We start from the raw sequence: 56,039 nt of genomic DNA, 5'->3' as shown, positions 1-56,039 counted from the left end.
GCTGCACTTCTACAATCACCATCGACCCCACAGTGCAACCGGCGGCAAACCGCCGGTCACCCGACTGACCAACCTGCCTGGACATCACACCTAGATGCGGCCGCAGATCTCCTTGGCCTCGGTCAGGTGCCGCTGCCCGGAGATGTCGTTGAAGTGCAGGCTGAGCACCATCCGGCTGACACCGTCGATGTGGTCGGCCAGCGGCTGGTAGTTGGCGTTCACCTGGGCGGCGGCTGCGGACAAGGCACGGGCCGCCGTCATGCGCTGCAGCCGTTCCGCGCTGAGGCCCGGTGTCAGCGACGGCTGCGCGTCCCGGCTCGTGTCGGGCAACTCGCCCACCCGGTCGAGCGCCTGGCACGCCGCGACGGCGTCGTCGAGCGCGCCGGCGTGCACCCCGGACAGCCCCCAGAGCAGCCCGAGCACGCTGCCGCCGAGCACGAACCCGGCGACCGCGCTGAGCACCAGCAGCCGGCGTGACGGCTGCGGTGCGGCGGGCTCGCCGGACCCGGCCGAGGACTCCTCGAAGTCGGGCGCGGCGTCGGTGCCGGTCCCGGTGTCCACGGTGCGCATGGTCGCCTCCTCACCACCACCTGGGTGAGGAGCTATTTCAGCTCAAAATCACGGATCCCGGTGCATCAGCGCCCTGGCTGAGTCCGATTCGTCACCGAGCGGGAAGCGCCGCAGCGCCCCGAAGGCGAACGCGGCGATCACCAGCATCGCCACCCCGGATCCGGCGAACGTCCGCGCGGCCGACCCGAGCGCCCCGGTCAGCAGCCCGCCGAGCAGGGCGCCGAGCGGGATCGCGCCCCATACGACCGTGCGCCAGACGCCGAGCACCCGGCCGAGCAGCTCGCCCGGCACGAGCGTGTGGCGCGCGGTCGCGAGCACGACGTTCACCGCGACGACGGCGGCCGCGAACAGGCCGAACAGCGCGGCCCCGGCGACCGGCGAGCGCACCAGGCCCATGCCGCCGAAGCCGGCCCCGCAGCAGACGATCCCGCCGACGACGACCGCGCGGCGGCCGGCCGCGCGCACCAGCCGGGGCGTCACGCCCGCGCCGGCCAGCCCGCCGATCCCGCCGACGAACGCGAAGAACCCGAAGGCCGCGTCCGACAGGCGCAGGTCGTCGAGCGCGTACAGCACCAGCTGCGCCTGCGCGAGCTCGCTGACCAGGCTGAGCAGGCCGGCGACGACGACCAGCCGGCGCAGCAGCCGGTGCCCGCGCAGCCAGCGCAAGCCGTCCGCCAGCTCGGTGCGCAACCGCGTCGGCCGCTCCTCGCCGCGTCCGCGGTAGGTGCCGGTGAGCCCGAGCAGCACCGCGGCCGCGATCGCGAACCCGGCGGAGTTGAGGACGAACGGGAACGCGGCGAAGAGCGCGAAGGCCAGGCTCCCGATCGGGCCGCCGAGGAACGTCTGGCCGACGATTTCGCACGCCTGCAGCTTGCTGTTGGCCGCGTCGAGCGAGCCGTCGCCGACGACCGCCGGGACCAGCGCGTTCGCCGCGCTGTCGGCGATCGTCTCGGCCGTCCCGATGACCAGGGCGGTCAGGTAGACCAGCCAGATCGTCATCCCGCCGGTGGCGACCAGCACCGCCAGCACGCCGACCGCGGCCGCGCGGGCGGTGTTGGCGGCGACCATCGCGCGCCGCCGGTCGATCCGGTCGACCAGCGCCCCGGCGACGGCGGCGAACAGCAGCCACGGCAGGAACTGGGTGGCCGACAGCCCGGCGATCAGCACCGGGTCGTGGGTGAGGGTCGTGGCCAGCAGGGGCAGCGCCACCTTGCCGATGCCGTCGCCGAGGTGCGAAGCCGCGCTCGACGTCAGCAGCCACGGGAGTCTTCGCGCGTTGTCCATCGGGGCCCCCGGCACTCATCGCAATCACCCAATGACTTCGGGTAACAGGATAAGCGCGTAGTCACCCGATGGGGGTCACGGTGCGGGCTCAGCCCCAGCCGAGTTCGTGCAGGCGCGCGTCGTCGATGCCGAAGTGGTGGCCCAGCTCGTGCACCACCGTGATCAGCACTTCTTCGACGACTTCGTCCTCGTCTTCGCACATCGAGAGGATCGGCTGCCGGTAGATCGAGATCCGGTCGGGCAGCACCCCGCCGTAGGACGACGTCCGCTCGGTCAGCGCGATCCCGTGGTAGAGCCCGAGGATGTCCGGCGCCTCGTCGTTGAACTCCTCGACGAGCACGACGACGTTGTCCATCGCCTTCGCGAACTCGGGCGGCACCTCGTCCAGGGCTTCCGAGACCAGTTCCTCGAACCGCTCCCGGCTCATCTCGACCGGCATCAGCCGTTCTTCTTCGACGTCGAGGCCGGCGGGGCCGAGCTCGACGTCGCCGGGCCGCCACCCCCGTCCGACGGCGGGCCGCCGTCCTGCGGCTGGCCGCCGTCGGGACCCGCGGGGGCGGCCTTGACGCTGCCGGTGACCGCCTGCAGGCCGCTCTTGTCGGGCAGCAGCGCCGCCACCTTGCAGTTGACCTTGGCGGAGCCGGCGTCCCAGCTCTCCTGCTCGCGCAGGTCCCAGGTCAGGATCAGCTTCTTCGCGTCGAGGTCGGCGCCGCCGGTGTAGTCCGAAGCCGCCTTGTTGCACTCGGTGTCGAGCCAGGCCTTCTGGTCGTCCTGCTTCGGGTAGCCGTCCTTGAACTTCGACTTGAGGTCGAGGGTCGCGACGATCTCGTAGGAGTGCGGGTTGGCGCAGTCGATCGGGTCGCCGGGCGCCTTGCCCTGCAGCGCCAGGCAGGTACCGGGCTCGAAGACCAGCGACTGGTCCTGCTCCTTGGCCGGCCCGGTCGTCGGCAGCAGCTTGCCGCCGGGGCCCGCCCACTGCAGGCCGCACCGCAGCTGGCGGTCGCCGTCGTCCCACTGCGACGGCGTCGGGCGCAGCAGGTTCGTCGTGAGCTTCCCGTACGGATCGAGGTTGTGGCCGAGGTACGGCTTCACGTCCGAGGTGCACTTCTGCTGCGCGATCTGCTGCCACTGGTCCAGCGAGGGGGCGGGCGCGCCCTCGGGGAACTGGGCGCCGATGTCCACCAGCGCGGTCACCTCGAACAGGTGCGGTTCGGTGCAGGCCACCTTCCGCGCGTCGCTGGCGTCCGGGTTGTCCCAGGTCAGGCAGCTGCCGGGCGGCGAGTGGAACGCCTCCTGCGCGGCCGCGGACAGCTTGCCGGCGCCGCCGCCGGAGCCGCCGGTGACGCCGTCGCTCCAGGAGAAGACGACGCTGAGGGCGAGCGCGATGAGCGCGCCCGCGAAGATCCCGCCCATCACGACGCGGGTGCGCAGCGTCTGCGTGGCGGTGGGGAACCGATCGGCGCTGGGAGACATCGCAGTCCATGATGCCCGCGCCGCGCGCGACGTGCGCGATCCGGGTGGTTAGGGTGGGTCACGGTTTCGTGGTGGCCGGGATTACGGAGCGCACATGACGCAGGACAGCAACACTGGGGACCAGCCGCCCCCCGAGCCGCCGAAGCGCGGTTCGATGAGGTTCCAGGACTCGAACACCCGTCCCAGGCAGCCGTCGGTCGCCGAGCAGCGGGCGCGGCAGCAGGCGCTCGCGCAGGAGGAGCGCGACCAGGAGCTGGCCCGCCAGGCCGACGCCAAGGCCGCGACCCGGCGCAAGATCCTGATCGGCAGCGGGGTCACGGTCGGGCTCGTCGGCCTGGTCGCGACGTTCTACACGGTCGCCAGGCCGACCGGCAACGTCACGGCGGTCTGCACCGACGGAAGCGGCGTCATCCAGAACGACGACTACTGCGACGAGTCGTACGTCACCAGCCATCACGGCTACTCGAGCGGCGGGTTCTGGTTCATCCCGATCAACGGCGGCGGCTACCAGAGCTACCGCTACAACTACGGCGGCACCGGCACGATCGGGCAGCACGTCTCCGGCGGCTCGTACGACCCGCCGTCGTCGCGCACCAACGTCACGACGAAGTCCGGCAAGTCCGTCCAGCGCGGTGGCTTCGGCATCAGCGGCAAGAGCGGCAGCACCGGCGGCAGCGGCAAGAGCGGGGGATCGTAGGTGTACCGGGACCGGCGCGAGCCGCGGCGTGACTGGCAGCGGATCGTCGAAGAGCAGGGGCTCGTCTACGGCACGCCGGCCCGCGACGCCAGCGGCCGCATGCGGCCGTACTGGGACGAGTCCGTGCACTACGTCTTCGACATGGACGAGGTCCTCGCGCTCGAGGCGGACGTCGAACTGCTGCACTCGATGTGCCTGGAGGCCGTCGACAACGTCGTGACGACCGAGGGCTACCAGCGGTTCGGCATCCCCGAGTGGGTCTGGCCGCACATCGCGGAGTCGTGGAAGCGGCAGGACCCGCACGTCTACGGCCGGTTCGACCTGCGCTACGACGGCAAGTCGCCGGCGAAGCTGCTGGAGTACAACGCGGACACGCCGACCACGCTGCTGGAGGCGTCGCTGCTGCAGTGGCACTGGAAGACCGACGTCTTCCCGGACGACGACCAGTGGAACTCGATCCACGAGAAGCTCGTCGAGCGCTGGGGGCAGCTGCAGGACAAGCTGCCGTCGAACGAGCTGCACTTCACCTGGTCGGCCGCGGACCCGAGCGGCGAGGACAACGTCACCACGGCGTACCTGCAGGAGACCGCGGCCGAGGCCGGGCTCGACACGGTGGGGCTGGCGATCGAGGAGATCGGCTGGGACCCGGTGCTCAAGCGGTTCGTCGACCTCGAAGAGTCGCAGATGGCGACCGTGCTGAAGCTGTACCCGTGGGAGTGGGTGGTCGACGAGGAGTTCGGCCGCCACGCCGTCGAGTCGCTGCCGCGGACGCTGTGGATCGAGCCGCTCTGGAAGATGATCCTCTCCAACAAGACGCTGCTGGCGATCCTGTGGGAGAACTACCCGGGCCACCCGAACCTGCTGCCCGCGTTCGCCGACGACCCGGGCCTGCTCACCGAGTACGTCCGCAAGCCGAAGCTGGGCCGCGAGGGCGCGAACGTCCAGATCGTCGCGACCGGCTACGAGACCCAGACCGACGGCGTCTACGGCGCCGAAGGCTTCGTCTACCAGGCGTTCGACCCGCTGCCGGAGTTCGACGGCTACCGGCCGGCCCTCGGCGCGTGGATCGTCGGGGACAGCTCCGCGGGCCTCGGCATCCGGGAGACCGGCGGCCTGGTCACCGACGACGGTGCGGCATTTGTCCCACATCGCATCGTCGAGTCGTGATAGAACACCGTCGCTGATCAGCTCTTTTCTCCTGGGAGACAACTCGTGAACACGACCCTTGCGCTGTCCGACACGTTCGGCTCCGACCTCGTGCGGGGGATCGGCGCGATCCTGCTGTACGGCGTCGTCGGCCTGCTGCTGATGTTCGCCGGCTTCTACGCGATCGACTGGACCACGCCCGGCAAGCTGTCGAAGCTGGTCACGCAGGGCCTGCCCAACGCCGTGATCGTGACGGCGTCCGGGATGCTCTCGATGGCGTTCATCGTCGTCGTGGCGATCTTCAACTCGGCGAGCGACCTGACCGAGGGCCTGATCACGTCGCTGGTCTACGGTCTGCTCGGCATCGTCGTCCAGGTCATCGCGGTCCGGCTCCTGGAGTGGGCGACCCGCATCGACGTGGCGTCGACCATCGAGAGCGAGAAGTTCGCCCCGGTGAGCATCGTGGTCGCGGCCGCGCACCTCGGCCTGGGCCTCGTGGTGGCGGTCGGCATCTCCTGACGTTCTTCCGTGAAGGCCCCCTCGAGAGCTCTCGAGGGGGCCTTCACGGCGTTCGGGGTCAGCCCCGGACGAAGCGGGCCACGTGCTCGGCCAGCTCCTCGCCCGCGTCCTCCTGCAGGAAGTGCCCGGCCCCGGCGATCACCGGGTGGTCCAGGCCCTGCGCACCCTTCATCGAGCGCTTCAGGATCGGCGCCATCCCGCCGGTGATCGGGTCGCCGTCGGAGAAGGCCACCAGGAACGGCAGCTCGAGTTCCGTCAGCGTCCGCCAAGCCGACCGGTTCGCCGCGGACGCCGGGTCGTCCGGGCGGTACGGCACCAGCGAGGGCATCGCCCGCGGGCCCGCCTTGTACATCTCGTTCGGGAACGGCGCGTCGTACGCCACCCGCTCGGCCTCGGACAGCGACGAGGCGCACCCGGACTGGACGAACCGGGCGACGTCCAGCACCGGGGCCTTCTCCACGGCCTCCCGGAACGCGTGCCACTGCGGCGGCATGTCGACGTCGCCGGTCGGCAGGCCGGTGTTGGCCGCCACCACACGCGCGAACCGCTTGGGGTGCTCGGCCACCAGGCGCAGGCCGATCAGGCCGCCCCAGTCCTGGCCGACCAGCGTCACGTCGGTCAGGTCCAGCGCGTCGAACGCGAAGCCGCGCACCCACTCGACGTGCCGGGCGTAGGTGTGGTCGGCCAGGTCGCCCGGCTTGTCCGAGCGCCCGAAGCCGACCAGGTCCGGCGCGATCGCGCGGAGGCCCGCCGCGGCGAGCACCGGGAGCATCTTGCGGTAGAGGTACGACCAGCTCGGCTCGCCGTGGAGGAGGAGCACGACCGGGCCGTCGGCCGGCCCCGCCTCCACGTAACCGACTCTGATCACGCCGCCGTGCGGGTCGTCGAGCTCGGTGTACTTCGGCTCGAAGGGGAAGTCGGGCAGGTCCGTGAACCGGTCTTCCGGTGTCCTCAGCAGGCGCACGCGACCCACGCTAGTGCGAACGGGCGAACGCGGCCACGCTCCCGCGGCATCCCCACCGGATGGCCCACGACGAGCGGCTCAGCCCAGCGCCGCGTGCGTGGCCGCCAAGGAGTCGAGCAGGATGTCGAGGCCTTCCTGGGCTTCCTCGGCGGTCAACGTCATCGGCGGACCCAGGCGCAGCACGTTGCCGTGCAGGCCGCCCTTGCCGATCAGCAGGCCGCGTCTCTTGGTCTCCTCCAGCATCCGCGCCGCCGCCGGCACGTTCGGCTCGGTCGTGCCCGGCTTGATCAGCTCGACGCCGATCATCAGGCCCTTGCCCCGCACCTCGGCCACGATCGGGCTGTCCGAGGCACGCAGCCCGGAGATCAGCTGCGACCCGCGGGCCGCGCAGTTCGCCTGCAGGTCGTGGTCCTTGATGTAGTCCAGCACTGCCGTCGCCCCGGCCATCGACACGGGGTTGCCGCCGAACGTCGAGAACGACTGGGCCTGGAAGCAGTCCAAGACGTCGCCGCGGGCCACCACGCCGCCGACCGCGAGCCCGTTGCCCAGCCCCTTCGCGAACGTCATCATGTCCGGCGTCACGCCGTGCGCGTCGATGCCCCAGAAGTGCTCGCCGGTGCGGCCCCAGCCGGTCTGGACCTCGTCGGAGACGAACAGCACCCCGTAGGAGTCCAGGACCTCCTTCATCGCCCGGAACAGCCCGTCCGGCGGGAGGCTGAAGCCGCCGACGCCCTGGATGGGCTCGGCGATCAGGCAGGCGACGTCGCCCGCGGTCGCCGTGTCGAGCACGTCCACCAGGTCCGCGACGCAGGCGTCGATGTAGGCGGCGTCCGGCAGGTCACGGAACGGGCTGCGGTAGCGGTACCCGCCGTGGACGTAGTTGACCTTGACCGGGCTCAGCGCCGACGCCGACCAGCCGCGGTTGCCGGTGATCGCGACCGTCCCGAAGGACCGGCCGTGGTAGGAGTTCCGCATCGCCAGCACCTGGTTGCTGCGCCGGAACTGCGTCGCGAGCATCAGCGCCGTGTCGTTGGCCTCGCTGCCGGAGTTGGTGAAGAACACCTTCGCGTCCGGGATGTTCGACAGCTTCGCGATCCGCTCGGCCAGCTCCACCTGCGAGCGGATCAGGTACAGCGTCGAGGTGTGCAGGATGCCGGTGTCGAGCTGCTTGCGGACCGCGTCGCCGATCTCGGCGACGTCGTAGCCCATCGAGTTGGTCAGCACCCCGGCGAAGAAGTCGAGGTAGGTGCGGCCCTGCGAGTCGGTCATGCGCCGGTCGTGCGCGTGCACGATCTCGATCGGCTCTTCGTAGAGCAGGGACATCCAGGACGGCATGACTGCGCGGTGCCGGGCGAGCAGCTCGTCGGTCATCGGGGCGCCTCCTCCGGGGTTTCCCTGGAGTATGGGGACGCCGTGAACAGGGCTTCAACGATCAGACTGTCGGGATAACCCAGTAGGGCCGCACAGTCTGTACGGACTACCCTCTGTCTTCGTGATTGACCCCAGGACTCTGCGCGAAGACCCGGAAGCCGTGCGCGCGTCGCAGCGCGCTCGTGGTGAAGACGAGGGAGTGGTCGACAAGCTGCTCTCCCTCGACACCCGGCGCCGGTCTTCCATCGCGGCCGCGGACAAGCTTCGCAACGAGCAGAAGCTCCTGGGCAAGCAGATCCCGAAGGCGCCGCCGGCGGAGAAGCAGCAGCTGCTGGCCACGGCCAAGGAGCTCGCCGCGCAGGTCAAGGCCGCCGAAGCGGAGCAGAACACGTCGTCGGAGGAGTTCGACCAGCTCTTCCGGACCGTGCCGAACCTGGTGCACCCGGACGCGCCGGTCGGCGGCGAGGACGACTTCGCCGTGCTCAAGCACGTCGGCGAGCCGACGAAGTTCGACTTCGCCCCGAAGGACCACCTCGAGCTGCTCGAAGCCCTCGGCGGCGTCGACATGGAGCGCGGCGCGAAGGTGTCGGGCTCGCGGTTCTACTTCCTCACCGGCGTCGGCGCGCAGCTGCAGCTCGGCCTGCTCAACATGGCCATCGCGCAGGCGCTCGAAAACGGCTTCACGCCGATGATCACGCCGTCGCTGGTCCGCCCGGAGATCATGGCCGGCACCGGTTTCCTCGGGCAGCACTCGAGCGAGATCTACCACCTCGAGGACGACGACCTGTACCTCGTCGGCACGTCGGAGGTGCCGCTCGCGGGCTTCCACGCCGACGAGATCCTCGACCTGAACGACGGCCCGAACCGCTACGCCGGCTGGTCGTCCTGCTACCGCCGCGAGGCCGGCTCGTACGGCAAGGACACCCGCGGCATCATCCGCGTGCACCAGTTCGACAAGGTCGAGATGTTCGTCTACGCCAAGCCGGCCGACGCCGAGGCGGAGCACGAGCGGCTGCTCGGCTGGGAAGAGCAGATGCTCGCCAAGATCGAGGTGCCCTACCGGGTGATCGACACCGCGACCGGCGACCTCGGCACGTCCGCGCACCGCAAGTTCGACTGCGAGGCGTGGATCCCGACCCAGGACACCTACCGCGAGCTGACCTCGACGTCGAACTGCACGACGTTCCAGGCCCGCCGGCTGTCGGTCCGCTACCGCGACGAGAACGGCAAGCCGCAGATCGCCGCGACGCTCAACGGCACGCTGGCCACCACCCGGTGGATCGTCGCGATCGTCGAGAACCACCAGCAGGCGGACGGCTCGGTCCGCGTACCGGAGGCGCTGCGCCCGTTCGTCGGCGGCAAGGAAGTCCTCACGCCTCGCTGATTTGGGTGGATCCCCGGTGCTGCTCCGTTCGTCCCAGTAAGGTCCGGGCCGAACGGGAGGATCAATGCGCATGAAGTGGCAGGTGGCGGTGGCGCTGGCCGCGGTGACCGTGGTGACCGCCGGGTGCACGGTGGCCGTCGGCGGCTCGGCGTCGCCGGTGCCCGGCCAGGGCCCGGTCGTCAAGGCTGTCGACGCCTGCAAGCTGCTCGACGAATCCCAGGTCGACGCCCTCGGCTACCAGCAGCCGGGCAAATCGGTGGCGGAGGACAAGGACCGCCTCCAACCGCCGACGTGCTTCTGGAGCCTGAAGGACGAAGACGACCTGTCGGCCGTGCTCAGCGTCGGTCTCGCGTCGGACATGGACTTCAACGAGTACATCGCCGGCGCCGTCCCGAAGTCCTCGCCGCAGGAGATCGGCGGGTTCAGCTGGACGCAGTACGGCTCGATCCTCCCCGACGACTGCACGCTCTACACCTCGCTCGGTGACAAGTCGTTCGCCTTCGTCGGCGTCTCGACGAGCGACCTCGAGAAGTCGTGCGAGCTGGTGAAACAGGTGATCCCGCAGGTCGCGGCGCACCTGCCCGGCGGCCAGGACGCGCCGCCGATCACGCCGCGGACGTCGGCGAAGCCGGAGCCGGGCGGCCCGCTGCTGTCGGCCGACCCGTGCGCCACGCTCAAGCCCGACCAGGTGGCGCAGCTGAAGAACATCTCGCCCCAGGGTGAGAAGACCAACTCGACCGTGATCCCGAACTCGACGTACTGCCTCTGGGACGACACCGACGGCGACGAGGGCCAGAAGGCGTTCGAGGTCTGGTTCGGCCCCAGCACACCGGTGGCGGACTGGCCCGGCGCGAAGGGCGTCAACCCGACCGAGACCATCGACGTCGGCGGCAAGAAGTGGGGCCTGTACCCGAACATGGGCGGCCTGCGGGCGACCTGCGGCGCGACGCTGGCGGTCACCGAGACGTCGTCGATCCAGGTGGTCAGCGGGTTCATCGGGGACGACACCAAGACCTGCGACATCGTGAAGCAGGCCCTGCCGCTGGTGACGCCGAACCTGCCGGGCTAGGCCTCCGACACCTGGTCCGCGATGTGGCGCGCGATCTCCAGCGCGCTCGTCGCGGCCGGTGACGGCGCGTTCAGGACGTGCACCTGGTCGCGCGCGGTCTCGATGAGGAAGTCGTCGACGAGCGAGCCGTCGCGGCGCATGGCCTGGGCGCGGACGCCGGAGCCGTGGCGGACGATGTCGGCCTCGGTGACGGCCGGGACGAGCCGGGCGAGGCTGGCGGCGAAGCGCTTCTTCGAGAACGAGCGGCGGACCTCGTCGAGCCCGGTCGGGAACGCGTACTTCTTCGCGAGCCGCCAGACACCGGGGAAGGCCGCGACCTCGGCGACGTCCTTCGCGGAGAAGTCACCCCAGCGGTAGCCCTCGCGGCGCAGCGCGAGCACGGCGTTCGGGCCGGCGTGCACGCTGCCGTCGAGCATCCGCGTGAGGTGCACGCCGAGGAACGGCAGCGTGGGGTCCGGAACCGGGTAGATCAGGCCCTTGACCAGGTGCCGCCGGTCCGGCTTGAGCTCGTAGTACTCACCGCGGAACGGCACGATCTTCGCCGACGGCGTGATCCCGGCCATCCGCGCGACGCGGTCGGAGTGCAGGCCGGCGCAGTTGACGAGGGCGTCCGCGACGACGACGTCGCTGCCGGTGGCGACCTCGACCCCGCCGTTCGCGCCCGCCCGGATGGCCAGCGCGGGACTGTCCAGCCGCAGGTCGACCCCGGCTTCGTCGAGCAGCCGCACGAGCGCGTGGCAGACGGCGGGGAAGTCGATGATCCCGGTGGACTCGACCCGCAACGCGGCGACGCAGGCGACTTCGGGCTCGTACTCACGGGCTTCCGCGGGCGAGATCCGCTTGGCCGGCACGCCGTTGGCCTCGGCCCGCTCGGCGAGCGTGTTCAGCGCGGGGATCTCGCGTTCGTCGGTGGCGACGACGAGCTTCCCGCACACCTCGACCGGCACGCCGTACTGGCGCGCGAAGTCCACGATGGACCGGTTGCCGGCGACGGACATCCGCGCCTTGAACGAGCCGGGCTTGTAGTAGAGCCCGGCGTGCACGACGTTCGAGTTGTGCCCGGTCTGGTGGGCCGCCCACCGGGACTCCTTCTCCAGCACGGTGACGTCCAGCCCCCGCTTGGTCAGCTCCCAAGCCACAGCCAGCCCGACGATCCCGCCCCCGACGACCACCACGTTGCGCACGATCGACCAGGCTACGCGAATCCCGCGCCGGATCGTCGCCGCGGCCTTGACGTGCCCCAGCGGCGCCGCCGACCCGACTCAGCCCACCAGTCCGGCCGCCGTCAGCGCCTTCTGCGCGCTCATCCCCGCCCCCGTCGCGTACGCCCGCTCGAAACCCTCCCCACCCAGCGAATCCAGCACCCGCGCCCGCACCGCGGCGGCGTCCGGATCACCCGGGATCGCCGTCCCGCGGACCCCCGCGGCCGCGCCGAGCAGGAGGGCCGCCGGTTCCGGCTGGGCGGCGCCGGCCAGGCCCTCCAGCGCGAACGCCACCACGTCGCCCGCGTGCCACCGGTGTCCCATCAGCAGCGCCTCCCGGTGCAACTGGGCCGCCTCGGCCGGGCGGCCTTCCGCCACCGCCAGCCAGCCCAGCGAGATCAGCGCGCCCGCGCGGACCGATTCCGCCGCGAAGGACCCGCCGGGGCACTCCGCCAGCGCGCGCTCGTTCAGCGACCGGGCCGCGGCCAGGTCGCCTTCGTACCGGGCCAGGTTCGCCAGTCCGACGTACGCCGCCGCGCGGGACTCCGGCATGCCCGCGCGCCGGGCCGTCGCCGCGGCGAGGTCGTAGTCGGCCTGCGCGCCCGCGCGGTCGCCCGAGAGCAGCCGGGTCCACGCGCGGCGGCAGATCAGGTCGGCCACGTCGTCCGTCGCGCCGATCTCGTGCATCAGGCTCAGCGCTTCGTCCATCAGCGGCAGCGCCGCTTCGTGCTCGCCCCGCCAGGTCAGCAGCTGCGACAGGTGGTCCAGCGCCATCGACAGGCCCCACCGCTCGCCCAGCGCGCGGAACTGCGCCGCGCCCTCGCGCAGCCCTTCCTCGGCCTCGGCCAGCTCGCCCAGCATCATCGCCCGCAGGCCGACGCCCGTCGGCAGCAACGCCCAGCCCCACGGGTCACCGCGGGTGAGCAGCCCCTTGCCGCGCCCGAGCATCTGCTCGTCGTCGCCGGGCGGCCCGACGACGACGCCCATCAGCATCACCAGCATCGGGTTCCGGGGCGTCCAGTCGCCGTTCACCGAGTACTCGCGCACCAGCGGCAGGTACTGCTCCAGCGTCTCGTGGGGGTTCCCGGACAACGCGCCGAGCACGCACACCAGGAACTCTTCGGGGTACTGCTCCTGCAGCTCCGGCGAGCAGCGCGAGACGACCTCCAGCGACAGCCCGGCGCCCTCGAACCGCCGTCCGCGCATCCACCAGTACATCGCCAGCAGCGGCACCAGCCGCAGCGCCAGCCCGACGTCGTGCGCGGTGGCCCAGCGCAGGGCGGCCAGGACGTTGTCGTACTCGGCGTCGAACCGGTCGAGCCACTCGAGCTGCGCCGCGGTCCGCAGCATCGGGTCGGCTTCCTCGGCGAACCGCAGGAAGTACTCCGCGTGCGCGCGGTGGATCCGCTCGGTCTCGCCCGCCTCGGCGAGCTTCTCCGCGCCGAACGCGCGGATCGTCTCCAGCATCCGGAACCGGCCCCCGACCGCCTCGACGAGGGACTTGCCCGCCAGCTCCGGCAGCAGGTCGACGTCGGCGCCGCACACCTCGGCGGCGGCCGCGGCGGTCGCGCCGCCGGCGAACACGGTGAGCCGCCGCGCAAGTTCGCGCTCCTCGTCGTCGAGCAGGTCCCAGCTCCACTCGACGACGCCGCGCAGCGAGCGGTGCCGCGCCTCGGCCGTCCGGCTGCCGCGGGCCAGCAGCCGGAACCGGTCGTCGAGCCGGGCCGCGATCTCGCCCGCGGGTAGCGCCCGGACCCGGGCCGCGGCCAGCTCCAGCGCCAGCGGCAGCCCGTCGAGGGCCGCGCAGATGTGCTGGACGTCGCCGATCGTGGTCTCGTCGAGCGCGAACGCGGGATCGCTCGCGGCGGCGCGGTCGGCGAAGAGCCGGATCGCCGCGAACCCGCGCGCCTGCCCGGCGGGCGTCCCGGGCGGCGGGACGGCCAGCCGCGGCACGGGGGCCAGCTGCTCGCCGGTGATGCCGAGCGGTTCCCGGCTGGTCGCCAGCACCCGCAGCCCCGGGCACGCGGCGAGCAGCCGCGCGGTCAGCCGGGCCGCGACGTCGACGACGTGCTCGCAGTTGTCGAGCACGAGCAACGTCGTCCGGTCGCGCAGCGCGCCGATCAGCCGCTCGACCGGGTCCTGCGGGCCGCCGCGGGAGCCCTCCCGCAGGCCGAGCGCGGTCAGCACCGCGGGGACGACACCGCCGCCTTCGTGCGGGGCGAGCTCGGCGAACGCGACCGGTCCGGCTTCGGCGGCGGTGACTTCGATGGCCAGCCGGGTCTTGCCGGTGCCGCCCGGCCCGGTCAGCGTCACGAGCCGGTTGCGCCCCAGCAGCTCCGCGACCTGCCGCAGCTCGGCGTCCCGGCCGACGAAGCTGGTCAGCTGGGCGGGCAGCGCCGGGATCACCGGCTGCTCGGTCTCCCCGCGCAGCACCGCGAGGTGGGCTTCGGCGAGTTCCGCGCCGGGGTCGGCGCCCAGCTCGTCGGCCAGCGTGCGGCGGGCGTCCTCGAACGCGGCCAGCGCGTCCGCGGGTCGTCCCGCGGCGGCCAGCGCCCGCACGAGCTGGGCCCGCGGCCGTTCCCGCAGCGGCCGCGCGGCGACGGTCTCCCGCAGTCCGGTCAGGACGTCTTCGGCCTGCCCCAGCGCCAGCCGGGCCTCGACGTGGTCGTCCACGGCGTCGGCCCGCAGCTCGTCGAGCCGCGCGACCTGGGCGGCGGCGAACGGCGCGTCCGCCAGATCGCTGAACGCCGGCCCGCGCCACAGCGCCAGCGCGCCGCCCAGCAGCTCCGCGGCCCGCGCGGCTTCGCCGTTCTTCAGCAGCGCACGCCCTTCGCGCGCCAGGCGTTCGAAGGCGTGAACGTCCACTTCGTCCGGTCCGACGGCCAGCCGGTACCCGGCCGCGGTGAACTCGACCGGGGCCAGTTCCTTCACCGCCGTCCGCAGCCGCGACACCTGGGACTGGAGCGCGTTCGCGGCGCCGTCCGGCGGGTACTCGCCGTACATGCCGTCGATCAGCCGGTCGGCCGGGACGAACCGGCCGGCCTCCAGCGCCAGCAACGCCAGCAGCGTCCGCGAGCGCGGTCCGCCCACCGCCACCTGCGTGCCGTCCGGCGCCCACGCGGCGACGGCCCCCAGCACCCCGAATCGCATGCGCCCAGCGTAGGACGTCGATCGGGCCGCGACGGGTGTCACTCGAAAGTGGAGTACGGCGTGGGCCTGTGAATCAGCTGAGCGTGCGTATATACACTTCGCCGGGTCCCCACGCAATGGGAGAGGTATGCCGTCCGACAGCATTGCCCTAGGTCAGCCGACCGTCGGCGAAGAGGAGCTCGCCGCCGTCGCCGAGGTCTTCCGATCCGGCTGGCTGGCCGGCGCCGGCCCCGCGTGCCGCCGCTTCGAAGAGCGGTTCGCGCAGGTCGCCGGCACCGCGCACGCCTTGACGACCGCGAACTGCGGTTCGGCGCTCTTCCTGGGGCTCAAGGTCCTCGGCGTCCAGCCGGGCGACGAGGTGATCGTCGGCGACTACACGTTCCCGGCGACCGGCCACGCCGTCGTCCAGGCGGGCGCGAAGCCGGTCTTCGCCGACATCCGCCCGGACGTCTTCAGCGCGGACCCGGCCCACGTCGAGTCGCTGATCACGAGCAAGACCGTCGGCATCCTCGCCGTCGACGTCGCCGGCCAGCCCGGTGACTTCGACGAGTACCGCGCGATCGCCGACGAGCACGGCCTCTGGCTCTTCGAGGACGCCGCGTGCGCCGCCGGCGCGACGTACAAGACGCGGCCCGCGGGCAGCCTCGCCGACCTCGCCGCGTTCTCCTTCCACGGCCGCAAGGGCATCACCGCGGGGGAGGGCGGCGCGCTCGTCTCGGACCGCGAAGACCTCATCGCGCACGCCCGCAAGCTGCACACCTACGGCATCGAGCCGGCGATCAGCCGCGAGGGCTCGGCCACGCTGCCGATCCCGGAGTTCCACGAGCTGGGCTGGAACTTCCGCATGTCGGACGTCCAGGCCGCGATCATGAACGTCCAGCTCGACCGCCTGCCGGACCTCCTCGCCGCCCGCCGCTCGGTCGCGAAGCGCTACCACGAAGCCTTCGAAGACGTCGACGCGCTGACCGTCCCGGTGGAACTGCCCGACCGGGAGCACCCGTGGCAGGCCTACCTCCTCACGGTCGCGCCGGAGCTCAGCCGCGACGCGCTGGCCCTGCGGATCCGCGAGCAGGGCGTCCAGTGCAACTTCGGCACCTACGCCTCCCACCTCCAGCCGATCTACGGTCCCCAGGCGCCGCTGCCCGTCTCGGCGGACGCGTTCGCGCGTCAGCTCGCGATCCCGATGCACGCCAACCTCACCGACGCCGAGGTCACCCGCGTCGGCGAGGTCGTGCGCGAAGCCGTGCAGTCCCTGTCCTGAAGCCCCTACCGAGGAGAAATTGGTGTCCGACAAGAAGGTGCTCTTCACCGGGGGCGGTGGGTTCATCGCCGCGCACGTCATCCCGCTGCTGATCGAGGGTGGCTACACGGTCCGGATCTTCGACAACATGACCCGCGGCGACCGCGCGCGCGTCAACGAGTTCGTCGCCACCGGCCAGGTCGAGCTGGTCGAGAAGGACGTCCGCTACGGCGGCGCGGTGCGCGAGGCCATGCGCGGCTGCACGCACGTCATCCACTTCGCGACGGTGTCGATCAACAAGTCGATCGCCGACCCGCACGAGTCGATCGACATCAACATGATCGGCAACCACAACGTCTTCGCCGCCGCCGCGGACGAAGGTGTCGAGCGGCTGGTGTTCGCCTCGACCGCGTCGGTCTACGGCGACCCGAAGCGGCTGCCGATGCACGAGGACGACGAGCTCAAGCCGCTCACGCCGTACTGCATCTCGAAGCGCGCGGGCGAGGACATGCTCGGCTTCTACGAGCGCACCAAGGGCCTGTCCTGGAACGCGCTGCGGTTCTTCAACGTGTACGGCCCCGGCCAGAAGATCGAGGCCTACTACACCTCGGTGATCAACCACTTCATCCAGCGCCTGCGCGCCGGCCAGCCGCCGATCATCGACGGCCGCGGCGACCAGTCGATGGACTTCGTGCACGTCGCCGACCTCGCGCGCGCCGTCGTCGCCGCGCTGGAGTCGGAGCGGGCCAACCTGCCGATCAACATCGGCACCGGCATCGACACGTCGATCGCGGCGCTGGCCAAGATCCTCATCGAGGCCGTCGGCGTCGACGTCGAGCCGCTGTTCAACGAGCGCGACGTGCTGGTTTCGCGGCGCGCCGCCGACATCACCCGCGCCCGCGAGGTGCTGGGCTGGGAGCCGCGGATCACCGTCGAAGACGGCATGCGGGATCTGGTCAAGGAAACCGAGTGAGTGCCAGCGCGGGGCCGGCCAGGGGACGCGCCATGCGCATCGCGGTGGTGAACAACTTCTTCCCGCCCCGCGTCGGCGGCAGCGCGCACATGTCGGCGTCGCTGGCGGCGCAGTTCGTCGAGGCCGGGCACGAGGTGCTGGCGATCACGGCGGCCTACGGCGAGGCACCGGCCGAGGAGGAGCGCGACGGCTACCGCGTCGTGCGCCTCCCGGCCGTGAAGATGCCGCAGATCGGCCTGTCGATCGACTTCGACATGAGCTTCGCGTCGCTGCGGCCGGGCAACTGGCGGCGGCTGTGGAAGCTGCTGGACGAGTTCAAGCCGGACGCGATCCACCTGCACGGCCAGTTCTTCGACCTGTCGTGGCTGGCCGGGATCTGGGCGCGGCGGCACGGCGTCCCGACGCTGCTGACCATCCACACGCTCCTCATCAGCGACAACAAGCTGTACGGCGGGGTGTTCCGGCTGCTGGACGCGGTGCTCGTGCGGCCGGTGCTGGCCTACATCAAGCCGCGGTACGTCATCCTCGACAAGCTGGGCGTCGACTACTGCGTCGAGCGCTACGGCACCAGCGACGCGAACTCGGAGTACTTCCCGATCGCGGTCGACACCGGGCACTTCGCGAAGCCGGTGACGAAGGACGTCCGCGCGGAGCACGAAATCGGCGACGCCCCGCTGATCGTCTCGCTGGGCCACGTGATCCCGCTGCGCAACCGGCTGCCGCTGATCGAGGCCCTGCCGTCCATTTTGGACAAGCACCCCGGCGTCCGGGTGGTCGTCGTCGGCCGCGTGTACCACGACGCGTTCCTCAAGCGGGCGGCCGAACTGGGCGTCTCGGACGCGCTGGTCGTCACCGGCGCGGTCCCGAAGGAGGACGTCCCGGCGTACTTCGCGGCGGCGGACATCGTGACCCACGACCTCAACGGCGGCTGCGGCACGGCGTCCCTGGAAGCGATGCTTTCGGGCACGGCGACGATCGCGTCGGTCACCGAGGACAACTACCCGGGCATCGAGCTGCGCAACGGCGAGAACGTGCTGCTGGTCCGCCCGGACGACGCGGAAGCCGTGGCGCGCACGGTGATCGAGCTGCTCGACGACCCGGATCGCCGGGCCCTGATCGCGCAGCGCGAGTCCGAGCTGGTGCGGTCGAACTTCGGCCTCGACGTCGTGGCGGAAGAACACCTTCGTACCTTTGAGAAACTGGTGTCGGAAGCCGATGTTCTTCGATGACGAGCGCAGCCACCGGCTGCGCCCGCAGATCCTGACCGAGCTCGTCTCGCAGTACATGAACGACGCCGAGCGAGCTGCGTTTTACGGGCTGCCGCCGACGTGCCGCGTGCGCGAGCGCGTGAAGATCATCAGCCCGGAAAACCTGAAGATGGGCGACCACTGCTGGGTCGGCGAGGGCGCGGCGCTCGACGCGAGCGGCGGCCTGGAGATCGGCGAGCACACCAGCATCGGCCTGAACACGCTGATCTTCACGCACTCGAGCTGGCTGGCGAACATGACGCTGCAGAACCACTCGGGCAGCGACCTGATCGAGCGCAAACCGGTGAAGATCGGCAAGGGCTGCTTCATCGGCGGCCTGGTCGTCATCATGGCAGGCGTGACGATCGGCGACTTCGCCACGGTGCAGCCGAATTCGGTGGTGGCGAAGGACGTCCCGCCGCGGACGCTGGTGGCGGGCAACCCGGCGCGGGTGTTCCAGCGGTACGACGAGGAGTACATCCAGTCCGAAGTGGACCGGGTACGGGCGGAAAACGCGCGGCGCCGCGAGATCGCGGAGTCACACGGGCAGAACACTTCGGGCTGGGGAGCGCCATCGGGCGACTACTCAGCGGAGTAGCAACCCGGCAGGCTGACGTGTCGTGGAGTGGCCTCGCGACGTCTTGTCCCTCGAAGACTGGGCAAGCCTGCCAGAGATCTCCGAGCACCACGTCGAAGTGGTCCAGGGGGTTCTCGTCGTGGCGCCCCGCCCGAACGGGTCCCACCAGCGTGCTGCCACTCGGCTTGCCTACCTCATCGGTGAGTGGTTGCCGGATGACTACTTCGCACTGCATGCGGTCGAGGTGCTGTCCGAAGGCACCCGGCGCACCGACCAGGTCACCAAGTTCTCCGAATACGCCGAGGCCGGGATCGAGCACTACTGGATCGTCGACCTCGACTCCCCGGTCAGCCTCATCACCTACCGGTTGATCGACGGGGACTACGAAAACTTCGGCGAGTTCTCCGGCGTCGCCGAGCTCGACTTCGCCGGTACCCCGCTGACCATCGACCTGGACGCCCTCACGACCAGGCGTGCTCAGCGGCCGTAGCTGGATGACGGCAGCGCCGGCGCCGACCGCCGGCGCCGCCGTCGTGAAACCGCCCGCGCGGACCCCGAAGCAGGTCAGCGTCCGCTCGGCGGCGAAGCTCGCGCACGGAAGCGCACGTCCGACAATCTAGTCGTCTGTGACCGAGCGCGAGATATCGGTTACACAACGTTTAAAGGCGTTCGCCGAGCAGTTTCGCCAGGGATTCGCAGACGTCGGCCCGGCTGCGCCCCATTTCGACCTCGGCGACCCGCAGCTGACCGTGCGCGTGCTTGGCCACCACGACCAGCGAGCTGTAGCCCGTCCCGTAGCAATAGCTCGCCACCTCACCGGCGCCCGCCACCGGCTTCGCGGGCTCCGCGCACTCCGACTCGAGCTGCTTGACCATCGCGGCCGGTGACTTGCCGCCCGAGACCGCGAGGACGTACAGCTCGCCGGTCGGGTACGAGCACCGGAACGCCTTGCCCGGGCCGATCTGCTCGGGCGGCATCTCGCTCGGCTCCCGCGTGTTCCAGGCGACGCCGAGGATCTGCGCGAACTCGACGTTGCCCAGGAGCGGGCAGGCGCCGGTCAGCTTGGCCGGCGAGACCGCCGGCGTGAAGGTCGGCGTCGGCGTCGGCGTGGGCTTCGGCTTGCTCGACGAAGCCGAAGTGGACGGCGGCGGCGGAGGTGGTGGTGCCGCCGTCGTGGAACCGCTCGAGCACGCCGTGACGCAGGTCAGCAGGCATGCGGCGGCGAGGATCCCCCTCAATGAACGCATGGCTCAATCTAGCTCGCGCGCAGGCTCGGATGATCGGCGAGCAACCTTTCCGCGGCCCGCCCGTCGCTGGGTGAGGAACAGGGGGTGACGCATGGCGCGCGGCGACGAGGAGTTCGCGGAGTTCGTCCGCGCGTCTTCGGCCCGGCTCACCCACGCCGCCTACCTGCTCACCGGCGACCGCCACCAGGCCGAGGACGCCGCCCAGACCGCGTTCACCCGCACTTACGCCGCCTGGTCGCGGGTGCGGCACAAGGACGCCTACGGCTACGCGCGCACCGTCCTGGTCAACCACGTCATCGACGGCTGGCGGCGCCCGATCCGCGAGTACGCCACCGAGGCGATGCCCGAGCGGCCGGATCGCCTCGACGTCGACAAGGCCGTCACCCAGCGAGCCTGGCTCACCGCCGTGCTCAAGACGCTCACCGACCGGGAACGGGCCGTCGTCGTGCTGCGGCACTTCTTCGACCTGCCGGAAGCCGACGTGGCCCGTGAGCTCGGGGTTTCGCTGGGTACCGTGAAGAGCACCAATTCGCGGGCGCTGGCCAAGCTGCGGGTCGAAGCGGGCACCGAAGACACGCTGATCGGAGGGGGTGGGCGGTGAACGACCTCGACGACTTCCGCGCCGCGCTCCGGCAGCCGCCCGAGGAGCCCTTCGCCGAGCCGGACCTGGCCGCGATCATGGCCGGCGGGACGCGCATGCGACGTCGTCGGCGGGTCCTCACGAGCGTCGCCGGGGTCGCCGCCGCGGCGGTCGTCGTGCTCGTCGTCGGGTTCGCCGTCCAGGTGCGGCAGCCCGCGCCCGCGCCGGTCGCGCAGCCGCCCGCCCCCGTGTCGACGACGTCGGCGCCGTCGACGGCCGCGGAGCAGCCGATGGGGGACGTCATCGGGACCGGGATCAAGACCACCCGCGGCGAGATCGTCTTCTTCGCGCGCGCGGTCGACGCGCCCGAGCTGCCGGACGTCCACTTCGGGCTGGTGGCCGGGTTCCGCTCGGGGGAGACGCTCGAGTCCGTGCTGATGACGAACGAGTTCCGCGGCTCCGACCGGTCGTTCGGCTTCCACGCCACCGACGGCGGCGAGCTCTCCGGCGACGAGGTCATCCCCGTCTTCGGCTACTTCGCCGGCCAGGCGGCGCGGATCACGACGACGGTGCACGGCAAGACCGTCGACGCGAGCCTGGCGCGGTGGACCGAGGACCCGAACGTGGTCGTCTTCTGGTTCGACCCCGTCGCCGTCCCGAACTCCGCCGTCCTGACGCCGCTGATCGCCTACGACGCCGCCGGCAAACGGCTCACCAAGTAGGCGGTACCCGCTGGGGCGCCGCGGGCGTAAGAAACCCACCGTGACCTCTCGACGAGTGTTCCTCACCGCGACGGCCGCACTCGGGCTGGCGGCGTCCGCGGCCCCGGCCCGTGCCACCGAAACCGGGGACCGCGGGCCCGGTGTCCCGGTCCGCCCGCAGCGTCCCGGCCCCCAGCTGCGGGCCCTGCTCCGCCAGGTCGACGAACGGCGGATCGAAGCGACCGTCCGGCGGCTGGCCGCGTTCGGCACGCGGCACACGCTTTCGGCGCAGGACGACCCGGTCCGCGGCATCGGCGCCGCGCGCGACTGGCTCTACGCGCAGTACCAGCAGATCGCGGCCGCGTCCGGCGGGCGGCTGACCGTCGAGCTGCAGTCGTACGTCCAGCCGCCCGCCGACCGGATCCCGGTGCCGACCACGATCACCAACGTCGTCGCGACGCTGCACGGGTCCACCGACCCGGGACGCGTGTACGTCGTGTCGGGGCACTACGACTCGCGCCGCACCGACGTCATGGACTTCACCGGCGACGCGCCGGGCGCGGACGACGACGCTTCCGGCGTCGCGGTGGCACTCGAGCTGGCGCGGGTGCTCTCGACGCGGCAGCCGGCGGCCACGATCGTCTTCGCCGCCGTCGCGGGCGAAGAGCAGGGCCTGTACGGCTCGCGGTACATGGCGAAGCAGTTCAAGGCGGCCGGCACCGACGTCCAGGCGATGTTCACCGACGACATCGTCGGGTCCAGCCGCGCCGACGACGGCACGCGCGACCCGTTCACGATCCGCCTGTTCGCCGAAGGCGTGCCGACCGCGGAGACGCCGGCCGAGGCGAACCTGCGCCGCAGCATCGGCGGCGAGAACGACTCGCCGCCGCGGCAGCTGGCCCGGTTCGTGAAGTCGGTGGCGGAGAACGACGCGACCGGCATGGCGGTCCGCGTGATCTACCGCCGCGACCGCTACCTGCGCGGCGGCGACCACATCGGCTTCCTGGAGCAGGGCTACCCGGCGGCGCGGTTCACCGAGCCGAACGAGGACTTCGCGCACCAGCACCAGGACGTCCGCGTCGAAAACGGCGTCCAGTACGGCGACCTGCCGGAGTTCTGCGACTTCCCGTTCATCGCGCGGGTGGCGCGGGTGAACGGCGCCGCGCTGTGGTCGCTGGCGACGGCGCCGGGAACGCCGAAGGGCGTGAAGATCCGCACGGCCGCGCTGACGAACGACTCGGAGTTGCTCTGGGACGCCACGCCGGGCGCCACGGGCTACGAGGTCCTCTGGCGCGAGACGACGGCCCCGGACTGGACGCACGCCCTCGACGTCGGCCCGGCGCGGACGGCGAAGATCGACCTGTCCAAGGACAACGTCTTCTTCGGCGTCCGCGCGGTGGGCCCCGGCGGCAGCCGGAGCCCGGCCGCGTTCCCGGCGCCGGTGAGCTAGGCCGCGGCCTGCGTGAGGACCTGCTCGACGACGTGGTGCGAGGGCAGGATCAGGTCGCGCTCGGTGTCGGCGTCGACCTTGCCCTCCAGCAGGTCGCAGAAGCGGTCCAGCTGGGTGGCCAGCGGCTCGCGGGCGGTGACCAGCTCCGGGATCTCGATCACCGTCTGCTGGCGGTAGCCGAGGCCGTCCGGGGTGACGGAGTCGTGCGAGACGTGGCGGTAGATCGTCACGTCGCGGCGCAGCAGGTCGATCTCGATCAGCCGGTCCAGCTCCGACACCACGAGCGAGCGGACCTTCTTCTGGCCCAGCCGCGACGCCGACACCGTGGCCAGGCCGGTCGGGAACGACAGCACCGTCTCGATGGTGTCCTCCGCGCCCTCGACCGACGACGGGTGGAAGTACCCCGCGCCGGACGTCACGCGGGCCGGGGTCGCGCCGCCGAAGAACTGGATCGCCAGGTCGACGTCGTGCACCAGCAGGTCCCACGCGACGCCGGTCTTGATGCGCGGCGCGTACGGGCCGTGGCGGCGGGCCATCAGGTGCACCGGCTCGTTCACCAGCGCCCGCGCGGTCATGACCGCCGGGTTGTACCGCTCCAGGAGCCCGCACATCAGCGGTACGTCCTTCTTCGCCGACAGGCCGACGATCTCCTGGGACTTCTCGAAGCTGTTGCAGACCGGCTTTTCCACCAGCATCGGCTTGCCCTGGCCGAGGATCTCCTGCGCCAGGTCGTAGTGCGCCTCGGTGGCCGACGCCAGCACGACGGCGTCCACATCGGACAGCGAGCCGATCTCCGGGGTCCACCGGGTTTCGTAGCGGTCGGCGACGGCCTTGCCCGCTTCCTCGCGCGGATCGATCACGCGGACCAGGTCGACGCGCTCGTTCCCGGCGAGCACGCGGGCGTGGAGGGAACCCATGTTCCCGGTACCGACAAGAGCGATCCGATGCGTCATGCGCCCAGTACCTCGCGAACGGTTTCGATGATGGTGTCCAGGTCGGACTCGGTCAGGTGCGGGTGCACCGGCAGCGACAGCGCCTGCTCCGAAACGGCGCGGGCCACCGGGAAGTCCTCGACGCGCGCGCCCGGGATCAGGTCGTGACCCGCGTAGCAGTCGTAGTCGAAGACGATCTTGGGGTAGTAGATGCCGTTGCCGATGCCGCGTTCGGTGAGCGCCGCGGCCAGCTCGTCGCGCGAGAGGAACGCGTGCGGGCCGACCAGCACGGTGTACTGGTGCCACACGTGTTCGCGGCCCGGCAGCACCTTGGGGACGTCGAGGCCCGGCGTGCCCGCGAGACCCTCCGACAGCCGCTTCGCGTTGGCCTGGCGGGCGGCGGTCAGCTGGTCGAGCTTCGCCAGCTGCGGGATGCCGACGGCCGCGTGCAGGTCGGTCATCCGGTAGTTGTGCCCGGCGACCTCGTACTGGTAGCGGGCGCGCATGCCCTGGTTGCGCAGCACGCGCAGCTTGTCGGCCAGCGCGTCGTCGTCGGTCGTGATGACGCCGCCCTCGGCGGTGGTGATGTTCTTCGTCGCGTACAGCGAGAAGCAGCCGATGCCGAACGAGCCGGCCTGCTTGCCCTCGAACGACGCGCCGACGGCCTGCGCCGAGTCCTCGATCACCTGGAGGCCGTGCTCGGCGGCCAGCGGCGCGAGCTTGCCCATGTCCGCGGTCTGGCCGTAGAGGTGCACCGGCATGAGCACCTTCGTGCGGTCGGTGACCGCGGCCGCGACGGCGTCGGGGTCGATCGCGAAGTCGTCGCGCCGGATGTCGGCGAACCGGGCGGTCGCGCCGGCCTCGAGGATCGCGTTGAGGGTCGCGACGAAGGTGAACGGCGAGGTGATGACCTCGTCACCCGGCTTCAGGTCGAGGACCTGGAGGGCGGCGACCAGCGCGGTGGTCCCGTTGTTGACCGCGATCGCGTGCTTCGTCCCGGAGACGGCCGCGAAGGCGTCTTCGAAGCGCTTGACCATCGGTCCCTGTGCGATGGCGCCGGAGCGCAGCACCTCGACGACGAGGTCCTCCGCGTCGCGGACGTCGACCACAGTGATGGGGATCATGGGCAGTCTCTCTCGGCAGGCGATTTCGGCGCGTCCGGTACAGTGAGCCGCCGGTTCTGCGCCCGGCCGCCCTGCAACAACGCGGGCCACACGTTACCGGGCGCGGTAGCACGCCCAGTACCCAGCCGCCGACGAACGGACGACCACCCGTGGCCAACCGCATCCACCCGACCGCCGTCATCGGCGAAGGCGTCGAACTCGGCGAGGACAACGTCATCGGGCCGTTCGCGGTGATCGTCGGGCCCACGCGCATCGGCGACGGCAACTGGATCGGCCCGCACGTGACGATCGGCACGCCCGGCGAGGACCGCGGCCGCCCGCACCCCGCGGCGTGGGACGAGGCTCCCGTCGGTGATCCGGATCACGACGGCCACGGCGTGGTCATCGGCAGCCGCAACCGCCTCCGCGAGTACGTGAGTGTCCACCAAGGGACCTGGCGGACAACGACGATCGGCAGCGACGGCTACTACCTCCGCAACTCCCACGTCGCGCACGACTGCCTGGTCGGCGACGCCGTGACGATCGCCTCGAACGCCGTCACGGGTGGCCACTGCCACATCTGGGACGGCGCCAACCTCGGCATGGGCGCGATCCTGCACCAGAAGGTCGTGATCGGCCCCGGCGCGATGATCGGCATGGGCTCCGCGGTGCGCCGCGAGATCGGCGCGTTCACCATCGCGGTCGGCAACCCGGCCCGCGTCACCGGCGTCAACGTCGTCGGCCTGTCCCGCCGCGGTCTCGACGAGGAGACGATCGAAGCCCTCGGGCCGTGGCTGAAGGGCAAGGAAGGTCTCCCGGACGTCACGCTGCCCGGCGACCTCTCTACCTTGGTAAAGGCGTGGGACGCTCGCCCGCGCGACGAGCACTAGGAGTCACGAACATGGCGGATGTCGCCCCCAAGCTGCGCGAGGTCTTCGTCGAGGCGCTGGACCTCGACGGCGACGTGGACGTCGAGAACCTGAAGTACCGCGACCTCGAGGCGTGGGACTCGGTCGGCCACATGGCGCTGGTCGCGGCCATCGAGGACGAGTTCGACGTCGAGTTCGACACCGACCAGGTCATCGACATGTCGAGCTTCAAGGTCGCCGTGGACATGGTCACCGAGCTCCAGTCGAAGAATGACTGATCTTTCCGGTCGCGTCGCGCTCGTCACCGGCGGGACGCGGGGGATCGGCCTGGCCACCGCCCGCGCTCTGGTGGAGGCGGGCGCGACGGTGGTGCTCACCGGGCGCGACGAGGCCCGCGCCAAGGAAGCGGCAGCCTCCGTGGGCGCTTCCGGTCTCGCCTTGGACGTCACCGACGCGAAAGCGGTCTCGACGGTCGTCCGGGGTGTCGCCAAGGAGCACGGCAAGCTCGACATCGTCGTCGCGAACGCCGGGATCATGGAGGACGCGCTCCTCGGCATGATCAAGGAAGAGCTGGTCGACACGACGCTGAGCACGAACGTCGCCGGCACGCTGCACACCGTCCAGGCCGCGGCCCGGGCGATGCTGCGGAAGAAGACCGGCTCGATCGTCGTGCTCGCCTCGATCGTCGGCGAGCACGGCAGCGCCGGTCAGACCGTGTACGCGGCCTCGAAGGCGGCGGTGGCGAACATCGCGCGGTCGGCGGCGAAGGAGCTCGGCCGGTCCGGCATCCGCGTCAACGCGGTCGCGCCGGGCGTGATCGAGACCGATCTGACCGCGGGCCTGAGCGAGGACGCGAAGGCGGAGAACGCCGGCAAGACGCCGCTCGGGCGCCTCGGCCGCGCGGAAGAAGTGGCGAACGCGATCCGGTTCCTGGTGAGTGATGAAGCGTCGTTCATCACCGGGCAGGTGCTGGGCGTCGACGGAGGCTTGGTGTTGTGACGCTGTTGGGTGCGGGAGCCCGGCTGGTCGATGTGGCCGGGGGCCGCACGCTGGCGGGCGCGGAACTGTCGGCCGAGGTCGGCAAGCGCATGGAAGAGCTGGCCGAGCTGCCGGTCGGCGTCGTGTTCGCCCGGATGTCGGTCGACCTGCCGAGCGTGCTGACCTACCTCGGCGCGGTCGAATCCGGCCGGGCGATCGCGCTGATCGACCCGGCGCTGGACGCCGACGTGCTGGCCGGGCTGGTCTCGCGCTTCCGGCCGGCGGCGGTGCTGTCGGCTTCGGGCGACGCGCCGGCCGGCTACACCGTGCGGGGCGCGGACTGGGTCCGGGACTCCGCCGAGGGCGTGCGGCCGCACCCCGACCTCGCCGTCCTGCTGCCGACCAGCGGGTCGACCGGCAACCCCAAGCTCGTGCGGCTTTCGCGGCAGGCGATCCTGGCCAACGCCGACGCCATCGCGCAGGTGCTGCGCATCGACGCCGACGAGGTCGCGCCCACCTGCCTGCCGCTGCACTACAGCTACGGCCTGTCGGTGCTGAACTCGCACCTGGTGCGGGACGCGACCATCGTCATCGAGCCGTCCGGCGTGCTCGGCCGCGGCTTCTGGGACGCGGTCAACACCTACGGCGTCACGTCCCTCTCGGGCGTCCCGTACCACTACGAAATGCTGCGGCGGCTCAAGTTCGACCCCGCGAAGTACCCGACGCTGCGCACGCTGACGCAGGCCGGCGGGAAGCTGCGCGACGAGCTGGTCGCCGAGTTCAACGAGAAGATGCTCGCGGTCGGCGGCCGGATGTACGTCATGTACGGCCAGACCGAGGCCTCGCCGCGGATGACGACGGTGCCCGCCGAAAGACTGGCCGAAAAGCTCGGTTCCGCCGGGCCGGCGCTGCCGGGCGGGAAGTTCGCGGTCCGTCGCGACGACGGTTCGGAGACCACGCACCCGAAAATTGTCGGTGAGGTCGTCTACCGTGGGCCCAATGTGATGCTGGGTTACGCGGACGACGAGTCCGGCCTGGCCAAGGGCGACGAATACGGCGGCGTGCTCGCCACCGGTGACCTCGGGTACCTCGACGAAGACGGGTACCTGTTCATCACCGGGCGGCTCAAGCGCATCGGCAAGGTGTTCGGCAACCGCGTCAGCCTCGACGACCTCGAGCAAGCCGTGCGCACCGCGGCGGTCGGGATCGACGTGGTGGCGGCCGTCGCCGCCGGCGACAAGGTCGTGCTGTTCGCCGAGGGTGTCGACAAGGACATCTGCAAGGACGCGTCGCGGGCGCTGTCCGAGCGGCTGCACCTGCACGCCAGCGGCTTCGACGTGCGCCCGATCGAAACCGTGCCGCTGCTGGCCAGCGGCAAGATCGACTACCGGACCTTGGAGGGGCGGGTATGAGTGTGTTCACGCGGTCGCAGGGCGACCGGGAAGCCTTGCTGCTGCCCGAACTCGCCTCGCTGACGGCCCACCACCGGGCGAATTCCGAAGGCTACGAACGCATCCTGGCGTCGCTGGGAATCGCGCCGGACGCGACTTTCGGCTCGATCGCCGACCTGCCGTGGCTGCCGGTGCGGATGTTCAAGACGCACGACCTCAAGTCGGTGCCGGACAGCGAGGTCTTCAAGACGCTGACGTCGTCGGGCACGACCGGCGCCGGCGCGTCGCGGATCTACCTGGACAAGGAGGCGGCGGGCGCGCAGACCAAGCAGCTCGGCGCCACCCTGCAGGAGGTCCTCGGCGGCGAGCGGCTGCCGATGCTGATGGTCGACACCATCGGCATCATCAAGAACCGCCGCTCGTTCTCCGCGCGCGGCGCGGGCGTGCTGGGCATGGCGAACTTCGGGCGCAAGCACACGTACGTGCTCGACGAGAACGACGAGCCGGACGTCGAAGCCGTCAAGAAGTTCCTGGCCGAGTACGGCGACAAGCCCTTCCTGATCTTCGGCTTCACGTTCATGGTGTGGCTGTACCTCTACGAGGTCGCGCGGGACAACGGCCTCGACCTGTCGAACGGCATCCTGATCCACAGCGGCGGCTGGAAGAAGCTGATCGACCGCGCGGTGGACAACACCGAGTTCCGCCGGCGGTTCAAAGAGGACACCGGGCTCACCCGGATCCACAACTACTACGGGATGATCGAGCAGATCGGCACCGTGTTCCTCGAAGGCCCGTCCGGCAACTCGCTGTACTGCCCGGACTTCGCCGACGTCGTGATCCGGAACCCGGAGACGTGGGAGGAGCAGCCGGTCGGCGAGCCGGGCGTGATCGAGGTCGTCTCGACGCTGCCGAAGTCGTACCCGGGCCACGTGCTGCTCACCGAAGACCTCGGCGTCTACAACGGCATCGACGACGGCGACTGGCCGGGCAAGCACTTCTCCGTGCTGGGCCGGCTGCCCAAGGCCGAGGCCCGCGGCTGCTCGGACACCTTCTCGGGAGCGGCGGCATGACGTCCTTGACCCAGCGTTTCCCCCTGTCGGACGCCGTTTCGGTCGGCGACCTGGTCTCGCAGCTGCGCACCGAGCCACCGGGTGGGCGGTTGAAGGTCGGCGACCCGCGGATCGTCGAGTTCGTCACGAAGTTCGCCCGCAAGCTGCTCGCCCCGGCCACCGCGCGCCGGTTCCCCGAGCTGGCGTCGCTCGGCTTCTTCCTGCGCAAGGGCGAGATCGCCAAGGCGTTGTCCACTCTGGACACTTCGGGCAATGCGCTGCGGTTCCCGCGCGGGCTGGTGTTCCACGTGCCGCCGGCGAACGTCGACACGATCTTCGTCTACTCATGGGCACTCTCGGCACTGGCGGGCAACCACAACGTCGTCCGCGTCTCGTCGCGGTCGGCGGGCGCCGCCGAGGCGGTGCTGGAAGCGCTGAACGCCGCGTTGTCCGAAGTGGACGCTTCGGTCGCGGAGGCCGTCACGGCGACCCAGCGCATGGTCACCTACGACCGCAGCGACGAGGTGAGCGGCGCCCTGTCCCTGGCCGCCGACCTGCGCGTCATCTGGGGCGGCGACAGTTCGGTCGCGGCGCTGCGGAAGTACCCGCTCGCGCCGCACGCCCGTGACCTGACGTTCCCGGACCGCTCGTCCTTCGCCGTCGCTTCGGTGGCGGGCTGGCAGCGAGCGTCGCCGGAAGAGCGTCGCGCGGCAGCCGAGGGCTTCTACAACGACTCGTACTGGTTCGACCAGGCCGCCTGCTCCTCGCCGCGCGCGGTGTTCTGGGTCGGCGACGAGTCCGGCGCGCGCGAAGCCGGCCAGGAGTTCCGCACCCTGCTGGCCGAGGTGCTGGCGGTGAAACAGCACGTCACGGAGCCCGCGATGGCCGTCCAGAAGCGCGTGTCGGCGTACGGCGCGGCGGTCGACGGCCTGGTCAAGGAGATCGCCTTCCAGGGCAACGGCCTGGCGACCCTCGAGCTGGCCGACCCGGCGGTGCTGCCCCGCGAGTGGCTCGGCGCGGGCACCTTCGCCAACGCCCGGGTGTCCACTTTGTCCGATCTGGTGCCGATCGTGCTCCGCAAGGACCAGACGGTCAGCCAATTCGGCTTTACCACCGAAGAGCTGACGGCGTTCGCACACGAGCTGGCCGGTCGCGGAGTCGACCGGATCGTGCCGTTCGGCAGCGCCCTGACGTTCTCGGCGGTCTGGGACGGTTACGATCTGCTCTCCGAGTTCAGCCGCCTGGTCACGGTGCAGGCCTGAGGAGACCCGTCGATGACGACAGTTGAGGACTTGCCGGCCCCCGGCAAGCCGCCGAAGTCCACCAAGGCGAAGGTCCTCGACGTCGTCAGATGGGTCGCGATCCTGCTGGTCATCGGCTTCGCGGCCAAGCAGCTCGCCTCGAACTGGGGCGAGTTCTGGCACACCCTGCGCGACGTCGCCTGGCAGTCGTCACTGCTGAGCCTGCTCGCCCTGGTCGCGGCGATCATGGTGTCGACCTGGGGCTGGCAGGTGATGGTCGACGACCTCGGCAAGCCGATCGGCTACGCCCGCGGCGCCCAGATCTGCCTGGTCGGCTCGCTCGGCAAGTACGTCCCGGGCTCGGTGTGGGCGTACCTCCTGCAGATGGAGCTCGGCCGCAAGGCGGGCCTGGCCAGAGCCCGCATCTTCACCGGTTCCCTGATCCAGCTGGGCGTGGGCGTGGTCTCGGCCCTGGTGGTGTCGCTCCTGGCGGCGCCGGCGGTGTTCAGCAACAGCCCGCGCGCGCTGTGGCTGTTCGTGCTCATCCCGGTCGGACTGGCGATGCTGCACCCGAAGGTCCTGACCTGGGGCACGTCGCTGGTGCTGCGCGTCCTACGCCGCCCGCCGCTGGCCCACCCGCTGGGCTGGAAGGTGGTCGGCAAGGTCTTCGGCGCCTCGACGGCGGCGTGGTGCCTGCAGGGCATCCACCTCTGGCTGCTGGCCAACTCGGTCGGCACCCCGGGCTTCAGCGGCTTCGTGCTCTGCGTGGGCGCGATGGCGGTGGCGATGACGGTCGGCACGTTCGCGTTCATCCTCCCCAGCGGCGTCGGCGTCCGCGAGGTCGCCCAGGTCGCGGTCCTGACGGCGAGCGGCCTGACGGTCGGCCAGGCCACGGCCTTCGCGGTCGCCTCCCGCGTGATGTTCACGGTCGCCGACCTCCTGACCGCGGGCATCGCCGCGGTGGCGGCCCGCTCCACCCGCCCGGTGACCACCGCCGCCTGACCGGAGCTGCCCACCGCCGGGACCCCGCCGCGCCGATCCGACTCCACCGGCCCGCCCGCAGAGTTGCCCACAGGTTGTCCACAGGGCTACGCACCTGTGGACAACTCAAGCCACCAGCCGGTAGATCACCGCGTCCGAGTTGCGGTAAACCTCCGACAAGAACGGCGCGCCCGCCAATCCGATCAACCCCGCCTGATAAGGCTTTCCCGGCTCCGTGGACGGTTTGCCCAGAATCACCCAATGGACGTTCAACCGCCGGACCGCGGCGCGCACCTCGGGGTCGGTCTCGTAATCCCTGAACCGATCCGCCAGCAACCGCGCGTCCGAAGGCGGCAAAGTTTCGTCGAAATGCCCGGCGACCGTGCGAATACCCGACAAAGCATAGGTCCACGCCGTTCCGTCGAAACGGTCGTTCATCGCCCACTCTCCCCGGCGCGCGAGCCGGCCGAGTTCCGCCATCGCGGCGATCTCCCCGGGGGTCGTGCGCAGCTTCGCCGGGTCCGCCGCCTGGTAACCGGTGTACACGCGGGCGGCGTTGGAGCGGACGTACAGGCCGTTCGACAGCAGCGCGAACCCCAGCAGCACCACCACCGCGGTCGCGACCGCCGGGATCCGGGCGGGCAGGCGGTCGCGCAGCCACGCCTGCGTCGACGCCAGGCCGTGCGCGGCCAGGACGGACAACGGGATCGCCGCCATCGAGAAGAAGCGGTACGGGTCGTCCCACCACGGGCGGGACAGCGCCATCACGAGCGGGGCGTTCGACGAGGCCACCGCGATGTACGCCAGGCCCGTCACCGCCGCCGTCAGGCCGATCCAGCGCAGCGCGCCCGCCCTGGCGAAGAACACGATGCCCAGGAACAACGCCACGGACAGCCAGATCTGCGGGTGCGGCTCGAAGTGCTGGAACCCCAGCAGCGCGCCCAGCGCCGTCGTCGCGCGGTACTCGCTCGGCCAGCCGTAGTACGGCACCGCGCCGTTGGCCAGGCCCAGCGCGCCCGACAGCTGCAGCCACGCCACCACCAGGGACACCAGCGCGATCGGCAGCAGCGCGAGCAGGTCGCGGCCGATCCGGCGCCACGCCGTGAGCCAGCGCTGCACCAGCACCGGCCCGGCGAACAGGATCCCGCCGAACAACGTCGACGAGTGCACGCACAGCAGACCCACCGCCGCCAGCACCAGCACGAACCCGGTGTCCGGCGCGGCCCGCTCCAGGTACCGGTGCAGCGCCACCGCGCCCAGCGGCGTCAGCGCCACGCCCAGCGCGAACGGCAGCAGCGGGCCGCGGTCCATCGACTCGTAGACGCCCATCACCGGCGCCACCGCCGTCAGCGCCACCGCGCCGGCCAGCACCGCGCGGCCGCGGAACTCCCGCACCAGCGTCACCAGCGACAACGCGAGCAAGCCGGGCAGCAGCACGGTGTTCGCGTCCAGCGTCTCCGGGATCGACGCCCCGCTCAGCCGGTACGTCACCGAGGCCAGCAGGTGGTACCCGTTCGGGTAGAACACCGGCGCCGCGTCGCCGTACCAGTTCACGTGGCCGGTGCCGAACAGGCCGCCGTCGCCGGTGTCGGCGATGTAGCGGACCGCGTTGCCGTGGTAGACCGCGTCGAAGCCCTGCGGCAGCGCGCCGAGCCGGCCCATCCCGAGCAGGGCCGCGGCCATGCCGACCGCGGCCGCGGCGAGCAGGCACGCCACCACCGCGAGGTGCCCGCGGCGCGCCCACAACCCGGGCTCCGGCTCCGGCGGACGGCGGCGCACCGCCAGTTTCCGGGCACCGAACGCGACCGCGGCGAAAACGACGGTGGAAACGGCGTAGGTCAGCGCGGTGAAGGGCACTCCCAGCGCCGCGGTCCACGGTCCGGTCAGGCCGCCGACCGCGTAGCTCGCCAAGGGCGCCAGTCCGGCCAGTGCCCAGCCGCGCAAGCCGGCCGCGAGACCGATCAGCAGTCCCGGGACGGCGATGACGACAATGGCGGTACAGACGGAAAGCACGGTGGAGACTAAGCCGACGAAGATCGCTCGTGCGGCGCGGGGTGAGGAGTCCGATCCGGCAATTCGGCGACGTCACTTCGACCGTCGAGTGTGCCACCCGATCGGGTTATATTGACGAGTGAATCTCCTTGATTGACTAACGCGGAGTAGGCGATCTTCGGTCTTTTCGATCGCCCGGGGTAAACCGAAGGAAACGCACCGCCGCCGGTGGCCGATAACCTGGCGGTGCCGCCCGGCCGGGCGGGGCGCGGGGGACGACGTGAGGGGGACGGGTGGTCTACGCGGTCGTGGTGGCGTGGCTCGTCCTCGCCGCGATCGTCGTCCTGTCCTGGACCCGCCTCGACGCCGAACGCGGCTGGCGCGGCACGGTCCTCGCGCTCACCCTCGGCCTTTCGCTGCTCCACCAGCTGCTGTTCGCGACCGTCACCGAGGACGCGCTGGTGTCCTTCCGGTACGCGCAGAACATCGCCGACGGCAACGGGCCGGTCTTCAACCCCGGCGAACGCGTCGAGGGCTACACGAACTTCTTCTGGCTGGTGCTGATCGCCCTGCCGCGGGCCGCGTTCGGCGCCGAGGTCGACACGACCGCCGTCGTGTTCGGGGTCGCCGCCACGCTCGGCTGCGTGCTACTGGCCTACTTCCTGGTCAACCGGATCGTCGCGGCGGCCACCCCGGAGGGCACCGAGCCGCGTGCCGCGATCGGCGTCGCCGCCGCGGTGCTCACGGCGAGCGCCGGAGGCCTGGCCGTCTACGGGCCGTCCGGCTCCGAGGTCCCGCTGTTCGTGCTGCTCGTCCTCGCCGTCGGCTACTCGCTCGCCGCGCGCCGCCCGGTCGTCGCCGGGGTGCTGGTGGCGTTCGCGGTCATGACCAGCCCGGAAGGGCTCGTCGTGGCCGCGCTGGGCGGTCTGTGGCTGGCCGTCGCCGCCGCGAAGAAGCAGCACAGCTGGTGGGCGCCGGTCGGCTACCTGCTGGGCGCGCTGGTGTTCCTGATCCCGCGGCTGGCCTGGCGGATGACGTTCTACCAGCACTACCTGCCCGCGCCGCTGGCCGCGAAGCTCGGCGCCGGGGTCGGCTCGACGGTCGGCACCGGCTGGCCGTACCTGTCCGGGTTCGCGCTCGCGCACCAGGGTTTCCTGCTGCTCGGGCTGGTCGCCGCGGTCGCGCTCGTGCTGCGCCGCGGCGGCGCGGGGGAGGCACGCGCGTTGATCTGGCTGCTGTTCGCGACGGCGCTCGCGCTGGCGGCGGCCGCGGTGCTGATCGGCGGCGACCCCGGCCCGGCGTGGCGGCTGCTCGCCCCGGTACCGCCGCTGCTGGCCGTCGCCGCCGTCGCGACGTACGGCGTGCTCACCGTGGAGGCCAAACCGGCCGTCGGGACGCGGCTGGTCCCGGTGGCCGCCTGCGGGCTGGCCGGGATCGCGGTGCTCGTGTCGGTGTTCAGCCCCGAGATGCTCGACCGCGTGCGCGACTGGCGCGCGAACGGCACCCAGCTCGCCGAGATCGGCGGCTGGCTCGGCGAGTACCTGCCGCCGGGGTCCGTGGTCAGCGGCAGCGCGCCCGGCGCGCTCGCGGCGCACGGTAGTCAGCTGCTCATCATCGACGTCCTCGGCCGCACCGACGACCACATCGCCCGCGAAGGCCGCCACGAGGGCGGGGTCTCGACCGACTACGACTACGTCGTCAACGGCCGCCGCCCGACCGTCGCCGTGCCGGGTGACGGCGGCTACGCCGACCGCCAGCACTGCGCCATCGACCCGGTGTACGCGGGCCAGTACGAGGTCGCGACCTTCCGCCGCGTCGGCACGCCGTACTGGGTCGCGGTGTACCCGCGCGCGGAGCAGGCGAAGTCCGTGGTCGCCGACCTCGACAAGGGCCCGGACTTCCGCTACGTACCCTGTCCTTCGTGAAGCTCGAGGCCCCGGCACGGCGGCTGCCCGCCGAGACGCGGCTCGGGATCGGGGTGTTCGGCGCGTCGCTCGCCCTGTTCGTGGTGCGGTTCCTGGTGCCGCGCCCGATCGCGATGTCCAACAACGGCGACGGCGGCCGCGTGCTGTGCGGCGCGGGGATCACCTGGAAGGGCCTGCCGGAGGCGTTCGTCCACCTCGCCTACACGCCCGCGCCGGGGACGCCGCCGTGCCGGCCGACGTACCTGCTGACGCAGAGCTGGCTCGCGGACCTGGCCGTCCGGCTCGGCGGGCTGGCCGGCCACCCCGGGACGCTCAGCCTGGTCGTGCTGGGCCTGCTGAGCAGCGTCATCGCGGCGACCGCCGTCACGGCGATCGTGCTCGGCCTGCCGTACGCGCGGCGCGTCCGGCTCGCGGTCGCGGCGGGGTTGCTGCTGGTCGTCGCGGACTCGGCGTTCTTCGGGTACTTCGCCGCGATCCTCGGCGAAGGCGCGGCGTTCCTCGGTCTGCTGCTCGCCGTGGGCGGCCTGCTGCTGACCGCGCGCGAAGGCCGGTGGAGCTACGCGGGCATGGCGGTCACGTTCGCCGGCGGCGTCCTGGTGGTCAACGCCAAGGTCCAGACGCTGATCATCCTGCCGATCCTCGCGCTCGCGGTGCTGCTGGTCCGGCCGGGCACGCTGCGCGGGGTCAAGCGGTGGGCGGCCGCGGTGCTGGTCATCGGCGCCGTCGGGCTCGTCACGCTGGCGGCGCAGCGGAGCGTCGAACCCGCGCTCGCCCCCGACGGCACGTACGCCGAGTTCCCCGGCGACGACTCGCGCGAGATCAACATGTTCAACTCGATCTTCCTGAACATCGTCGACGGCAGGCACGACACCCGGGCCGACCTCGCCGCGCTCGGCCTGCCGCCGTCGTTCGAGCAGTACGCGGGCAACGGCTGGTGGCACCCGCACCCGGCCCGGATCGACCCGCTCTACCCGCGCTACCGCGAGCTGATGAGCCGCCCGAACGTCCTCGGCTACTTCGCGACGCACCCGGGCCGGGCCCTCGAAGTCCTGAACCGGGCCGCGACCGACCAGCTCACCGCGCGCCCGGACTACCTCGGCAGCTTCGACCAGGAGGCCGGCTTCGCGCCGCACGCGCAGGAGCACCGGGTGCCGGTCGTGTCGTGGCTGACCGGCCTGCTCGCCCCGCTCGGCCTGTTCGCGCTGGTGCCGATCTGGCTGTTCGTGCTGGTCCGGGCCTGGATCCAGCGACGGAACCCGCTGGGCGTGGTGCTGGCGTTCCTGCTCGCCGTCTCGCTGACGCAGTTCGGCACCGCGGCGCTGGGTGACGGCATCGAGGGCATCAAGCACCAATCGGTCGCGTTGTTCGCGCTCCTGCTGGCCGTCGTGCTGGCCGTGTGTCCTTCACCGCTGAACAGCCGCCACAAACCTACGGTCGCGTAACCTGGCGCGATGGCCGACTTCGTGTACCCGCCCGTGATCGCCGCGGCCCGGACGATGTTCCGGGTCCTCGACAACCGCATCCGGGTCGAGGGCGCGGAGCACATCCCGCGCCGCGGTGGCGCGGTCATCGCCTGCAACCACGTCAGCTACCTGGACTTCATCTTCTGCGGCCTCGGCGCGCGCCCGGCGAAGCGGCTGACGCGGTTCATGGCGAAGAAGGAGATCTTCGACAACAAGATCGCCGGCCCGCTGATGCGCGGGATGCACCACATCTCCGTCGACCGCTCCGCCGGCCTGGGCTCCTACCGCGAAGCGCTGGCGAAACTGCAGGCCGGGGAGGTCGTCGGCGTCTTCCCGGAGGCGACGATCAGCCAGTCGTTCACCGTCAAGGAGATCAAGTCCGGCGCCGTCCGGATGGCCGCGGCGGCCGACGTCCCGGTCGTGCCGATGGCGCTGTGGGGCACCCAGCGGCTCTGGACGAAGGGCAGGCCCAAGGACCTGACCCGCCGGCACGTGCCGATCTCGATCCTCATCGGCGAGCCGATGCACCCGGCCAAGGGCGACGACTGGGACGTCGTGACGAAGGAGCTGCGCACCCGGATGAGCGCGCTGCTCGACCGCGCCCAGGCCGAGTACCCGGACCAGCCCGCGTCCGACGAGGAACGCTGGTGGCTGCCCGCCCACCTCGGCGGCACGGCGCCGACCCCGGCCGAAGCGGCCGAACTCGACCGCCGCTAGAACCAGCGCTCGAGGACCTGGGCGACGCCGTCCTCACCGGCCGGGCCGGTGACCTCGTCGGCCACCGCGAGCACCTGCGGGTGCCCGTTCTCCATCGCGACGCCGTGGCCGGCCCAGCGCAGCATCTCGACGTCGTTGGGCATGTCGCCGAACGCGATCACCCGCTCGGGGTCGACGTCCAGGCGCCGCGCGACGTCGGCCAGCCCGGTCGCCTTCGTGATGCCGTGCGCGGACAGCTCCACCAGGCCGCCCGAGGACGAGTACGTGACGTCCACCTCGCGGTCGAACAGCGCGTCGATCGCTTCGGCCATCTCCTCGGACGCCATCCCGCGGTGGCTGACCAGCAGCTTGATCGCCGGGTGGCCGAGCACCTCGGCCCGCGGCCCGGTCCGGCCTTCGCCGTCGCCCCACGGGTTGTGGTAGTCGGGCTCGATCATGAAGGTGCGCAGGTCGTGGTCGATCGCGCCCGTGTTGACCCGCTCGGTGGCCAGCCGGCAGCCGGGCAGCGCCTTGTCGAGGGCGTGCGCGATGTCGTGCAGCAGCGTGGGCGCCAGCAGGCCGTGCACTTCGAGGATCTCCTCGCGGCCGCAGTCGTAGAGGACGGCGCCGTTCGCGCACACGGCGTAGCCGGTCAGCTCGAGCGGCTTCGCGATCGGGTCGATCCACCGCGGCGGACGGCCGCTGGCCAGCACGAACGGGACACCCGCGTCGATCGCCCGGCGGACGGTCGCGATGGTGCGGGCGCTCAGGGTTTCGGAGGGGCCGAGCAGGGTGCCGTCGACGTCGGACGCGATCAACTGAGGTCTCTCCACCCCACCATTGTCCCTGACACGTTCGGGTGGCCACGTCCCCGTCCGTGCGACTGTCGGTGGTTGCCGATACCGTCCGGCATTGTGCGAGCAGGCATCGTCATTCTTCCGGAAGATCGTTGGTGGGCCGCCGAGCCGAAGTGGCGCGCCGCCGAGGAGTACGGCTTCGACCACGCGTGGACGTACGACCACCTGGGCTGGCGCAACCTGGTCGACGGGCCGTGGTTCTCCGCCGTCCCGACCCTCACGGCGGCGGCGATGGTGACGTCCCGCATCCGGCTGGGCACGTTCGTCGCGTCGCCGGTCGCGCGGCACCCCGTGCCGTTCACGCGGGAGCTGATCACCCTCGACGACGTCTCCGACGGCCGGTTCGTCCTCGGCGTCGGCGCGGGCGTCGACCACCTGCACTACGACGGCGCGGTCCTCGGCGCCCCCGAGCTGACGGCGAAGCAGCGCGTGGACCGCTTCACCGAGTTCGTCGAGGCGCTCGACGGGCTGCTCATGACCGACAAGTTCGACTTCGACGGCGAGTACTACCGCGCCCGCGGGGCCCGCAACCTGCCCGGCCCGGTGCAGCGCCCCCGGCTGCCGTTCGTCGTGGCGGCCAACGGCCCGCGCACGATGACGCTCGCCGCGCGCTTCGGTGCCGGCTGGGTGACGACGGGCAAGGGCGGCACGACGGCCGACGAGTGGTGGGCCGGCGTCAAGCAGCTCACCGAGGTCTTCGACCAGCGGCTGGACGCGGTGGGCCGCGACCGGGCGAGCGTCCAGCGGTACGTCAACCTGGACTCGTCGCCGGTGTTCTCGCTGAGCAGCGTGGAGGCGTTCCGCGACGCGGTGGGCCGGGCGGGCGAGCTGGGCTTCACCGACGTGATCTCGCACTGGCCGCGCTCGTCGACGCCGTACGAGGGCCGCGAGGCCGTCCTGGAGCAGGTCGCGAGCGACGTCCTGCCCGAGCTGCGCTAGGCCGAACGAGTGACATCCGGGTGATCGGGAAACCGATTGCCGTCCCTCGGGCGTCCTTCCCTGCAGACGTCCGAGATCCCCGGGGGGTCGGGGGCCCTCGTGGCCGCGGAAGGGGCGCCGCGGCCACGAGGGCGCACTACTTCACGATCCGGTAGATCACGGCGCCCGGGTTGCGGTAGACCGGCCGCACGAAGTCGTGCCCGTCCAGGTGCTGCAGCCCGCGCGCGATCGGGGTGTCCCGGCGGATGGTGCCGCTGCCCACCAGCACGTAGTGGATGTTCAGCCGCCGCACCGCCGCGCGCACCTCGGGGTCGCTGTCGAAGTCCGCGAAGTGCTGGGCGAGGTAGACAGCGTCCTTCGGCGCGACGCCGGCGTCGTAGTGGCCGGCCACCGGGTGCACGCCGGTCAGCGCGTACATCCAGGCCGTGCCGTCGAGCCGGTCGTTGAGCACCTTCTGGTCGGCGGGGATGCCGAGCGTGCCCAGCCGGTCCATCGCCTCGATCTCGTCGGCGCTCACCGGCGGGACCACCTCGCCGGGCAGGCCGTTGTAGTAGAGCAGCGACACCGTCTTGGCGTTGGCCGCGCGGTAGAACCCGCCGGTCAGCACGCCCATCGCGACGACCAGCAGCACCGCCGACGCCAGCCCGACCCGGCCGGTCAGCCACGGCCGCGCGCGCACCCACGCACGGCTGCCGGCGGCCTTCGCCACCCACCGCTGGGCCTCGCTCATGCCGTGCGCGGCGAGCAGGCACAGCGGGATCGAGGCCAGCGCCATCAGCCGGAAGCGGTCGTTCCACCAGGGCCGGGACAGGCTGATCACCCAGTCCTCGCCGCCGAAGCAGGCGACGACCACGAACAGCGCGGACAGCCCGAGCGCGGAGAGCACCAGCCAGCGCATCCGCCGCAGCGCGGCGAGCGTGAGGACGCCGATCGCGAGGAACACCGTCAGCCAGATCTGCGGGACCGGCAGCACCTGCTTGAACGTCGCCAGCATGGCCAGCGCCTTCCACACCGGCATGTGCGAGCCCCAGGCGTGGTACGGGTACGAGCCGGACGTGAAGGTGATCGCACCGAGGATCATCGGCGCGGACAGCAGCCCGGCCGCCGCCATCACCGGCAGCATCCGCAGCACGTCGCCGCCGATCACCCGCCAGGCCCGGCGTCCCTCGGCGGCGCCGTCGACGCGGCGGCCGCGCAGCGCCCGGTACCAGCGCTGCACGACCAGCGGGAACGCGAACAGCAGCGCCCCGAACAACGCGCTGGAGTGCGCCGCGAGCAGCCCGGCCGCGCTCAGCGCCAGCACCGCGCCGGTGTCGACGCCCGGCCGCACCACGAACCGCTGGAGCGCGACCACCGCCAGCGGCGTCAGCACGATGCCGAGCGCGAACGGCAGCAGCCCGCTCGACACCGACTCGTACGCCCCGGTCGTCGCGCCGCCCGCGACCAGCGCCGCGCTGCCGGCGAACACCGCACGGCCGCCGAGCTGGCGCACCAGCGCGACCAACGCGAGCGCGAACAGCCCGGCGATCGGCATCGTCACGGCGTTGAGCGTGACCGGGATCGAGGTCCCGGACAGCTGGTAGACCAGCGCGCCGACCAGGTGGTAGGCGTTCGGGTAGAAGGAGCCCTCGGGGTACCAGTTGATGGTGCCCATGCCGGTCAGCGAGCCGTCGCCGGTCTCGGCGATGTAGCGGATGCCGTTCGCGTGGAACACGGTGTCCCAGCGCTGGAACACCGCGGTCGTCCCGCCGCGGCCGGAGACCACGACGGCGATCGAGACGGCGGTGGCGATCGCGACGCAGGCGCCGACGGCCAGGTGCGCGCGGCGCGTCCACGGCAGCGGCGGCTCCTCGGCACCCGGCGCCGACCAGCCGCGCGCGGCGAACAGCCGGCGCAGGCCGAAGAGCACGGCGGCGAGCAGCAGCGTGCCGGCGGCGACGCTCGCCGGGCCGTACGGGACGTGCGCGATGGCGAGCCACGGACCGGCCAGGCCGGTGATGGCGTAGCTGAGCAGCGGCGCGAGCCCGGCCAGGGCCCAGCCGCGCAGGCCGGCGGCCCACCCGACGACCCCGCCGGGGACCGCCAGCACGGCCAGGTACGTGGCCACCGCGGCGAAGTAGCTCCAGAAGTCCTCGGGTGCAGGCACTGCTTTCCAGGTGTGTCGTAGGCCGAAATGTGATAGTCGGGTGCGGGCCGGGTTCGCGACCCCCGTACCCTCGACGCCCGTGAGCGCGCACACGAACCCCGCACAGATTACTGAAGCCGATTTCGCAGGTTACGACCTCGTCGTCGTCGGGTCCGGTTTCTTCGGCCTGACCGTCGCCGAACGGGCCGCGGCCGAGCTGGGCAAGAAGGTCCTCGTCCTCGAGCGGCGCGGCCACATCGGCGGCAACGCGTACTCGGAGCCGGACCCGGAGACCGGGATCGAGGTGCACAAGTACGGTGCGCACCTGTTCCACACGTCGAACAAGCGCGTCTGGGAGTACGTGAACCGCTTCACCGAGTTCACGAACTACCAGCACCGCGTGTTCGCCCGGGTCAAGGACCAGGTCTACTCGTTCCCGATGAACCTGGGCCTGATCAACCAGTTCTTCGGCAAGTCCCACACCCCGGACGAGGCCCGCGAGCTGATCGCGAAGCAGGCGTCGGAGTTCGAGACGTCCGCCGCGCAGAACCTCGAGGAGAAGGCGATCTCGCTGATCGGCCGCCCGCTCTACGAGGCGTTCATCAAGGGCTACACCGCGAAGCAGTGGGAGAACGACCCCAAGAACCTGGGCGAGAACATCATCACCCGCCTGCCGGTCCGCTACAACTTCGACAACCGGTACTTCAACGACACCTACGAGGGCCTGCCCGTCAACGGGTACACCGCGTGGCTCGAGAAGATGGCCGAGCACGAGAACATCGAGATCCGCCTGAACGTCGACTACTTCGACGTCCGCGAGCACATCCCGGCGGGCACCCCGACCGTCTACACCGGTCCGCTGGACCGCTACTTCGGCTACTCGGCGGGCCGGTTCACCTGGCGCACCGTCGACTTCGAGTCCGAAGTGGCCGAAACCGGCGACTTCCAGGGCACCTCGGTCGTCAACTACAACGACCAGGAAGTCCCGTACACCCGGATCATCGAGTTCCGCCACTTCCACCCGGAGCGGGACTACCCGAAGGACAAGACGGTCATCTTCCGCGAGTACTCGCGCTTCGCGGGCGAGGAAGACGAGCCGTACTACCCGATCAACACCCCGGACAACCGCGAGAAGCTCGAGGCCTACCGCGAGCTGGCCAAGGTCGAGGCGCGCGAGAAGAACGTGCTGTTCGGCGGCCGCCTCGGCACGTACAAGTACCTCGACATGCACATGGCCATCGGCTCGGCGCTGTCGGCGTTCGACAACAAGATCGCCCCGCACCTGACCGACGGCGCGCCGCTCGACGGGTCCCTCGATGCTTGAGAAGGGGAGCCCGACGGGCGAGGTCGCGGTCCTGGCGAAGGCGCAGGGCTTTCTGAAGAGTGAAGCTTCGGTGAAGGCCGCGCGCGGCATGTCCCACTTCGGGGAGCACGCGCTGGGCTGGTTCGGCCTGGGCGTTCTCGGTGCCTTGGTCGACAAGGAGCGGCGCAAGGACTGGCTGGTCGCCTCGGCGGGCGTCGTCGGCGCACACGCCGCGTCGATCGCGGTGAAACGCGTGGTCAGGCGGCCGCGACCGGACCACCCGAGCGTCGAGGTACTGGTCGGCACGCCGAGCAAGCTGAGCTTCCCGTCGTCGCACGCGACGTCCACTACGGCGGCGGCGGTGCTCTACTCCGGATTGACCGGGCGTAACCTGGTGCCCGCCCTGGTACCGCCGATGCTGGCCTCGAGGCTCGTGCTCGGCGTTCACTATCCGACAGACGTTTTGGCCGGTGCAGCTCTCGGGGGGCTCGTCGGTGGTCTGATACGACGGAAGCTGAAGAAGAACCCATGAGCGAAACGACCGAGCAGCGCCCCAGCGAAGAAGCGGCCGTGACGACGGAGACGCCGGAGACCACCGCGTCACCCGGTCGCTTCGGCCTGGTGGGCGGCGTCATCAAGACGGCGCGGCCGCGCCAGTGGGTGAAGAACGTCCTGGTCTTCGCGGCCCCGTTCTTCGCGTTCTCGAAGTCGACCGACCGCACCGGTCTCCTGATCGACGCGATCATCGCCTTCGTGGCCTTCTCCCTGACGGCGAGCTCGGTCTACCTGATCAACGACGCGATCGACGTCGAGGCCGACCGGGCCCACCCGACCAAGCGCAACCGGCCCATCGCGGCCGGCATCGTGCCGGTCCCCGTCGCGTACGGGGCCGCGGTCGTGTTCTTCCTGGCCGGCCTCGGCGTGTCGTTCTTCGCCAGCTGGCAGCTCGCGATCGTGCTGGGCGTCTACGAGGCCGTCCAGCTCGGCTACTGCTTCGGCCTGAAGCACCAGCCGGTGGTCGACCTGGCCATCGTCGGCTCGGGCTTCCTGATGCGCTCGATCGCCGGCGGTGTCGCGGGCGGGATCGCGCTTTCGCAGTGGTTCCTGCTGGTCACGGCGTTCGGTTCGCTGTTCATGGTCGCCGGCAAGCGCTACGCGGAGATCATGCTCTTCGAGCGCACCGGCGCGAAGATCCGCTCGTCGCTGAAGAAGTACTCGGCCAGCTACCTGCGGTTCGTCTGGGCGACGTCGGCGGCCATCCTGATCATGTCGTACTGCCTGTGGGCGTTCGAGATCCGCCAGACCGAGCACAACTCGGTGTGGGCGCTCATCTCGATGGTCCCGTTCGTGGTGGCGGTGCTGCGGTACGCGGTCGACGTCGACGGCGGCATCGCGGGCGAGCCGGAGGAGATCGCGCTCAAGGACCGCATCCTCCAGGTCCTCGGCGCGACCTGGGTGATCACGCTGTTCCTGGCGTTCTACCTGTGACGTCTCATGGCGGATCGACAGGTTCGTTTCAGCTGACGCACAGCTGAGGAGCGCACCCTGAGGTGGTGGGGGCGGGCACTGCGCCCGTCCCCGTGACCACAGGAGCGACGATGAACGACCAGCCGCGCGAGGAGCAGGCTCCGCAGGGAGCCGACCAGCCCACCGTCGAGCAGCCGACCACCTCGGCGGCGCCCGGCCAGGCACCTCCCGCCCAGCCAGGGGCGGCTTCGGGTGCGGCGGCCCCGGCTGAGCAGACCGCGGTCTTGGGCCAGCCCGCCACCCCGGCAGCCGGAACCTCGGCGGCGCCCGGCCAGCAGCCGCCGTCCCCGCCCGCGGCGACCCCGGGCGAACCTGCCGCCCCGGCAGCCGAGCCGACTGCGGTCCCAGGCCAGCAGCCCCAGCCCGCCACTCCGGCGGCCGACGGCGGCACCGCGCAGGCCCCGGCGGCGCCCGCTCAGCAGCCGCCGTCTCAGCCCGCGGCGACCCCGGGCGAATCTGCCGCCCCGGCAGCCGGAACTTCGGCGGCGCCCGGCCAGCAGCCGCCCTCCCAGCCTGCGGCGGCCCCGGCCGAGCCCGCCACCCCGGCAGCCGACCAGACCGCCGTCCTCGGCCAGCAGCCTCCGCAACCGCAGCCCGGCACCCCGGCGCCACCCACCCCGCAGCTCTCCCAGCCCGGCCCCGGCCAGTCCTACGGCACCTGGACCCCACCCCCAGCCGCCCCACGCCAGCCGGGCGGCTTCCGGCGCTTCGTCGGCCACCGCGCCACCCAGCTGGTCGCGGTCGGGGTCCTCGGCCTCCTGGTCGGCGGCGGCATCGTCGGCGGGATCGCCGCCGCGAGCCACCACGGCCCCCGCGACGGCCGGCCCGGCATCCACCGCCAGTACAGCGGCCCCGGCGGCAACCAGGACGGCCGCGGCCCAGGCTTCCGCGGCGGCCAAGGTCAAGGCCAAGGCCACCAGGGCCAAGGCAGCGGCGACGGCATCTGACCCACCCCGGGGACTGTGGTCTGCACCACCGACCCCCCGCTCAGATCACGGAAGCATCACGGGCGGGGTACGGTGTCCGGGATGCGAAGCGCCTCCGCAGAACTCCCCACCGCCGCCGGTGCGCTGCCCGCGGCCGTGCCCGTCACCCGTCCGTGGGTCCTCCCGGCGGGTGCCGCGGTGGCCTCCGCGCTCGTGTTCGCCCTGGTCAGCCACCATCTCATCGATGACACCTACATCACGCTGTCCTACGCGAAGAACCTCGCCTTCCACGCCCACTGGGGCCTGATCGAGCAGGGGACGGCGAACACCGCGACGTCGCCGCTGAACGTCCTGGCCCTCGGCGCGGTCACGTTCGTCGTCCGCGACGCCGTGCTCGCCGCCGGGGTCGTGTTCGTCGTCGCGCAGGTGCTGCTCGTGCTCGGGCTGCGCCGGCTCGGCGAGCGCACCGGGCTGCCCGCCGCGTTCGCGCCGCTCACCTTCGCGTTGCTGCTGGTGAACCCGCTGCTGCTGTCGTCGATCGGGCTGGAGGTCGCGCTCGGGGCCACCGGCGTCGTCTGGGCGCTCGTGTACGCCGGGGAGCGCCACGCGGGACGGCTGGGTGTCGTGATCGGGCTGCTCGCGCTCGTCCGGATCGACCTGCTGCTGATCGCGGCGGTGCTGTTCGCGGCCCGCCGCGGGTTCTGGGCGGGCATCTGGCGGACGGCGTTCTCGGCGCTCGCCGTGATGCTCCCGTGGTTCGGCTTCAGCTGGCTGGTGCTCGGCTCGGCCGTGCCGGACACGCTCGTCATCAAGATCAGCCAGCAGTCGTGGGGACCGTTCAGCTTCACGAACGGCCCGCTGCTGTACTGGCGCAACTTCCCGACCGCGGCCGCGCTGTCGTTCCTGCCGCTGCTGCTCGCCGCCGCGGCGGGGGTGGTCTGGGTCGTCCAGTACCGCCGCGGCTCCGAAACCGCCCGCCGCCTGACGCCGTTCGCCGCGCTCGCCGTCGCGGGTGCGCTGCACTACGTCGCCTACAGCCGCCTGGGCGTGCCGCCGTACCACTGGTACTACGCGCCCAGCATCATCGGCGCGACGGTCTTCCTCGCCGCCGGCGCCTCGGCGGTGCCGGAGCGGGTGCGCCGCGGGGCGTGGACGGCCGGCGCCGCGGTGGTCGCGGCCAGCGTCGCCGTGTACGCCGTGCCGGGCCTTCCGCGCCAGTTCGCGCCGATCACCAGCAACCACGCGTCGACGACGGAGTACCGCGAGATCGGCCAGGAGCTGGCGGCGATCGCGCACGGCCGCAAGGTGGAGACGGCGGGCGAGGTCGGCGCGCTGGCCTACGCGTGCGACTGCGAGCTGGTCGACGAGTTCTCCGACCGCGGCGCGGTCGACCCGGCGATCACCGAGACGAAGCGCCGCAGCGGCGACATCGGCCGCGCGCTGCTGGAAGCCAACTTCCACAACTTCGACCACAGCGTCGCCCCGATCAGCCCGGACCTGGTCCTGGCGACGACCCGTCGCGCGCCCCCGCCGGCGGCGCTGGCGAGCTGGCGGATCGACTCGCCGTGGATGGGCAGCCAGAACCTCTACCTGGTGCCCGCCCACGCGGCGGGGAGCTGACCTCAGGCGTCCGCCGTCCGCTGGACGCCCAGCCGCCGCCGGGTCAGCTTCACCCCAAGGAGGACGCTGCCCGCGGTCAGCGCGGTGTCGAGGACCGGCACGACGTCCACCGGCAGCGTGAACGCCAGCACCACGACGGCGCAGCCCAGCAGGAGGCACCCGGCGCCCCACCAGAGCGTCGCCGACCGCCAGCGCGCCCGGAACGACCGGGAAAGGCCCCACAGCCCTTCGAGGTGCTCGGCGCGCGCGGGCTGGAGCGCGCACACCGCCCGGAACAGCAGCGGCCGCCGTCCGGCGACCAGGCTGGCCAGCAGCACCACCCCGAGCGGGAGCGTGATCCAGGCGCTGCGGACGAGCAGCAGCCGGGCGTCGCCGGAGAACACCGCCACCGCGCCGTTGACCAGCAGCACGGCCAGCACGAACGCGCTGACCGGGTCGAGCCGCCGGTGCCGCGCCAGGACGTACCCGGTCCGCAGCACCGGCGGTACGGCGCTGACCAGCAGCGCCCACAGCGCGTCGACCTCGAAGGAACGCAGGACGTAGTACAGCGCCATCGGGAGGGCGATGTCGCGGAGCAGCATCGCCGGCCCACCGCGGTCGCTCGTCGTGTTCACCATGGTGACAGTCTGTTTCGACGCATCGGGTGAGCACATCGGCGTGCGGGACGGGCCCGGATGGAACTCCGCGTCAACCCCGGGGTGGAGGCCTCAGATGGGGAGCTTGCGGAAGATCGGGCGCGGCACGTGCCGCAGCGCCGACATCACCAGGCGGAACTGCGCCGGTGCCCACACGAGGTCCTTGCCCGCCCGCGCGGCCGCGACGGCGGTCTCCGCCACCTGCTCGGCCGTCTGCGCCAGGGGAGCGTCCTTCAGGCCTTCGGTCATCTTCGTCTTGACGTGGCCCGGCCGCACGACCGTCACCTGCACGCCGGACGGCGCGAGCGCCTCGCCCAGACCCAGGTAGAACCCGTCGAAACCGGCCTTCGTGGAGCCGTAGACGAAGTTGGACCGCCGGACGCGCTCGCCGGCCACCGACGACAGCGCGATCACCGTGCCGTGGCCCTGGACCTTGAGCTTCTCCGACAGCGCGACGCCGACCGACACCGCGGCGGTGTAGTTCACGGTCGCCAGCTCGACGGCCTTCGCGTGGTTCTGCCAGACCTCTTCGGGGTCGCCGAGCAGGCCGAACGCGACGACCGCCACGTCGATGTCGCCGCCCTCGAACGCCTTGTCCAGCACGGCGGGGTGCGACGCGGTGTCCTTGGCGTCGAAGTCCACAGTGGACACCTCGGCGCCGCGGTCCTTCAGGCGCTGCGCGGCCGCGTCCAGCCGGGGCGACGGGCGCGCGGCCAGCACGACCCGCAGGGGCTTTTCGGCCAGGTACTTCTCGGCGATCGCCAGCGCGATGTCCGACGTACCGCCGAGCAGGAGCAGGGACTGGGGGTTGCCCACCGCGTCGATCACAGTTCGAGCCTCCGGCTCATGTCAGAGGCGAAAACGCCTTCGGGGTCAACGGAAGCGCGGATCTTGCGCCATTCTTCGAGCCGCGGGTACATCTTCGCGAACGTCTCCGCGGACGTCCGGGAGTCCTTCGCGGTGTAGAGCCGGCCACCCGCCGCGAGCACGGCGTCGTCCAGCTCCAGGCAGAACGCGCTCAGCCCGCGCTTGATCGGGAAGTCGACGCTGAGCATCCAGCCCGGCGACGGCCACGACATGGGCGCCGGGTTGGCGTCGCCCATGCGCTTGAACACGTTGAGGAACGAGTAGTGGCCCGACGTCGCGATCCGCCGGCAGAGGGCCTTGAGCTGGTCTTCCGCGCCGAACGGCACCGAGAACTGGTACTGCAGGAAACCCTTGGACCCGTAGGCGCGGTTCCACTCGCTCAGCATGTCCAGCGGGTGGTAGAACTGCGTCAGGTTCTGGATCTTGCCGCGCGCGCCCTTCTTGGGCACGGTCTTCTGCCACAGCTCGTTGATCAGCCCGAACGTGAGCTTGTTGCCCAGGCCGTTCGGGAACACGTCCGGCAGGGTCGCCAGCTGCGGCGCGTCGAACTTCAGCGGCTCGGCGCGCAGCTTCGGCGGCAGCTGGTCCAGCTTCGCCAGCGAGCCGCGCGAGAACGTCGCCCGGCCGAGGCGGTGGTCGGACGAGATCAGGTCCGGCACCGACATCGAGTAGTCGTAGGTCAGGTCGGAGCCGTCGGTGAACAGGCCGAGCGTCTCGTCGAGGCTCGACGTGCGGTCGGCGTCGACGATGAAGTACGCCGTCTCGGTCTTCTTCATCCGGATCGTGGCCCGGACGATGATGCCGGTCAGGCCGATGCCGGCCACGGTCGCCCAGAACAGCTCCGACTCCGGGCCCTCCGGGGTGAGCGTGCGCACCTGGCCGTCCGCGGTCAGCAGGTCCATCGACACGACGTGGTTGCCGAAGCTGCCCGCGCTGTGGTGGTTCTTGCCGTGGATGTCGTTGGCGATCGCGCCGCCGATCGTCACCTGCCGGGTGCCCGGGAGCACCGGGACCCAGAGGCCGTGCGGCAGCGCCTCGCGCATCAGCTTGTCGAGGCTGACACCGGCGTCCAGGTCGACCAGGCCCGAGTCGGGGTCGATCGAGTGGATCCGGTCGAGGGCGGTCATGTCGACGACCAGGCCGCCCGCGTTCTGCGCCGGGTCGCCGTAGGACCGGCCGAGGCCACGCGCGATGACGCCGCGCTCGCCGGCCTGGCGCACGGCGCGCGCGATGGTCTCGACGTCCGGTGTGGTCAGGACGTCGGCGACGGTCGGAGCGGTGCGTCCCCAGCCGGTGAGCGTGCGACGCTGTGTCTCGGGGGAGTGGGTCACTCGACCAGGGTAGCCACGCCGAAACACGCCCGGAACGTGACCCTGAAGTGCTCGTCTCTACACTTTGCGCATCAAGGCACAAGCGCCCGCGCGGGTGACCATGACTCAGGCAACGAGGTAATGCAGTGGTGGCGACCGATCCGCAAGCCGACATCGCAGCTGCTCAGCCGTCCTCCATCGGACTGCTCGGGCAGCTCATCCGCTTCGCCCTGATCGGCGGCTTCTGCGCCCTCGTCGACCTGGGTACGTACACCCTGCTGACCCAGGTGGCCGGGATGGCCACTTCACCGTGGGTCGACGTCGCCCGCGCTATCTCTTTCATCGTGGGCACGACCACGGCCTTCTTCCTGAACCGGAAGTTCACCTTCTCGGGTGGACGCCGGGAGGGCAAGGCGCAGATCGGCTCGTTCGTCCTGCTCTACACCGTGACGTTCTTCGTCGCGGTCGGGGTGAACCAGCTGATGCTGCAGGTTCTGCCGGAATCGGCGTGGCAGCACACACTGTGCTGGGCCGTGTCGCAGGCCACGGCCACGGTGATCAATTTCGTGATGCTCAAGTGGGTCGTCTTCCGCGAGCCGTCGACCGAGGAGAACTGAGGAACTCAATGCCCGGTAAAACAGCCACCCCGGCGCCGACCACCCAAGCCGGCGCGGCCGCCGAGACGCGGTTCACCGAGCACACTCCGCAGGGCCGCCTGACGGCGCAGCGCGGGCTCTACGCCGGTCCGGCGCCGATCGTCAGCAAGGACCTGTACGCCGAGCTCGAATGGGGCTCGGCCGTGCGGGAACGTGCGGTCATCTCCCTCGAGCCCGCCACCAAGGTGTCGGGCAACACGTACTTCGGCCGGTTCCCGGCCAGCTACTGGCAGCGCTGGACGACCGTGTCCGAGGTCTCGGTCGAGGCCGTCGTGACCGGTACCGGCCTGCTGTCCATGGGCGCGTCCGACGTCGAGGGCGAGCCGCGCGTGGTGGCCGCCGAGCAGGTCGCCGACGCCAAGCAGCTGAAGGTCGCGCTGACCGGCAAGCTGGACAAGTTCTACGACGGCGGCGCGCTCTGGCTCGACCTCGAGACCGAGGGTGGCCAGACGCTGCGCGTCGAGCAGGTCCGCTGGACGGTCGAGGCGCCGGAGAAGATCCGCCCGACCGCGGTGACCATCTGCACGATGAACCGCGCCGACGACTGCCTGAAGAACCTCCAGGCCCTCGCCGCGGACGTCTCCTCGCTGGAGACCCTGGACGCCATCTACGTCGCCGACCAGGGCACCGACCTCGTCGAGTCCCGTGACGGCTTCGAGCAGGTCGCGAAGGACCTCGCCGACAAGCTGCACTACATCAAGCAGCCGAACCTCGGCGGGGCCGGCGGCTTCACCCGCGGCCTGTTCGAGGTCGCCGGGCACACCGCGACCGAGCACGCGAACGTCCTGTTCATGGACGACGACGTCCTGCTCGAGCCGGACCTGGTGATCCGGATGACGGCGTTCTCCAACCGCGCCGCCAACCCGATCATCGTCGGCGGCCAGATGCTGAACCTGTTCCACCCGAACCAGCTGCACGTCGGCGCCGAGTACGCCCGGCTCAACACCCTCGAGCCCGGCCAGCCGGTCGAGCACTCGCTGTCGACGGCCGACCTGCTCGGCGTGGACGAGGAGACGCTCAAGCCGAACCGCCAGGAGCGCCGCCTCGACGCCGGGTACAACGGCTGGTGGTCGTGCCTGATCCCCTACGAGGTCGTCGAGGCGACCGGCTACCCGCTGCCGTTCTTCTTCCAGTGGGACGACGCCGAGTACTCCTACCGGGCCCGCGCGCACGGCTTCCCGACCGTCACCCTGCCGGGTGCGGGCGTGTGGCACGCGGACTTCCACATGAAGGACTGGGACGAGTGGCACCGGTACTTCAACCTGCGCAACTCGATCATCACCGCCGCGCTGCACTCGCCGTTCAACCTGAACCTGCTCTCGCGGGTGCTGCTCGCGCAGCTGGTGCGCTACCTGCTCGGCATGCAGTACGGCCTGTCGGCGACGCTGATCAAGGCCGTCGAGGACTTCCTCGAGGGCCCGGAGATCCTGCGTGACGGCGGCGTCGAGGCGATGCAGGAGATCCGCCGGATCCGCGACGCCTACCCCGAGACCAAGCGCTACAAGGCGACCGACGTCCCGGGCATCGCGTCCAACGACATCGGCATCATCAACACCGCGCCGCGGCCCAGCATGCAGCGCCTGGTGCTGATCAAGCGGATCATCGACCGGGTGCTCGGCCGCAGCCGCTTCGGCCTCGGCGCGGTCCCGATCGACGAGGCGCACTGGTGGCACATCGCCCTGTTCGACAAGGCGGTCGTCACCGACGCGAACCAGGAAGGCGTCCGCGTCCGCTCCTACGACAAGGTGAAGATGTTCGCGCTGGCCAAGCAGGGCGCGAAGGTCATCCAGCGGCTGCGCAAGGAAGGCGCGGCGGTGCAGGAGCAGTACAAGCGCGCCATGCCCGAGCTGACCTCGCGCGAGAACTGGAAGCGCCTGTACAAGCTCTGAGGTCCCCGGTCGAAGGCCGTCTCACGCCGAGTCGTGAGGCGGCCTTCGCCGTGTCAGCCGTGCATGCCGAAGACGGTGCTCTTGCGGGTGAGGTCGTCGACGTACGCGGCGGCCACGTGGGCGAAGTTGATCGCGACCGCCGAGTGGTCCTTGGTGGTCACCGTTTCGACCGCGCCGGACTTCACGAGCTGGGTGAGCCTGCCCGTGAGCTTGGCGGATTCATCGGTCGTCAGCGCGAACAGCAGCGGTTCCCCGCCGGTGGCGAGGTGCAGCACGAGTGCGGGTTTCGGATCGGCCATGCGTCCATCGGACCAGCGGCGATCTTCGCGCGGCAAGCGGGTTCGCTGAGGGCGGAGCACCCGGTGGCGGTACCGTTCCCCGAGATCGGAAGAACCCGCGGGGGGAAAACGCGATGCCTCACTCGTTCTCGCTGTCGCTGGCGGCGGTGGACATCCTGCTCGAACAGCTCGGGCTGGGCCGCGCGCCGACGCCGTTCGAGGTGCCGCACGTCGGCACGACCGTCGAGCAGCGCGCGATGATCCGCGACGCCGTCGTCCGCGACCTGACCGGCCGCGGGCTGTGGAGCCGCGGCCGCCTCGACGCCGACGCCGAGCTGGCGCTGGCGACGTTCGTCCGCGGCAGCGTGACCATCAGCGCGGCCGCCGAGCTGGGCGACCGGCAGCTGTTCGCCCGCGTCGCCTCCGACGGCCAGTTCGCGGTGCTCGCCAAGCAGGAGGAGAACCTCATCGTCTTCGAGGAGGTCCGCCCGACCGGCATCGTCCCGGCGATCGTCGACCTGCTCCCGCTGACCCCGGCCGCCCCCGGCCAGTCGGTGACGATCTCGCGCCCGGTCCAGCAGCCCCGCACCCAGCGGCGCGACGAGGCGTACGACCCGTTCGCGGGCGTCAGCGCCCCGCGGTCGCACGGCGGTGCCGGCGGCCCCCAGGTCCGCATGATCGAGCGGGTCTTCCAGGAGCCGAAGAAGCGCGTGGGCCAGTTCACGGCCCAGACCCGCGGCGGCACGTTCCCGCCACTGGCCTGGTTCGACACCCCGGCCGGCCGCTGGCTGATGTCCTCCCGCACGGCCGCGGACGGCCAGCGCTGGCTCACCTACGCCCCGGCCGACAACGCGCGCCTGGCCCAGCAGCTGTACGCCCAGCTCGAAGGCCAGTTCTGAGCTTCGGGAACCACCCGGGCGCCCGCTGCGTCCGAAGTGAAGATCGGTGAACCGCGGTTGCGCAGGGTGCCCGGCTAGTAGACTCCCGGGTGCACACGCACGGGCAAAGCGAATTCGGGGTGGACTGCGATGCTGATAGCCGATGGCGGCGGCGGATCGATGTCGGACATCATCAACCCGTTCTCGTCCGGTGCCATGGGCGCCGCGGTGCAGGCCGCCACGGCCGAGACGCAGAAGCTGATCGCCGCGGCCAAGAGCGGCGGCTTCAAGATCACGCCGGAGGGCGTCAAGCCGATCCGTGACGCGTTGAACGACCTGGTGAGCGACCTCGACGGCCTGGGCTACAAGACCGCGGCGCTGGACCAGGCCCCGCAGCTCGGCAGCCACCCGTACGGGCAGACCGTGGCCACGCACGACCAGAAGGGCGCCACGGAAGCCGAGGGTTCGGCGAGGGCGGTGCTGAACCAGCTCAAGACGGTCGCCCGGCAGGCCGACGAAGCCCTCGCGCGGGCCGCCGGCCTGTACAAGGAAACCGAAAACGAAGCCTTTTCCTCGCTCCAGACCAAGCAGGCCTGAGGTAATGCAGAAACTCCTCGTTCGTGTCGTCCTCCCGCTCGTCGCCGGCGGGGCACTGCTGGCAGGCTGCACCACCACGCAGGGTGGAACGGCGTCGCCCGCGCAGTCGCCGTCGGCCAGTGAACCGAGCGCACCGGAGAGCTCTTCGTCGGGTGGGGGCGGCACCGAGTCGATCACCGACCCCTGCTCGCTGATCGAACCCGGCGACCTGACCGGCTACGGCGACTTCAAGGCCCCGGAGAACGGCACCCTCGGTGGCGCCCGCGTGTGCAGCTACCAGAAGAAGACCTCCTCGGCGAGCGACAAGGGCATGGTCGTCGGCGCGAACGTCCGCGACAAGGCCACGATCGACCAGGTCAGGGACACCGGTCGCGGGGTGGTCGACAAGGAGATCAACGGCCGCAAGGCGAAGGAGTCGCCGGACGGGGTCGCCCCCGGGTGCACGCTCGGGCTGGCCGTCGGCGACGCGTCCCGCGTGGACGTGGCGGTGACGGCGGTCGATTCGTCGGAAGAGGCTTGCCAGATCGCCGAAGAAGTGGCCACGAAGGCCGTCGAACCCCGGTTGCCGAAGGGATAGGGGACCCAGATGACCACGCGACAGGGACCGGCGCCGAAGACCGAGGACAAGACGCCCCAGCAGGTCCAGGACATGGCGCCCGCCGAGCGCGACGCCTACCTGCAGCAGAAGGCCGCAGAGGGCGTCGACCCGGGTAGCTGGCTGTTCGGGCCGGTCCAGCAGTGGATCGCCCAGGCGAAGGCCAAGAGCCAGTCCCAGGAGATGGGCGACAAGAACGAGGCCGACGCGACGAAGGGCCGCGACGTCGAGTACGTCCAAGGCCTCCACGCGCCCAACGCCGACTACAAGGGCAACGACCACGCCCAGCTCCAGGCGTTCCTCGAGAGCAACCTCGACGTCCAGCAGGTCTCGGACGTTTCGACGGCGTACCACCAGGTCCACCAGGTGTTCGACAAGTTCGCCCAGTCGATGACCACAGCGGTCAACGCGTCCAAGGGCACCTGGGAAGGCACCGCGGCCGAGAACGCCCAGCAGTACTTCACCAGCCTGAGCAAGTGGTCGGAGGCCAACTCGCAGAACGCGAAGCTCGCCTCGGAGACCATCTACGACCAGGGCCAGGCCGCCTCGACGGCGAAGAACGCCATGCCGGCGCCGATCCCGTTCAGCTGGAAGGACGAGTTCAGCTCCTGGGCGACCTCGAACCCCTTCAACCTGGCGGACAACGTCGACAAGTCGATCCAGAAGCAGAAGGACAGCCAGGCGGCGCACGACCAGGCCGCCGGGGTCATGGCGACCTACGACAAGAACCTCTACGAGGCCGCCTCCAAGCAGCCCGCCTTCGCGCCGCCGCCGAGCTTCAGCACCGGTGGGGGGAGTGACGACCCGAACGGGACCGGGGACAAGAACGGCATCAACACGCCGTCGGGCGTGAACACGCCGGGCGGGCACTCGGTGAACATGCCGGGTGGGGGCACCAACAACTTCACCCCCGGCAACATCCCGGGCACCACCGGGACGCCGCAGTTCTCCGGGCCCGGCTCGACCACCGGTGCGGGCCTCATCCCGTCGGGCACCACCACACCGTCCGGCTTCACGCCGGGATCGCTCCCCGGTGGGTCGACGCCGAACCCGAACCAGCAGTTCGGCGGCATGCCGCCGATGAGCCCGATGCCGATGGGCGGGATGAACTTCGGCGGCGACGAGGCCTACAACTCCAAGGTCGGCGGGGGCGGCGGTCGCGGGGCCGGCGGCTTCGGCCCCGGCGGTTCGGGCGCGGGCAACGCCACCGGCGCGGGTGCCGCGTCCGGTGCGGCCCGGCCCGGTGGCATCGGCGCGGCCGAGGCGGCCGCCGGACGCGGGATGGGCGGCCTCGGCTCGGGCGCGGCCGGCCGTGGCGGCATGGGCGGCGCCATGGGCCGCGGCCAGAAGGGCGAGGGTGACGAGGACACCGAGCACTCGCGGCCGACGTACCTGGTCGAGGGTGACCCGGACGAGGTGTTCGGCACCGACCTGCGCACCGCGCCGCCGGTGATCGGCGAATAGGACCGCACGAAAAAGGGCCCCCGGGAACGAGGCCCTTCTTCGTGGACTCAGTAGCGGTAGAACTTCTCCGCGCGGCCCTGCCGGACCAGCTTCAGCCACTGCAGGAACG

Annotated in this window: 54 protein-coding genes (1 of these 54 only partly in view); 35 read left to right on the top strand and 19 right to left on the bottom strand. The window is 71.3% G+C overall.

Features of this window, described 5'->3' with window-relative positions:
• Positions 1-90: 90 nt before the first annotated feature.
• The 4 genes from EIY87_RS02450 to EIY87_RS02435 all read right to left on the bottom strand — a co-directional run bounded on the left by EIY87_RS02450 (position 91) and on the right by EIY87_RS02435 (position 3,327).
• Positions 91-570, bottom strand: a complete 480-nt coding sequence (locus tag EIY87_RS02450; RefSeq protein WP_125305991.1) for a hypothetical protein — start codon at positions 568-570, stop codon at positions 91-93.
• A gap of 48 nt (positions 571-618) precedes the next feature.
• A complete protein-coding gene (locus EIY87_RS02445) occupies positions 619-1,854 on the bottom strand; it encodes an MFS transporter (RefSeq protein WP_125305990.1) in 1,236 nt (411 codons plus the stop codon).
• Between the two features lie 88 nt (positions 1,855-1,942).
• A complete protein-coding gene (locus EIY87_RS02440) occupies positions 1,943-2,293 on the bottom strand; it encodes a metallopeptidase family protein (RefSeq protein ID WP_125305989.1) in 351 nt (116 codons plus the stop codon).
• Positions 2,293-3,327 (bottom strand): septum formation family protein, encoded by a 1,035-nt coding sequence (locus tag EIY87_RS02435; protein ID WP_125305988.1) that lies wholly within the window; start codon positions 3,325-3,327, stop codon positions 2,293-2,295. The genes EIY87_RS02440 and EIY87_RS02435 overlap by 1 nt, the downstream gene beginning before the upstream one ends.
• 94 nt (positions 3,328-3,421) lie before the next feature.
• Here EIY87_RS02435 and EIY87_RS02430 point away from each other — a divergent pair, with 94 nt between their 5' ends.
• The 3 genes from EIY87_RS02430 to EIY87_RS02420 are packed head-to-tail and all read left to right on the top strand — an operon-like array spanning position 3,422 to position 5,689.
• A complete protein-coding gene (locus tag EIY87_RS02430; protein ID WP_191983920.1) occupies positions 3,422-4,024 on the top strand; it encodes a hypothetical protein in 603 nt (200 codons plus the stop codon).
• Positions 4,025-5,191, top strand: a complete 1,167-nt coding sequence (locus EIY87_RS02425; RefSeq protein WP_125305987.1) for a glutathionylspermidine synthase family protein — start codon at positions 4,025-4,027, stop codon at positions 5,189-5,191. It begins immediately after the preceding gene.
• Between the two features lie 45 nt (positions 5,192-5,236).
• Positions 5,237-5,689 (top strand): DUF350 domain-containing protein, encoded by a 453-nt coding sequence (locus EIY87_RS02420; RefSeq protein WP_125305986.1) that lies wholly within the window; start codon positions 5,237-5,239, stop codon positions 5,687-5,689.
• 58 nt (positions 5,690-5,747) lie between these two features.
• On the opposite strand, the gene EIY87_RS02415 is transcribed toward EIY87_RS02420, so the two are convergent.
• Together EIY87_RS02415 and EIY87_RS02410 are read right to left on the bottom strand one after the other, a co-directional pair.
• Positions 5,748-6,662, bottom strand: a complete 915-nt coding sequence (locus tag EIY87_RS02415; protein WP_125305985.1) for a haloalkane dehalogenase — start codon at positions 6,660-6,662, stop codon at positions 5,748-5,750.
• A 69-nt stretch (positions 6,663-6,731) separates the two neighbouring features.
• On the bottom strand, positions 6,732-8,024 hold the full coding sequence (locus EIY87_RS02410) for an aspartate aminotransferase family protein (RefSeq protein WP_125305984.1): 1,293 nt from the start codon (positions 8,022-8,024) through the stop codon (positions 6,732-6,734).
• A 121-nt stretch (positions 8,025-8,145) separates the two neighbouring features.
• On the opposite strand from EIY87_RS02410, the gene serS reads away from it, so the two are divergent.
• Together serS and EIY87_RS02400 are read left to right on the top strand one after the other, a co-directional pair.
• A complete protein-coding gene (gene serS, locus EIY87_RS02405) occupies positions 8,146-9,408 on the top strand; it encodes a serine--tRNA ligase (protein ID WP_125305983.1) in 1,263 nt (420 codons plus the stop codon).
• Positions 9,409-9,478: 70 nt separating this feature from the next.
• Positions 9,479-10,477 (top strand): DUF3558 family protein, encoded by a 999-nt coding sequence (locus EIY87_RS02400; RefSeq protein WP_225439644.1) that lies wholly within the window; start codon positions 9,479-9,481, stop codon positions 10,475-10,477.
• Here EIY87_RS02400 and lhgO read toward each other — a convergent pair.
• Both lhgO and EIY87_RS02390 read right to left on the bottom strand, forming a co-directional pair.
• Positions 10,474-11,661, bottom strand: coding sequence for an L-2-hydroxyglutarate oxidase (gene lhgO, locus EIY87_RS02395; protein WP_125305981.1), 1,188 nt, complete (start codon positions 11,659-11,661; stop codon positions 10,474-10,476). The two genes, EIY87_RS02400 and lhgO, sit on opposite strands and share 4 nt — an antisense overlap.
• 78 nt (positions 11,662-11,739) lie before the next feature.
• Positions 11,740-14,829, bottom strand: a complete 3,090-nt coding sequence (locus tag EIY87_RS02390; protein WP_125305980.1) for an ATP-binding protein — start codon at positions 14,827-14,829, stop codon at positions 11,740-11,742.
• A gap of 127 nt (positions 14,830-14,956) precedes the next feature.
• Between EIY87_RS02390 and EIY87_RS02385 the strand changes: the two genes are divergently transcribed.
• From EIY87_RS02385 to EIY87_RS49105, 5 genes are all read left to right on the top strand, one after another.
• On the top strand, positions 14,957-16,090 hold the full coding sequence (locus tag EIY87_RS02385; RefSeq protein WP_125305979.1) for a DegT/DnrJ/EryC1/StrS family aminotransferase: 1,134 nt from the start codon (positions 14,957-14,959) through the stop codon (positions 16,088-16,090).
• 22 nt (positions 16,091-16,112) lie between these two features.
• A complete protein-coding gene (locus EIY87_RS02380) occupies positions 16,113-17,042 on the top strand; it encodes an NAD-dependent epimerase/dehydratase family protein (protein WP_125305978.1) in 930 nt (309 codons plus the stop codon).
• Positions 17,043-17,074: 32 nt separating this feature from the next.
• Positions 17,075-18,271 (top strand): glycosyltransferase family 4 protein, encoded by a 1,197-nt coding sequence (locus EIY87_RS02375; RefSeq protein WP_125306016.1) that lies wholly within the window; start codon positions 17,075-17,077, stop codon positions 18,269-18,271.
• Entirely contained in the window at positions 18,258-18,887 is a 630-nt protein-coding gene (locus EIY87_RS02370; RefSeq protein WP_125305977.1) for an acyltransferase, read from the top strand. The genes EIY87_RS02375 and EIY87_RS02370 overlap by 14 nt, the downstream gene beginning before the upstream one ends.
• A 187-nt stretch (positions 18,888-19,074) precedes the next feature.
• Entirely contained in the window at positions 19,075-19,356 is a 282-nt protein-coding gene (locus EIY87_RS49105) for a Uma2 family endonuclease (protein ID WP_318531875.1), read from the top strand.
• A gap of 169 nt (positions 19,357-19,525) precedes the next feature.
• Here EIY87_RS49105 and EIY87_RS02360 read toward each other — a convergent pair whose 3' ends face one another.
• The gene (locus EIY87_RS02360) at positions 19,526-20,113 is read right to left on the bottom strand and encodes a hypothetical protein (RefSeq protein ID WP_125305975.1); all 588 of its coding nucleotides are present in this window, start codon (positions 20,111-20,113) and stop codon (positions 19,526-19,528) included.
• A gap of 91 nt (positions 20,114-20,204) precedes the next feature.
• Between EIY87_RS02360 and EIY87_RS02355 the strand changes: the two genes are divergently transcribed.
• From EIY87_RS02355 to EIY87_RS02345, 3 genes are read left to right on the top strand one after another with little or no spacing between them, the layout of a single operon-like run.
• On the top strand, positions 20,205-20,714 hold the full coding sequence (locus EIY87_RS02355) for a SigE family RNA polymerase sigma factor (protein ID WP_125305974.1): 510 nt from the start codon (positions 20,205-20,207) through the stop codon (positions 20,712-20,714).
• A complete protein-coding gene (locus EIY87_RS02350) occupies positions 20,711-21,415 on the top strand; it encodes a hypothetical protein (protein WP_125305973.1) in 705 nt (234 codons plus the stop codon). The genes EIY87_RS02355 and EIY87_RS02350 overlap by 4 nt, the downstream gene beginning before the upstream one ends.
• A gap of 40 nt (positions 21,416-21,455) precedes the next feature.
• Positions 21,456-22,844, top strand: a complete 1,389-nt coding sequence (locus EIY87_RS02345; protein WP_125305972.1) for a M20/M25/M40 family metallo-hydrolase — start codon at positions 21,456-21,458, stop codon at positions 22,842-22,844.
• Here EIY87_RS02345 and EIY87_RS02340 read toward each other — a convergent pair.
• Entirely contained in the window at positions 22,841-23,797 is a 957-nt protein-coding gene (locus EIY87_RS02340; RefSeq protein ID WP_125305971.1) for a Gfo/Idh/MocA family protein, read from the bottom strand. The two genes, EIY87_RS02345 and EIY87_RS02340, sit on opposite strands and share 4 nt — an antisense overlap.
• Positions 23,794-24,900, bottom strand: coding sequence for a DegT/DnrJ/EryC1/StrS family aminotransferase (locus EIY87_RS02335; protein ID WP_125305970.1), 1,107 nt, complete (start codon positions 24,898-24,900; stop codon positions 23,794-23,796). Before EIY87_RS02335 ends, EIY87_RS02340 begins: the two co-directional genes overlap by 4 nt.
• A gap of 149 nt (positions 24,901-25,049) precedes the next feature.
• On the opposite strand from EIY87_RS02335, the gene EIY87_RS02330 reads away from it, so the two are divergent.
• From EIY87_RS02330 to EIY87_RS02300, 7 genes are read left to right on the top strand one after another with little or no spacing between them, the layout of a single operon-like run.
• Complete coding sequence (locus tag EIY87_RS02330) at positions 25,050-25,769, top strand: acyl-ACP--UDP-N-acetylglucosamine O-acyltransferase family protein (RefSeq protein WP_125305969.1); 720 nt, start codon at positions 25,050-25,052, stop codon at positions 25,767-25,769.
• Between the two features lie 11 nt (positions 25,770-25,780).
• A complete protein-coding gene (locus EIY87_RS02325) occupies positions 25,781-26,026 on the top strand; it encodes an acyl carrier protein (RefSeq protein ID WP_125305968.1) in 246 nt (81 codons plus the stop codon).
• Entirely contained in the window at positions 26,019-26,747 is a 729-nt protein-coding gene (locus EIY87_RS02320) for an SDR family NAD(P)-dependent oxidoreductase (protein WP_125305967.1), read from the top strand. Before EIY87_RS02325 ends, EIY87_RS02320 begins: the two co-directional genes overlap by 8 nt.
• Positions 26,744-28,138 (top strand): AMP-binding protein, encoded by a 1,395-nt coding sequence (locus tag EIY87_RS02315; RefSeq protein ID WP_125305966.1) that lies wholly within the window; start codon positions 26,744-26,746, stop codon positions 28,136-28,138. The genes EIY87_RS02320 and EIY87_RS02315 overlap by 4 nt, the downstream gene beginning before the upstream one ends.
• Positions 28,135-29,187 (top strand): LuxE/PaaK family acyltransferase, encoded by a 1,053-nt coding sequence (locus EIY87_RS02310; RefSeq protein ID WP_125305965.1) that lies wholly within the window; start codon positions 28,135-28,137, stop codon positions 29,185-29,187. Before EIY87_RS02315 ends, EIY87_RS02310 begins: the two co-directional genes overlap by 4 nt.
• Positions 29,184-30,428: an acyl-CoA reductase gene (locus EIY87_RS02305; protein ID WP_125305964.1), complete on the top strand. Its 1,245-nt coding sequence runs from the start codon at positions 29,184-29,186 to the stop codon at positions 30,426-30,428. The genes EIY87_RS02310 and EIY87_RS02305 overlap by 4 nt, the downstream gene beginning before the upstream one ends.
• Before the next feature lie 12 nt (positions 30,429-30,440).
• Positions 30,441-31,409 carry a lysylphosphatidylglycerol synthase transmembrane domain-containing protein gene (locus tag EIY87_RS02300; RefSeq protein ID WP_125305963.1) on the top strand — a complete coding sequence of 323 codons (969 nt, stop codon included), beginning with the start codon at positions 30,441-30,443 and terminating at the stop codon, positions 31,407-31,409.
• 105 nt (positions 31,410-31,514) lie between these two features.
• On the opposite strand, the gene EIY87_RS02295 is transcribed toward EIY87_RS02300, so the two are convergent.
• Complete coding sequence (locus EIY87_RS02295; RefSeq protein ID WP_158641276.1) at positions 31,515-33,401, bottom strand: DUF6541 family protein; 1,887 nt, start codon at positions 33,399-33,401, stop codon at positions 31,515-31,517.
• A gap of 272 nt (positions 33,402-33,673) precedes the next feature.
• On the opposite strand from EIY87_RS02295, the gene EIY87_RS02290 reads away from it, so the two are divergent.
• The 3 genes from EIY87_RS02290 to EIY87_RS02280 are packed head-to-tail and all read left to right on the top strand — an operon-like array spanning position 33,674 to position 37,485.
• Positions 33,674-35,305 carry a hypothetical protein gene (locus tag EIY87_RS02290; protein ID WP_125305962.1) on the top strand — a complete coding sequence of 544 codons (1,632 nt, stop codon included), beginning with the start codon at positions 33,674-33,676 and terminating at the stop codon, positions 35,303-35,305.
• A complete protein-coding gene (wsfD, locus tag EIY87_RS02285) occupies positions 35,302-36,747 on the top strand; it encodes a glycan biosynthesis hexose transferase WsfD (RefSeq protein ID WP_125305961.1) in 1,446 nt (481 codons plus the stop codon). The genes EIY87_RS02290 and wsfD overlap by 4 nt, the downstream gene beginning before the upstream one ends.
• Positions 36,748-36,756: 9 nt before the next feature.
• Complete coding sequence (locus tag EIY87_RS02280) at positions 36,757-37,485, top strand: lysophospholipid acyltransferase family protein (protein ID WP_125305960.1); 729 nt, start codon at positions 36,757-36,759, stop codon at positions 37,483-37,485.
• Here the strand turns inward: EIY87_RS02280 and EIY87_RS02275 are convergent.
• Positions 37,482-38,282 (bottom strand): HAD family hydrolase, encoded by an 801-nt coding sequence (locus EIY87_RS02275; RefSeq protein WP_125306014.1) that lies wholly within the window; start codon positions 38,280-38,282, stop codon positions 37,482-37,484. The two genes, EIY87_RS02280 and EIY87_RS02275, sit on opposite strands and share 4 nt — an antisense overlap.
• Positions 38,283-38,378: 96 nt before the next feature.
• Between EIY87_RS02275 and EIY87_RS02270 the strand changes: the two genes are divergently transcribed.
• The gene (locus EIY87_RS02270) at positions 38,379-39,260 is read left to right on the top strand and encodes an LLM class flavin-dependent oxidoreductase (RefSeq protein ID WP_125305959.1); all 882 of its coding nucleotides are present in this window, start codon (positions 38,379-38,381) and stop codon (positions 39,258-39,260) included.
• 136 nt (positions 39,261-39,396) lie between these two features.
• Here EIY87_RS02270 and EIY87_RS02265 read toward each other — a convergent pair whose 3' ends face one another.
• Positions 39,397-41,406, bottom strand: coding sequence for a DUF6541 family protein (locus tag EIY87_RS02265; RefSeq protein WP_125305958.1), 2,010 nt, complete (start codon positions 41,404-41,406; stop codon positions 39,397-39,399).
• 79 nt (positions 41,407-41,485) lie between these two features.
• Between EIY87_RS02265 and glf the strand changes: the two genes are divergently transcribed.
• From glf to EIY87_RS02240, 5 genes are all read left to right on the top strand, one after another.
• Positions 41,486-42,709 carry a UDP-galactopyranose mutase gene (gene glf / locus EIY87_RS02260; RefSeq protein WP_125305957.1) on the top strand — a complete coding sequence of 408 codons (1,224 nt, stop codon included), beginning with the start codon at positions 41,486-41,488 and terminating at the stop codon, positions 42,707-42,709.
• Positions 42,702-43,220, top strand: a complete 519-nt coding sequence (locus EIY87_RS02255; protein ID WP_125305956.1) for a phosphatase PAP2 family protein — start codon at positions 42,702-42,704, stop codon at positions 43,218-43,220. The genes glf and EIY87_RS02255 overlap by 8 nt, the downstream gene beginning before the upstream one ends.
• A complete protein-coding gene (locus EIY87_RS02250) occupies positions 43,217-44,176 on the top strand; it encodes a decaprenyl-phosphate phosphoribosyltransferase (protein WP_125305955.1) in 960 nt (319 codons plus the stop codon). Before EIY87_RS02255 ends, EIY87_RS02250 begins: the two co-directional genes overlap by 4 nt.
• A gap of 110 nt (positions 44,177-44,286) precedes the next feature.
• Positions 44,287-45,162: a hypothetical protein gene (locus EIY87_RS48230; RefSeq protein WP_225439642.1), complete on the top strand. Its 876-nt coding sequence runs from the start codon at positions 44,287-44,289 to the stop codon at positions 45,160-45,162.
• An 81-nt stretch (positions 45,163-45,243) separates the two neighbouring features.
• Positions 45,244-46,761 carry a hypothetical protein gene (locus EIY87_RS02240; RefSeq protein ID WP_125305954.1) on the top strand — a complete coding sequence of 506 codons (1,518 nt, stop codon included), beginning with the start codon at positions 45,244-45,246 and terminating at the stop codon, positions 46,759-46,761.
• Between the two features lie 2 nt (positions 46,762-46,763).
• Here the strand turns inward: EIY87_RS02240 and EIY87_RS02235 are convergent, their stop codons facing one another.
• The 3 genes from EIY87_RS02235 to EIY87_RS02225 all read right to left on the bottom strand — a co-directional run bounded on the left by EIY87_RS02235 (position 46,764) and on the right by EIY87_RS02225 (position 49,594).
• Entirely contained in the window at positions 46,764-47,378 is a 615-nt protein-coding gene (locus tag EIY87_RS02235) for a VC0807 family protein (protein WP_125305953.1), read from the bottom strand.
• Positions 47,379-47,468: 90 nt separating this feature from the next.
• On the bottom strand, positions 47,469-48,224 hold the full coding sequence (locus tag EIY87_RS02230; protein ID WP_125305952.1) for a decaprenylphospho-beta-D-erythro-pentofuranosid-2-ulose 2-reductase: 756 nt from the start codon (positions 48,222-48,224) through the stop codon (positions 47,469-47,471).
• On the bottom strand, positions 48,221-49,594 hold the full coding sequence (locus tag EIY87_RS02225) for an FAD-binding oxidoreductase (RefSeq protein WP_125305951.1): 1,374 nt from the start codon (positions 49,592-49,594) through the stop codon (positions 48,221-48,223). The genes EIY87_RS02230 and EIY87_RS02225 overlap by 4 nt, the downstream gene beginning before the upstream one ends.
• 125 nt (positions 49,595-49,719) lie before the next feature.
• On the opposite strand from EIY87_RS02225, the gene EIY87_RS02220 reads away from it, so the two are divergent.
• Positions 49,720-50,190 (top strand): GtrA family protein, encoded by a 471-nt coding sequence (locus EIY87_RS02220; RefSeq protein ID WP_191983919.1) that lies wholly within the window; start codon positions 49,720-49,722, stop codon positions 50,188-50,190.
• An 8-nt stretch (positions 50,191-50,198) separates the two neighbouring features.
• Entirely contained in the window at positions 50,199-52,118 is a 1,920-nt protein-coding gene (locus tag EIY87_RS02215; protein ID WP_125305950.1) for a glycosyltransferase, read from the top strand.
• A gap of 53 nt (positions 52,119-52,171) precedes the next feature.
• On the opposite strand, the gene EIY87_RS02210 is transcribed toward EIY87_RS02215, so the two are convergent.
• The gene (locus EIY87_RS02210) at positions 52,172-52,417 is read right to left on the bottom strand and encodes a hypothetical protein (RefSeq protein ID WP_125305949.1); all 246 of its coding nucleotides are present in this window, start codon (positions 52,415-52,417) and stop codon (positions 52,172-52,174) included.
• 113 nt (positions 52,418-52,530) lie between these two features.
• Here EIY87_RS02210 and EIY87_RS02205 point away from each other — a divergent pair, with 113 nt between their 5' ends.
• From EIY87_RS02205 to EIY87_RS02190, 4 genes are all read left to right on the top strand, one after another.
• The gene (locus EIY87_RS02205; protein WP_125305948.1) at positions 52,531-53,295 is read left to right on the top strand and encodes an ESX secretion-associated protein EspG; all 765 of its coding nucleotides are present in this window, start codon (positions 52,531-52,533) and stop codon (positions 53,293-53,295) included.
• Between the two features lie 129 nt (positions 53,296-53,424).
• Positions 53,425-53,871, top strand: coding sequence for a hypothetical protein (locus EIY87_RS02200; RefSeq protein WP_125305947.1), 447 nt, complete (start codon positions 53,425-53,427; stop codon positions 53,869-53,871).
• Positions 53,872-53,875: 4 nt separating this feature from the next.
• Entirely contained in the window at positions 53,876-54,448 is a 573-nt protein-coding gene (locus EIY87_RS02195) for a DUF3558 family protein (RefSeq protein WP_125305946.1), read from the top strand.
• Between the two features lie 9 nt (positions 54,449-54,457).
• Complete coding sequence (locus EIY87_RS02190; RefSeq protein ID WP_125305945.1) at positions 54,458-55,930, top strand: hypothetical protein; 1,473 nt, start codon at positions 54,458-54,460, stop codon at positions 55,928-55,930.
• 47 nt (positions 55,931-55,977) lie between these two features.
• On the opposite strand, the gene glfT1 is transcribed toward EIY87_RS02190, so the two are convergent.
• Positions 55,978-56,039, bottom strand: partial view of a galactofuranosyltransferase GlfT1 gene (gene glfT1, locus EIY87_RS02185; RefSeq protein WP_191983921.1) — the final stretch only. Its footprint extends 847 nt past the window's final position; the window shows 62 of its 909 coding nt (coding positions 848-909); the start codon falls outside the window, past its right edge; its stop codon occupies positions 55,978-55,980.

The sequence above is a fragment of the Amycolatopsis eburnea genome, from assembly GCF_003937945.1.
Lineage (GTDB): Bacteria > Actinomycetota > Actinomycetes > Mycobacteriales > Pseudonocardiaceae > Amycolatopsis > Amycolatopsis eburnea.
The sequence above is the reverse complement of the archived record's forward strand: the minus strand, read 5'-3'. Positions and strand labels throughout refer to the sequence as shown.

Excerpts from the sequence above, each read along its gene's own strand:
- EIY87_RS02450 (WP_125305991.1), bottom strand. The coding sequence starts at position 570 with ATGCGCACCGTGGACACCGGGACCGGCACCGACGCCGCGCCCGACTTC.
- EIY87_RS02445 (WP_125305990.1), bottom strand. The coding sequence starts at position 1,854 with ATGGACAACGCGCGAAGACTCCCGTGGCTGCTGACGTCGAGCGCGGCT.
- EIY87_RS02440 (WP_125305989.1), bottom strand. The coding sequence starts at position 2,293 with ATGCCGGTCGAGATGAGCCGGGAGCGGTTCGAGGAACTGGTCTCGGAA.
- EIY87_RS02435 (WP_125305988.1), bottom strand. The coding sequence starts at position 3,327 with ATGTCTCCCAGCGCCGATCGGTTCCCCACCGCCACGCAGACGCTGCGC.
- EIY87_RS02430 (WP_191983920.1), top strand. The coding sequence starts at position 3,422 with ATGACGCAGGACAGCAACACTGGGGACCAGCCGCCCCCCGAGCCGCCG.
- EIY87_RS02410 (WP_125305984.1), bottom strand. The coding sequence starts at position 8,024 with ATGACCGACGAGCTGCTCGCCCGGCACCGCGCAGTCATGCCGTCCTGG.
- EIY87_RS02400 (WP_225439644.1), top strand. The coding sequence starts at position 9,479 with ATGAAGTGGCAGGTGGCGGTGGCGCTGGCCGCGGTGACCGTGGTGACC.
- EIY87_RS02390 (WP_125305980.1), bottom strand. The coding sequence starts at position 14,829 with ATGCGATTCGGGGTGCTGGGGGCCGTCGCCGCGTGGGCGCCGGACGGC.
- EIY87_RS02385 (WP_125305979.1), top strand. The coding sequence starts at position 14,957 with ATGCCGTCCGACAGCATTGCCCTAGGTCAGCCGACCGTCGGCGAAGAG.
- EIY87_RS02375 (WP_125306016.1), top strand. The coding sequence starts at position 17,075 with ATGCGCATCGCGGTGGTGAACAACTTCTTCCCGCCCCGCGTCGGCGGC.
- EIY87_RS02370 (WP_125305977.1), top strand. The coding sequence starts at position 18,258 with ATGTTCTTCGATGACGAGCGCAGCCACCGGCTGCGCCCGCAGATCCTG.
- EIY87_RS02360 (WP_125305975.1), bottom strand. The coding sequence starts at position 20,113 with ATGCGTTCATTGAGGGGGATCCTCGCCGCCGCATGCCTGCTGACCTGC.
- EIY87_RS02355 (WP_125305974.1), top strand. The coding sequence starts at position 20,205 with ATGGCGCGCGGCGACGAGGAGTTCGCGGAGTTCGTCCGCGCGTCTTCG.
- EIY87_RS02340 (WP_125305971.1), bottom strand. The coding sequence starts at position 23,797 with ATGACGCATCGGATCGCTCTTGTCGGTACCGGGAACATGGGTTCCCTC.
- EIY87_RS02335 (WP_125305970.1), bottom strand. The coding sequence starts at position 24,900 with ATGATCCCCATCACTGTGGTCGACGTCCGCGACGCGGAGGACCTCGTC.
- EIY87_RS02325 (WP_125305968.1), top strand. The coding sequence starts at position 25,781 with ATGGCGGATGTCGCCCCCAAGCTGCGCGAGGTCTTCGTCGAGGCGCTG.
- EIY87_RS02320 (WP_125305967.1), top strand. The coding sequence starts at position 26,019 with ATGACTGATCTTTCCGGTCGCGTCGCGCTCGTCACCGGCGGGACGCGG.
- EIY87_RS02310 (WP_125305965.1), top strand. The coding sequence starts at position 28,135 with ATGAGTGTGTTCACGCGGTCGCAGGGCGACCGGGAAGCCTTGCTGCTG.
- EIY87_RS02305 (WP_125305964.1), top strand. The coding sequence starts at position 29,184 with ATGACGTCCTTGACCCAGCGTTTCCCCCTGTCGGACGCCGTTTCGGTC.
- EIY87_RS02300 (WP_125305963.1), top strand. The coding sequence starts at position 30,441 with ATGACGACAGTTGAGGACTTGCCGGCCCCCGGCAAGCCGCCGAAGTCC.
- EIY87_RS02280 (WP_125305960.1), top strand. The coding sequence starts at position 36,757 with ATGGCCGACTTCGTGTACCCGCCCGTGATCGCCGCGGCCCGGACGATG.
- EIY87_RS02255 (WP_125305956.1), top strand. The coding sequence starts at position 42,702 with ATGCTTGAGAAGGGGAGCCCGACGGGCGAGGTCGCGGTCCTGGCGAAG.
- EIY87_RS02250 (WP_125305955.1), top strand. The coding sequence starts at position 43,217 with ATGAGCGAAACGACCGAGCAGCGCCCCAGCGAAGAAGCGGCCGTGACG.
- EIY87_RS48230 (WP_225439642.1), top strand. The coding sequence starts at position 44,287 with ATGAACGACCAGCCGCGCGAGGAGCAGGCTCCGCAGGGAGCCGACCAG.
- EIY87_RS02240 (WP_125305954.1), top strand. The coding sequence starts at position 45,244 with ATGCGAAGCGCCTCCGCAGAACTCCCCACCGCCGCCGGTGCGCTGCCC.
- EIY87_RS02235 (WP_125305953.1), bottom strand. The coding sequence starts at position 47,378 with ATGGTGAACACGACGAGCGACCGCGGTGGGCCGGCGATGCTGCTCCGC.
- EIY87_RS02215 (WP_125305950.1), top strand. The coding sequence starts at position 50,199 with ATGCCCGGTAAAACAGCCACCCCGGCGCCGACCACCCAAGCCGGCGCG.
- EIY87_RS02210 (WP_125305949.1), bottom strand. The coding sequence starts at position 52,417 with ATGGCCGATCCGAAACCCGCACTCGTGCTGCACCTCGCCACCGGCGGG.
- EIY87_RS02205 (WP_125305948.1), top strand. The coding sequence starts at position 52,531 with ATGCCTCACTCGTTCTCGCTGTCGCTGGCGGCGGTGGACATCCTGCTC.
- EIY87_RS02200 (WP_125305947.1), top strand. The coding sequence starts at position 53,425 with ATGCTGATAGCCGATGGCGGCGGCGGATCGATGTCGGACATCATCAAC.
- EIY87_RS02195 (WP_125305946.1), top strand. The coding sequence starts at position 53,876 with ATGCAGAAACTCCTCGTTCGTGTCGTCCTCCCGCTCGTCGCCGGCGGG.
- EIY87_RS02190 (WP_125305945.1), top strand. The coding sequence starts at position 54,458 with ATGACCACGCGACAGGGACCGGCGCCGAAGACCGAGGACAAGACGCCC.